This window comes from Serratia fonticola, assembly GCF_001006005.1.
Taxonomy (GTDB): Bacteria; Pseudomonadota; Gammaproteobacteria; order Enterobacterales; family Enterobacteriaceae; genus Chania; species Chania fonticola.
The window spans coordinates 4377338-4435008 of sequence record NZ_CP011254.1 but is presented as its reverse complement, the minus strand read 5'-3'; the positions used below and the strand labels follow the sequence as shown (position 1 = coordinate 4435008).

Genomic DNA, 57671 nt, shown 5'->3' with positions numbered 1-57671 from the left:
CACAAACAGGGTGTTGAAGTTTGCCACCAGGCTGACGCTTTTCAGGTTGATGGCGGTGATCAAGATCACAAACCCGACCACCCAGATCCACGGTGGGACCTCTGGGAACAAGGCCGTAAGATAGATTTTGGCCAATAGCGTATTAATCATCGGCAAAAACAGGTAATCCAGCAGCGATGACCAACCAACGAGGAAACCCACGTGCGGGTTGATAGCCTTTTGCGCGTAGGTATAAGCCGAGCCCGAGGTCGGGAACTGGCGCACCAGCTTGCCATAGCTGATGGCGGTAAACAGCACCCCGGCCAATGCCAACAGGTAGGACGCCGGAACGTGCCCGTCCGTCACTCCAGAAACGATACCGAAGGTGTCAAACACCGTCATTGGCGTCAGATAGGCCAGGCCCATCATCACCACTTGCCACAGTTTCAATGTCTTGCGCAGTTGCGGTTTGCCCGCGCCATTATCGTCGATGGCACTTATCGTCATTGGGTTATTCCTCACCGGCGTCCTGTACGCCAAGTTGGAAGAAGTCATCACCGTCGCGCACGGCTTCGCCAGGCCACAGGTAGCCCGCGGGAATGCGCCGGCGCGCGGTAGGATCGGGCTGAGGACGTCAGGCGTTTTTCAGCATCCACTCGATTTCGGTTTCGGTGATCAGCCGCTCAAACTGCTCCAGCTCATCGGTCTTACAGGCCAGATAGACGTGGCTGAAACGTTCGCCCAGCAGCGCATTGAGCACCGGCTGGTGTTCGAACTCATACAGCGCATCGCTCTGGCGGATCGGGAACGGCAGCCCCTCTTGCTCCAGCCCGTTGCCGGTGACTGGCTCAAGCAGCGGTAACTGAGTGTCGAGGCCGTAGACAATCCCGGCCAGAATGGTTGCCATCACCAGATAAGGGTTGGCATCGGCCCCCGCCACGCGATACTCCACGCGGTGGCTGTCGCGATCGCCACAGGGAATACGTAGCGCTACGGTGCGGTTGTTATGGCCCCAGGATGCCTGGGTAGGAACGTACATCCCCGCCTGGAAGCGGCGATAGGCGTTGACGTTGGGTGCCAGCAGCGCCATAGAGGCAGGCATCAAGGCGATCATGCCAGCCAGCGCCTGCTTCAACAGCGTGGAGTCTTCACCATCCGCATCGGCAAAGACGTTGTTACCCTGCTTGTCCAGCATGCTGATATGCACATGCATACCGCTGCCCGCATGTTCCTCGTAAGGCTTGGCCATAAAGGTTGCATGCATATGGTGCTTCTCTGCCACCATGCGTACCAGCCGCTTTAACGCCAGGGCATGGTCACAGGCCTGCAACACATCATTGGTGTGATGCAGGTTAACCTCAAACTGACCCGGTGACGCTTCCGCTACCGCCCCATCGGCCGGGAGCCCTTGCAGGCGGGCCAGTTCGTCGATTTCGCTCAGCACGTCGGCAAAGTGGTTGAGGTTGTCCACCGAATAGACCTGGCTCTGGGTGTTACGCTCCTGGGTACCGGGGGCGCAAGGGGGTTGCAAATAACCTTCCGGATCGCGCTGGCGATCGATGAGATAGAACTCCAACTCTACCGCTACTACGGGGAATAACCCGCGCTGACGCAAACGCTGCCACACTCGGTTCAGCACATTGCGCGGTTCAACGTCAAAGGGAGTACCATCTTCATCCAGCATGGTGAGCAGTACCTGGCCCAGATATTGCGGATCGGCCGCCGATGGCGTCAGGGTTCCGGCTACCGGCACGCAAATATGGTCCGGTTCACCCAATTCCTGCCCCAAACCCGCCTCTTCCACCACGTTGCCAAGAATATCCATCGCGAACACCGAGGCTGGGAAGTAACAGCCCTTCTCCAGTTTACCCAGCCCGCTCACCGGGATGCGCTTGCCACGGAAGCTGCCGTTGAGATCGGTCAGCAGCACGTCGATATGCTGGGTTAACGGATAACGTTCCAGATACTTCTTCACTTCGCGCTGGAACGTGCTACTTCGCCTTTCTTCATTGTGTTGCACAAAGTTTTCGACTTCTACGATGTTGGTTTGCATGTTTCACCCGCCGTTGTGTTTGGTCTGTGGTTCTCACACTTACTGACTTCGATGTTTTGACCATCTTGCTCAATATAATGTCCACCAATGAAACATAGATGCAACAAAAATGTTTTGCAAGTGTTAATTTTGGTTTGAATATTGGCCATTCGACTGCTAGATTTAGTAAATATTGAACAAAAAAGGCGATTAAACGGCTTATCGGTCATAATTTCGAACAACCTGTAGGGGATAGCATGGGCAATATATTTAACAGACCAATCGTCGGCGTCGTGATGTGCAGGTATAGGTTAAACCAGCACCTCACCCAGACCTTGCAAGAAAAGTACCTGAATGCGGTGTTAGCTGCCGGAGGATTACCGATCGCCCTGCCACACGCGCTCGCCGAGCCGGAAATGCTGGCAGAGTTGCTGCCCCATCTCGACGGCATCCTGCTGCCGGGCAGCCCCAGTAATGTGCAGCCGCACCTTTATGGTGAAAACGGCGATGAGCCTGACGCCGATCCTGGGCGCGATGAATTGAGCCTGGCGCTGATCGGCCTGGCCCTGAGCAGGCGCATCCCCCTTTTCGCCATTTGCCGCGGTATGCAAGAGCTGGTGGTCGCGACTCAAGGCACGCTACACCGTCGTTTATATGAACAACCGGAGCTGCTCGAGCACCGTGAAGATCACGATCTGCCGCTGGAACAGCAATATGCTCCTGCTCATGAAGTTACCGTGCAAGACGGAGGATTGCTGGCGCAGCTGCTGCCGGATTGCCACCGATTCTGGGTGAATTCACTGCACGGCCAAGGAGCCAAAACCCTCGGCCCCAGCGTACGTGTAGAAGCTTATGCCGCCGACGGCCTGGTGGAAGCCCTCAGCATTCGCGATCAGCCCTTTGCCTTAGGGGTGCAGTGGCATCCTGAATGGAACAGCGATGAATACGCCCTGTCCCGCCTGCTATTTGAGGGATTTATTAACGCCTGCCAGCACTACCAAAAGGAAAAACGCCTATGAGCGACGTCAGCTTGGCACCGGGGAAACGCTTATCGCAGATCCGCCAGCAGTTAGGGCTATCACAGCGCCGGGTAGCCGAACTGTCTGGCTTGACGCACAGCGCCATCAGCACCATTGAACAGGACAAGGTCAGCCCGGCCATCAGTACGCTGCAAAAGCTGCTGACAGTGTATGGGCTGTCGCTATCGGCTTTTTTTACCGAACCGGAACAGCCGCATGAGCCGCAGATTGTGATCGACCATGACCATCTGATCGAAATCGGCAGTCAGGGTGTTTCGATGAAGCTGATCCACAACGGTGATCCCAACCGCACACTGGCAATGATGATCGAAACCTACGATCCGGGCACCACCACTGGTGAACGGCTCAAACATCAGGGGGAAGAGATTGGCACCCTGCTGGAAGGCGAAGTGATGCTGCAGGTCAACGGGCAAAGCTATCACCTACAGGCAGGCCAGAGCTACGCCATCAACACCGCGATCCCCCATAGTTTCAGCAACACCTCGGCGCGCATTTGCCGAATTATCAGTGCACATACGCCGACGACATTCTGATTAACGGAGCAAGGTATGGACTTCCACCACCTGGAATATTGGCAACAACGGGCACAGGCCCTGAAGATTGAGAACCGGCTGTTTATCAATGGCCGCTACCTCCCGGCGGCAGAAGGGGAAACCTTTAGCGTTCAGGATCCTGCCGGGGTTCGTGAACTGGTGCAGATGGCCCGTGGCAGCCACATCGATATCGATTTGGCCGTCAAGGCGGCGCGCGAGGTGTTTGAACGCGGCGACTGGTCGCAAGCCTCCCCCGCCAAACGCAAAGCGACGTTGTTCAAACTCGCCAGCTTGATGGAAGAGCACAGCGAGCAGTTAGCGCTGTTGGAAACGCTGGATACCGGCAAGCCCATCCGCCACAGCCTGCGCGATGATATTCCAGGGGCGATCCGCTGTATCCGCTGGTACGCCGAAGCTATCGACAAGGTGTATGGCGAAATTGCCCCAACCGGCCATGATGCGCTCGCTCTGATCCAGCGAGAACCCATCGGCGTGGTGGGTGCCATCGTGCCGTGGAACTTTCCGCTGCTGTTAGCCTGCTGGAAGTTAGGCCCGGCGCTGGCGGCCGGTAACAGCGTGGTGCTTAAACCCTCGGAAAAATCACCGCTTACGGCGATTTATCTTGGCGCTTTGGCACAGCAGGCAGGATTACCGGATGGCGTCCTGAACATTATTCCTGGTTTCGGCCACGATGCGGGCAAGGCGTTGGCACTGCATAACGATGTTGATGCTCTCGCCTTTACCGGCTCTACCCAGGTAGCCAAGCAGTTGATGAAGTACGCCGGTGAATCCAACATGAAACGCGTGTGGCTGGAGGCCGGTGGCAAGAGCGCCAACATTATCTTCGCCGACTGCCCGGACCTGGATAAGGCGGCGCAGGGAGCGGCGGCCGGGATCTTCTATAACCAGGGCCAGGTGTGCATTGCCGGTACGCGCCTGCTGGTAGAGGAAAGTATTCAGCAGGCCTTTCTACAAGCGTTGCAGCGACATGCAGCAGCCTTCGCACCGGGCAACCCGCTCGATCCGCAAACGCTCATGGGTACGCTGATCGACCAACAACACTGTGAAAAAGTCACCAGCTATATCGAACAGGGTTTGAGCCAGGGAGCCTCACTGTTCCTTGATGGACGTGCCCATTCGCAAGGCAATCATCACGGCTATCTCGGCCCCACCATTCTCACGCAGGTGGACAATGCAATGAACGTTGCGCGGGACGAGATTTTTGGCCCGGTCTTGGCCGTCACGACTTTCAACGGTGAGCAACAAGCACTCGCATTGGCCAACGACAGCGAATACGGGTTGGGTGCGGCAGTCTGGACCCGCGATCTGTCACGGGCACACCGCATGGCCCGTCAGTTGAAAGCGGGCACCGTGTTCGTCAACAACTACAACGACGGCGATATGACCGTACCGTTCGGCGGCTACAAACAAAGCGGTAACGGCCGCGATAAGTCGCTGCATGCGCTGGATAAATTTACCGAACTGAAAACCACCTGGATTTCACTGGAATAAGGAATTGATGATGACTGAACACGTAAAAAGCTACTACGCGGCAACGGCCAATGACCATCAGCCTTATCCGCAGTTGAATGAATCGATCGACTGTGACGTCTGTATCGTGGGGGGCGGCTATACCGGCCTGTCATCGGCGCTGTTCCTGGTTGAAGCCGGTTATAACGTGGTGCTGCTGGAGTCTGCCCGCATCGGCTTTGGTGCCAGTGGCCGCAACGGTGGCCAACTGGTCAACTCCTACAGCCGTGACATCGACGTGATCGAAAGCCGTTACGGTGCAGAAAGCGCCAAGGTGCTTGGTAGCATGATGTTTGAAGGCGCAGAGATTATCCGCAGCCGTATCAAACGCTATGCCATTGACTGTGACTATCGCCCCGGCGGGATCTTCGCCGCGCTGAACAATAAGCAGTACCACGCGCTGATCGATCAAAAGCAACACTGGGAGCGTTACGGCAATACGCAACTTGAACTGCTGGATGCCGACCGTATCCGCCAGGAGGTCAGCAGCGATCGCTATGTTGGCGCGTTACTCGATCACAGCGGCGGCCATATTCATCCACTCAACCTGGCATTGGGCGAGGCCGAGGCCATTCGCCTGCAAGGAGGACGGATATTCGAACAGTCCGCAGTCACCAATATCCGTCACGGAGAGCCAGCGGTGGTCAGCACCGCCAACGGCCAAGTCACCGCTCGTTACGTGATCGTAGCCGGGAATGCCTACCTGGGCGATAAACTGGAACCAAGGCTGGCCAAACGCAGTATGCCGTGCGGGACTCAAGTGGTCACCACCGAACCCTTGGCTCCAGAAGTGGCAGCCTCACTGATCCCACAAAACTATTGCGTCGAAGATTGCAATTACCTGCTGGATTATTACCGTTTAACCGGCGATAACCGGCTGCTGTATGGCGGTGGCGTGGTATATGGCGCACGCGATCCCGATGATATCGATAACCTGATCCGCCCTAAACTGCTGAAAACTTTCCCGCAGTTGAAAGGCGTACGCATTGATTACCGCTGGACCGGCAATTTCTTGCTGACGCTGTCGCGCATGCCGCAGTTTGGCCGGTTGGAAAACAACGTCTACTACATGCAAGGCTACAGCGGGCACGGCGTGACCTGCACCCATCTGGCGGGCAAGCTGATAGCAGAACTGATGCGTGGCGATGCAGAACGTTTTGACGCCTTTGCTAAACTGCCGCACCTGCCGTTCTTTGGCGGCCGTAACCTGCAAATCCCCTTCACCGCCATCGGTGCTGCCTACTACACCCTACGCGATCGAATTGGGGTTTAATTCAACGCTGCCTCCGCACAAATCTGCTACTTAAATTGATACATTTTTCTAACTAGGCTGATTCTTACAGGTCGGACTAGTTAGAACCTTTGTTTAGCAAAATTATCAGTAAGTTAGCGATCTTAATTTTTATTAAATACCGTTTAATATTTTACAGACCATTTACTTAATATTAATAACTGCCGTTATGAAATAGAGCGGATTTTAAACTGGAATTTGTTGATTCCACTATATTTTATATTGTTTCTTTGTTGCTCTACCGCCAAAAAAACAATATTATGAGACTTAGGATTAACGTTAATTAAGTTAATTGCACTGTCTGACATGGAGTGAATCAACATGACAAAGCCCCAATATCTCATCGAAGGAGATGTCCTTTTCTGCCCGAATAGCGTCGGTTTTTATCATCAGGAAGTTCAGGAAGAAATCGTCACCATTTCCTCATCTGCAGCTCGACTTTTCTCCTTTCTTATTAAAAATAAAGGAGAAATTGTTGAGAGAGAAGTGCTTCTGCAAAAAGTGTGGGATGATTACGGCCTACAGGCCAGCAATAATAATCTCAACCAATGCCTGAGTACGCTACGGCGGATTATCAAGAGCATGGGTATTGATAAAAACATCATAGAAACCATACCAAAAGTAGGGTTAAGAATTGCCAGTGATGTCGCCATTGAAGAGATCGCGATTAATCAGGGTGAACCTGAATTACCTCGTAAAGAGAAAAAGAATTTTCTGAGCAAAGTTAAAATCACTTACGTTTTAATTGCGCTGGTGATTATATTAACGGTGACTACCGTAGTACATATATTTCACATCTATCAGCACTACTACCAATCAGATGCGAACGTTACCGCTATGAGGTGGAGCAATGTGCTCTGCGAGTCAACTGCAGAGTCGTCAGTAGGTCATATACCTAAGCTTTCCTCTTTTGCTAACACAGGCAGTCACCTATTAAAAAGGGAGCTGGTTAGCTCCCTGAAACTGTAAACATTCTCGCCAAGTAGCGGCGCAGCATGCTGCGCCCGCTGATTCAACCGACAGGTTCTAGCTCACATCGCTACGCCGATAAAGCGCAACACCTACGGCCAACACGCCAAGCATGCCAGCACAGCTACGGTTTACCCAGCGCATCACGTTCGCCGAGAATTTACGCATCGCATGGCGGCCGCCGTAGGCATAAATCGTCATCATCACGCAGTCGATCATCGCGCTGACCAATGCCAGGATCAGGTATTGCATGGCGATCGGCTTTTCTGGCTGAATAAACTGCGGCAGAAAGGCCGAGAAAAACAGCAGACCCTTAGGGTTGGACAAACCGACCATCAGGGAACGCAGGAATGCCGTTTTCCCGGTCGCCGCGGCGGCGCTAGCGCTTACCGCTAAAGCCTTTACCGGCGCTCGCCACAGCACCCAGGCCAGGTAGACCAGATATAACGCACCACCCCACTTCACCACGGCAAACAGTTGCTCAGAGGCCTGCAACAACGCCCCTAGCCCGCAACCGACGGCGCCGATCAGCAACAAATCGGCCAATACCGCCCCCAGGAAACCGTAACTGGCAATACGCATACCGTGGATTGCACCATTGTTTAGCGCCAACAGCATGGAAGGGCCAGGCGTCACCATCACCGCACTGACGGCAATCACGTAAAGCAAAAGCGTAGTTAACTCCATCAACAACTCCGGATAAATGTAAAACTCTCTGCGCCGCTGCATCGCAATACGACAACATCGCTATGGGTGGGGAATATAGGGGATCTGCCTAATGTGATTCAAGTCACATTCCGTTTGGGGAGGGGTGATGGAGCAAGAAATCACCCGCAAAGGTATCAATTCAACAAAAAATAACCAGCATGCCGACTTATTGCTCACAAATAGCGAACAAATTCACAAAACGTATGAATAAAGCCAAATACATACAAATTAATTAACTATAATGTTGCAATAATGCAGCAATTTATTGATGAACTCTCGTCTCAAAAAACATATAGTAATAGCAGATTAATCATCAACGATTTCCCTGGTGTTGTTGTGTTTGCCCCTCATTTTTTGCGGGGCTTTTTTCTGCCCCCTAGCCCCTACACCCCACTTGTTACTCCCTTTTAGCGCGCAACTAGCCACGTCTCTACCAGTGGTTTACCAATCTATGTGGAGCTATCACCGAGCGATAAAGGTACACTGAACTCCTCCTACCTCTACCCGGTGAAAAAGATGTCTTTCTTTGATGCTTTTAAGCTGTTCGGTGACGCCCCCGTTGATGTCACCTGCCCTGAATGCGCAAAAAGTTCGCCGCAAAATCGCAGTAAGGTGAAAAAAAACGTCACGCTGATCTGCCCCCACTGTGGACATTATTTCCGTAAACGCGAAGATTGAGAGTGCCAGGAACGAACTGCGTCGGCTGGGATACCGTGGGAATGGCTGTGAAAAAAACCGCTATCAATATCAATGGGCTCGATAGCGGCAAAGACCACAAAGGACTTCGGAACGTTGTTTGAATGGATATGACAAACACGGTGATTATACCCATGATCATTGAATGGGTAATGCCTGCCTTCTTCATTTAGGAATTTACCCCGGAATTTCATTCCAGGCAGCCCCCATGACTATCGACTCCCCGCCTCTGATGCTCAAACAGGTTGGAAGCTAAGCACTGTTTGTTTGAATTGCTGGTAGGTTTCGTCGTCATATGGAGCGGGGATGTCAGCATTTTTGATAGCTTTTATCGCAGCTTCACACAGCGGAGGATAGCCGTTGCCCTGCAAGTCATATACCTTCCCGTCTTTAGACATCTTGATGTTGATGTCACAGGTTTTACCGCGATAGTCATCCTCGATAAAAAGCTTTCTTTGAATGGCTGCCCGAACTTCACGAGCGTACATGAGCGGTTTATCAACGAGCGGTGCCACTTCCGTTGGCCTTAGCTCGATGGGTTTGGTATTGGAGCTTTTGTGGGGGCTACAGGCCGAGGCAAACAACAAGCTGAGTAGACAAACTGAGGCAAGTTTTTTCATGTCTAAATTCCTTTTTAATGTTTGCATTGAATGTAGCAAAAAGGATCTTTCGCGATAACAACCGAAGTTGATTTCTGTGCTGGCTGCATTGCAATGAATATTGGTAGACACAAGGGATTTAAAGACAGCTGATAAACCTTCACCGGCCTCACACGTAGGGGCGCTGCATGCTGCGCCCGTTTTTTATCAATAGGTTAACTAGAGTTTCGAACAGTTTGTGCCGTTAAAAAACCAGCGATATAGTCATTTTGTCGCCAATCAAAAGGGATTTAAAATCCCTTGTTTTCTGAGCTGCCTGTACGGCAGTGAACAAGGCCGATGCTGAAAACAGAACGTTACGCGATTTCTAAGCTGCCTGTACGGCAGTGAACCGCGAGCGTTATCCCTTTACGCTGAGCTATCTTTTCTAAGCTGCCTGTACGGCAGTGAACTTACGTTGCTCAAGCGTGACGGCATCGGGAAGTTTCTAAGCTGCCTGTACCTTCTTCTTGATGCAACTGGCTCTACGCCTCTTTCTAAGCTGCCTGTACGGCAGTGAACTGCCTCATCATTCCATCCAGTGGGCCTTATATTTTCTAAGCTGCCTGTACGGCAGTGAACCCTCATAGAAGTCCGATTCGTCACGCAATACCTTTCTAAGCTGCCTGTACGGCAGTGAACCGGTCGCAGCGGCATATATTCGTTTACTACTGTTTCTAAGCTGCCTGTACGGCAGTGAACGGGGCATTACCGAAACGGTTGCACGAGCGCACTTTCTAAGCTGCCTGTACGGCAGTGAACTCTCCCCCTGTGTGTGCTGCCCCGCTGGCTTTTTTCTAAGCTGCCTGTACGGCAGTGAACAGTTATAATCTATGTCCCCAGGTAGCTCTTTATTTCTAAGCTGCCTGTACGGCAGTGAACGCAATGGACTGAATACTGTCTGGGGATTCAACTTTCTAAGCTGCCTGTACGGCAGTGAACCTTTTCCGGCGTTGAATAGCATCCTGCCTAGTTTTCTAAGCTGCCTGTACGGCAGTGAACTCACTTTTGACCCCCGCCACCGACGCAGCACTTTTCTAAGCTGCCTGTACGGCAGTGAACTGTTATATCTTATCGCTAATCCACTGTTAATTAAACAACAACCCTGATAGTTATCAGAAAACCCTTTTTTCACCGTTCCTTTTCTGGTTTTTAAAATCAATGAGTTATAAATGGCTCAAAAATTAGGGTAAGCAGGATACAACCCACTCCAGAGGTAGATACCCCTTCGTGAAATGATTACGAGTCTATCTGTCCACTAAAATCGCTGATTAGTCGTATTTCTACCCTACCCGATGCTGCCGCATTGGAGGTTTCAAACCTTCCTGTATAGCTGCGCTCCTCAACATGCAACACTCGTCTTATGCGACAGATCCTTAGTCTGCGCTATTTTTGAAGTGGCTAAAGCCCACAAATCAGTCCCCCAATATTGACTTAGCTAGCCAAATACTCCCTTATATTGCAGCTTTATCGTCTCCTACAGGGAGACCAAGACTATCCAGTAGCCAACTTGCTACGTTGGTGAGTTCGTTGTGTTTAAAGGAATAAATATCAATGCCTTTGATTGAAATAGCAGCAAGTACTACCTACGCCGCCTCGGTGTGGATGGCTGCTCGTAATAATGTGCACACTTGGTGGATCGGTATTGTGGGTTGCGTACTCTACGGATGGGTGTTTTTCTCTGTCCAGCTCTACGCCGATGTCACGCTTCAGCTATTTTTCATTGCCAGCAGTATCGTAGGTTGGGTGAACTGGCTTACCGGCAACCAAGGTAAAGCAATCCAAATCCGTAAAACCCCCGGGAAATTACTTGGCGTTTTTGCCCTGGCAGCCTTGTTGGTATCCTCTTGTTATGCCTACGTACTCCACACTTTTACCAACGCCTGGTCTCCTTGGCTCGACTCACTGATCATGACATTCAGTATCATGGCGCAGTTTATGCTGATGGGGAGAAGGATCGAAAGCTGGTATGTCTGGTTGCTGGTAAATACTATTGCGGTCCCGCTTTACGCTTCCCGGGGACTATATATCACGGCGATCCTCTATCTTATCTTCTGGTGTAATGCCTGGTACGGCCTTTATCAATGGCGTCGGGAGATCAAAGCTCGATGAAACGCTTTGCTACTGGGCTAATTGTGGGCAAATTTGCACCATTACATCATGGCCATGAAATACTGATTAACACCGCACTTGAAGCCTGTGAGACGTTAGTCATTATCAGTTATTCCTTACCTGAACTCCCCGGTTTCGGCCCTGCTAGGCGACTGGCATATCTGCAGACCCGTTTTCCTCAAGCACACATTCTGGTGATAGAACCCGAGGATGCTTTAACTTGGGGCATTGGCCCTATGCCACATAATGAAGGTGATGACGATTCACACCGACATTTTGTCGCCTCATTGTGCCTGCAACACCTAAACATAATTCCTGAAGCCGTATTCACTGCCGAAGATTATGGCCCTGGATTCGCTCAGGTGCTCAGCACTCGTTTTCAACGGCAGGTTTCACATGTACGTCTAATGCGCGAGCTGGGGCCTGAAGCCATATCGGGAACACTGATTCGATCGGACATTCATCAACATCGACACCTGATGGCTCCTGAAGTGTACGCCCATTTTGTCCACCGCATCTGCATACTGGGAGGGGAATCTACAGGCAAGAGTACCTTGAGTGTGGCATTAGCTGCGGCACTGGACACGGTGTCGCTCCGCGAGTATGGCCGCGAACGATGGGAACAAAGAAAGGGACATCTGATTTTCGAAGACATGCTGCATATTGCACAAACCCAGACCTTATGGGAGATGACTGCATGCCCAAATCAATATTTAGTTTGTGATACTTCTCCGCTGACAACGTTATTTTACTCGCTGGCCATGTTTGGTAGAGCAGACCCTTTGCTGGAGGAGTTAGCCTGTCGACATTATGATACCGTTATACTTTGTGCTGACGATTTCGTCTTTCATCAGGACGGCACACGCCAGGATGAGTCATTCCGTGAACGACAACAGCAATGGTATATCGAAGAATTGACCAGACGTGATATTCCCTTCCTATACGTTACCGGAGGCGTAGAACAACGAGTAGAACAAATACTTGACCACATTTCTCCCTCACAGGCTTTGAACATTTAAACACAGAATGTGCGATTGGATATATGTTGGCACAATAATGCGGCTATATGGCCGTAGTCGGTAAGCTGCCAGGCAGCAACAATTTACGTGTGGCGAAACCACTCACCGAATATGTGGTGGTTTCTAAGCTGCCTGTACGGTAGTGAACCATATGTTCCTCTTTCTCAGTGGGTTGTGATTTTTCTAAGCTGCCTGTACGGCAGTGAACGCTACGGGAACCTGCGAACATCAGACGTTGCTTTTCTAAGCTGCCTATACGGTAGTGAACCAAGCAGTGCGCAAATGTCATCCGCCACCTCTTTTCTAAGCTGCCTATACGGCAGTGAACGCGTAACAGAAGATGATCTGATGGCCGCCTTGTTTCTAAGCTGCCTATACGGCAGTGAACCAAGAATACGTAACCGCACTGCTGGCAGCGCTTTTCTAAGCTGCCTATACGGCAGTGAACGGCCAGGTTCGCTCATACCCAGACCTGATTCATTTCTAAGCTGCCTATACGGCAGTGAACGTGGTCGTGGGAAAGACTGTGATGATGACCAATTTCTAAGCTGCCTATACGGCAGTGAACGGGGAAGCCTTGATGCTACGGCAACACTTTATTTTCTAAGCTGCCTATACGGCAGTGAACAGGCCTATTGCGAGAAGAACAAGAAGAACGCTTTTCTAAGCTGCCTATACGGCAGTGAACTGAATTCGACAAAAAACGCGCTGTAAAATTCCTTTTCTAAGCTGCCTATACGGCAGTGAACATATTATCCTCGTTAGTTGAGTATGCTTTAAGTTTCTAAGCTGCCTATACGGCAGTGAACTGTTACATGCCAGCGGTAACTAACTGTTAATACAATAGAATACAACCACCTTACCCAAAAACCCTTTTCTAAACATGACTGACTCCAACTTTTAAAATCAATAGGTTAGAATCAGCCATTAAATTAGGGTTAAAACCACGGGATGGTTGCCGTTGCGCTTAGACCATAAGCACTAAATACCCCCTCTGTTGCGTTATCGCAAATCTTGCCCTGTTCGATAAACAACAAAAAGGTTTGCTCGCTGGATAGACTTTTTAAACGAATAAATGGCAACGCTGAGCGTTTCTCAACGGCGTCAGGAATACGCAGGCGAGCCTCTTCTTCAGTTACCCATCCTTTGCGAACAGAACGACGACGTAATCTCTCGGCGCTGCTTTTGATCTGCACTCGTCGCACTGTACGGTATTTTACATTGGCGGGTACTGGCAGAATTTCGCCACATTCCGTGTAATCCCGTAATCCTTTACGCCAAGGTAAAGCCTCAAAGGCCGTGAGCACCGCTAGAGGGCCATGTAGCCGTAATCTATCGCCCAGTGTTTTACCGCCAGAGGGGAAACTGACGCCTATTTTTCCCTGGCCTTCGTTGCCCAATGCCCTATGCAGTTTGGCAAAGAGTGCTTCCAGTAATTCCGTCGTTGAGAACTCCGGATCCGGCAGCACGCGAATCTCGAGGTAATGATCCATACGTCGCCCCTTTATTCGCCTTTCTCGCCAAATACGCCGCCACGGATCAGAATGGCCATGACATAGTGTTGTTGCTCCACTTCTGGCACCTTCCCTTTAGTCACCCAGTTATCCAGCAGCGTATAAAAATCCATTTTTTGTTTCGGCTGACGATAGGCTTGCCCCCTGCTGGTCACTGAGCCATAGGGTTCCACCGCAATTGGCCCTAATGCCAACTCACCCGCGTCGGGGTACCAACTATCGACGGTACGCAACGCATTGCCGATTTTCTGCGAGTGCATGGCAGCAATATCATCCACCTGGTACAGCACCTTACTTTTCTTACTGTTGCTATCCAACACCAGTTCCTGCGATGGGAAAATCTCTTGTCCTTTGCCCAACCGCACACAGGCTTCCACACTAAAGAAAGCAAAGCTTTCCCCTGCTAGGCCCTGCTCAATTTCCTTTGCCAACTCAGCTAAATCGCCGTTCGGTTGACTAAACTTACGCAGGCTGTAATCGCCGGCGTTAAATTGCCAGGTTTTCTCTCTCCCCTTTACGGTAATAGCAATCTCATCAGCACCAACGCGGTTGCGCCATAGGAAGCGACCATTTGCCAGATTCTCAGCATAACGCCCGGCCAGTTCTTTAAACCCATGCTCTTTGATATAACCTTGGATCACCTTCGCCAATTCGGTTTGGTAATCTTGATCGTTACATACCGAAGGCTGCGATAAATTACCCAACACACGCAAGGTAAAGCTGACTTTCAAGGTATCAGTGTCGAACGGCAATGCTGCAACATCCACACGCTGCAAGTTGGGCTTTTGGATTTCGGCATCCAGTTTAGCCGGATCGCTGGCAATCGCATTTTTCAAACGATTGGAAATCGTGCCCCGCACCGCTTTCTCTTGGATCGCAATCGGCGTCCATTCAGGTTGTTGCCAGTTACCCGCAAACATGATGGCATCGGAGTTTGCCAATTTACGTTCGAAAGCCAAGACAGATGCAGTCTTTACAGTAGCCATATGAATAATCCTTTAAGTTAATCTTCTTCGTTAAATTGATAGTCTTCCGTGATGACCGGCACCGCACTACGGCAGAGGTAGTCATCGCCTTGATGATGGTATTGCCATAACAACTGATTCAGATCGGTAATGCGGTGCAAGCTGCGCCACTCGCCAATGCCATAGACAGGTTCTGCAAAACGAAAAGGCGTTGTTGGATCACGTGATTTCTCGACTTCACCCGGTGCATAGAGTTGAGAGATCGCACGATATCCAGTCTGTAGCGGCACCAGATAACCAGCAGCAGGTTTTGGCTGATAGCACCATTGAGGATTTTTTTCGTCCTGCGCCTGATATTTCAGCGCCGCAAAATCTAGCCATGCGTCAATTAGCTCCGCCTGTGGGTTACTCTCGCGTAACGTTTGATAATGATTTGCCAGTAATTCGGAACGATAGAGCAAGGCAAATCCGGGTAACAAACGGCGCATCAGCCGACGCAGATCCTCTGGTTTGTCAGGAGTACCCATCACCTTAATTGCGCCAATGTCAGTGATCACGCCACCGGCCAAGCGCTGGGTTGGACAGACCTCGGCAAGGTGCGCTTCCAACGCTTTAGCGCCTTGATCGCCGTTAACGATGGTGCCGTGGCACTCCATCAATAACGAAACTGTGATATGCATCCGCCCTTCTTCGTTGAACGCTGCCGTTTTCGCCTCTTTCGTCAATGGGTTGCGCGTCAAGGCAAAAGCATAATCACGCCCGGAGGAATACGCATGAAGCTGTTGCTGATGGCAAATCACACCACAGTTTGCCAAGGTTAAACCGTGGCTCTGCTGCAATTTGCGGGATAATGCGTGGCTGTAGCCGAGAAAGTGAGTGATAGCTGGAAAACCATAGGTCAGCCCGGCGATGGCATTGGCGTTCTCCACTCGAACGTGACGTAATACGATCAAAGTGCTCATGCGAAGTCCTCCTTAAACTCTTGTTCAAACTCACGCAGGCGACGTTTAAACAAAGACGTGGTTGACCATTCACGGCGTTCAACCTCGCTAAACTTCATCTCTTCGGTTTTTAACTGGTGATTGAGCCAAACGCCGAAGTCGATAGCGATTTCCTTTTTCCAATCCCCGCCTTCACGCTCAAACTGGAAATCTTTATCCTGTTTAATCCGCCATGGATCGAGCCACAACTGCTGAGCACGCGAGAGCTGGCACCCTTCTTCCATGCTCCAGCATTGCCAATCTTCCCTGTTTTGGATACCGGCCACGTAGCTAAACAAAGTATCGACAATCTCATCCACGAAGGCAGCACGCTGCTGGCGGATCTCTACATTTCGATCCTGCGGATTAAGGCTGCGCAGGTATTGCTTCAACTGCCACACAGCGTCTCTCGCCATAGCCGAGAATGCTTTACGCTCTTGGAAAATAGAGTTCTGGTTCAACGGCGGCTTATTCTGGCTTTGCCATATCGGCGCAGCACAAGGCAGTAACCAAGCTCGGCCACCGCGTACGCTGTTAAGGTAGGAAATATTTTGCGGCTTGGTCCCCCCCATATTTACCACTGCCGTTTTGGGATAAATCACACGGGGTTCAGGGTGCCAATCACCAGCTTTGAAGGCTTGATATATCTCTTTGGAGGCATCGCTAAAACGCGCTTCACTAATGCGACTGTGCATTGCATGAGCCAGCGATGAAGAGAACAACGGGCTCAGTAAATGGTATTCGCCCGGCGCTATCGGGAAATAGATCTGCTTGGCCAAAGTGTGAGAAGAGAGATGTTTATCGTTTAATACCTGCCTGAACCCTGTGACCCACTGTTCCAGCTGTTGAGGATCTTCTGCCAATTCCGCCAGCGGCACAGTGTTGTCGCGAGCCAAGCAAGCAATCAGCGACTCACCTTCATATTCCAACTGTAGCAATTTTGCCACGTCCAATGCCGCCGCGTTGCCGACCGCATCAACAGCAGGCTGAGATAATGATGAGGTAGAAAGAGTGTTCGTTGTCTGCTCCTGCGACCCCGAACTGTAAATACTGCTGCCCTTGGCATCGCTGTGAGTAAATTTCAGCGCATGCGTCACCAAACTGATTTGCCCGGCACGGCCAGCAGCATCGGTCAGCCAATTGCGTGGCGCATAGTTTTTCTCTAGCTCCTGCCGCTGCTCTAATGCCGTTTGTTTAGCAACTGCGATCTCTTCAGGATCAGCCAACCCAGCCAGTTTTTTTGCCGTCTCTTTCTCCAGCGCCTCCAACTTGGGCTGTTTGCGATTGGCGATATATTCAACAATTAAAGCGGTTAATCCGTTCTGACTCATATGCCTCCTTACCTCAATGTTATTAGATTATTTATTCGAGTGCGCCAAACACCCCTAACAACGGGTGGAAATGCCATTGATCTGACTTATTTTTTCGTAGATTGATCTCACCGAATTTCTGACTCACCTCGGGTAGCTCCATCCCCAGCTCATCAGCCAGCCCTTGGTAAATTGTGGGGTAGTCCTCCGTGATCCATGCGCCAATCCCTTCGGCGAAAACCACTTCAATCTCGCGAAATTTATCGCTGGGCTTCCACTGGCCAGGGACACTATCTGGGAATTTAAAGCGCGGCCTATCCACTTCATCTTCCATCCACAGATAATGCGGTTCTTCCTCAGTAGATTGCCGAAACGGGCTCACTCGTTGCTGTTCTGCGCACCAGGTGGCCTGTTTGCGCCACCAGATCGCAGCGTAATATTTGCCCTCAAGATCCTGTCGCCCCTGCAACACGCTGCGTAAACAGGCATGCTCCAGGTCAACCAAATTGTCGTGAGCTCTCAGTTTCAAAGATTCCTGTACTCGGGGAATTGCGCTAATCGTTTCATATTGCGCGGGCTGCAAAATCTCCGCCAGATCGTGGCTGTTGAGCTGTAACCGGTATTTCTCAGACTCAAACCCTGGCCGATAATAAGCCGGTTTATTACCCTGCAATGCCCTCACGTTTTTTTGCAAAATATGCAGATTTGGCGACGTACAAGGCTTCTGCCTATGGCGTTGAATTCGCCCTGCCAATTGGATCAACGAACGCATTGAACTCGGTTCGGCAATAGCCCAATCGTAATCATGATCTCTCCCTACTTCGGCAACGGATGTCGCCAGCACCACAAACAGGTGATGCTGTTCTGGATAATTCGCCAATGCATTTTTGATTTCTGAGATTTGCCACAGCGCCGTTTCACAATAACGCGTCAGGGTTTCGTCCAACCGCCGCTCGATATGTGAACGCATCGCCAATGGATGTTGGCTGTGATAAACACAATAATGAATTCGAGTATTCTCTGGCGCTGGCATGCGTAATAATCGCTGAGCTACCGCCACCAACGGATTAATGTTTGCCATGCGGATCACCCCCAACGACACGGTTTTACCCTCGGGGTGTTCTTGATGATGAAGCGCATGCAACTGCCGCATGGCGACCGATAGTGTTTCCGCCACGCTATCCAGTACCGTACTTTTCCGCTGGTTTGCCGGTTGCACCGCAATCAACTGTGCACGGCGCAATACCGCGATGTTTTGCAGTTTTGCCACCCTTTGAGCGACAAACGCTTCATGCGCAGCTTTAAAATCTTTCGCACCTTGAATATCGTGCTGTTCGGCATCGTTCTCATCAAACCAGGCACAACAGATATTTAATGGCGTATCTGGCTGGCCACACACTTGCTGATAATCCGCCCGGCCCGCTTTATAAGCATTAAACAACGCCTGAACCAGCGCAGGGGGCAAAGTGGCGGAAGAAAGCAGTACGCGGGAACCTAACATTCCAGCCCAGTTGACCAGGCGGCATAACGCAGGAAGATCGGCAATATCAAAATCGTCCGGTTCATCCAACACCAGATCGGCAGTCATAAGGCGCAACATCGGTGCGATTTGCTTACCACCGCGTACACCTTCGGTCGCACTAATCAGATGGTCGATCGTGGTCACTAATACCGGCGCACTCAATAGCTTGTGCAAGTTGCCACTACCTTGCAACCAACGACTTAAGCGACCATCGTCCAGGCTGCCACCGTAACTGACATAGTGATGTTCGGCGAACAACTCCTCTGCCGAGGCACTGCCTGTACCACGCAGTTCAGCTTTATCATTATTGAGTTGATGCAGTTCCCGCACCGCAGCAGAACCCACTAATACGGCTAGATCGTCATCATCCAGCATTAATCTGGTTTTAAGCGCATCGCCGGTTTGTAAGGTTAAAGTGCGAAGCCCCAAAGCAACGGAAAAGCGGCAGCCTGACTTTTCATCGGCCAAACCATACATAATTCGCGCATTAGCAAACGTTTTGCCGCAGCCTGTAGAAGCCATGTTAACGCCAAAGAAACCTTGTTTAACCGAGCGTTCACGCGCGGCACACGCAAGTTCATAAGCTTTATCCTGCCAACGGAACTGCTCTGTCTTACTTCGCTGTTTGAAACCTTTATGACGTGTGATTGCCGGTAATGTGGTGCGGATATGCGGCAAACTACGCCCCAATAACAACGCGTTCTGCCCCACACCAATATTGTGCTCATCCAGTTGTTGCTTCAATCCACCGGTTTGGCGATCGGTGTTGGCATACGCTTGATAATCGGTATCTTGCCAACCTGCCGTCGGCGCTAAGGAGGAATAATGATGATCTGCCAACATCAACACCAAGCGTGCCATATGACTGGTGAAACGTTGCTCCAACACGCCAAATTGCATCAATGAGGATAATTGCAACGCGCGTTCGGCAAACTTGCGCGCTTTTTCCCGCCAGATAGCACTGCGCATTGGTGTGCCCTGCGGGAAATCCCATACGGCCTGGTGTTCCTCAGTTGTCCAACCTTCAATTAGACTATTCGTGGAATTCCACTCAGCAACCAATTGTGTTGTTAACCAGCTGTCCATATCCTTAAACTCTGGCGGACTCCCACTTTCCTGATCCCTTTTTGGGTAAGCAGGCAAACGGTGATGGGAGACAATCAACCAGGCAATGGTTGTTGCCAGCGGTGGTAAAGAGAGAAATGGATTAATAAAAACGTCGACGGAGTCTTTTACCAGCGTGGTTATCATCTGGCTTTCATCGCTCTCGTCGATCGCCGCCAACGCGGTTATCCATTGTTTATCGCTACGTTCTCCTACCCAAGCACAAAACAGCCGCAATGAAACCCATTCATGCCGATAAGGTTGAAAATGTTTCCCTTTGCCACGTAATCCATTCTGAAATAGGAAATTAGCCTTACCGAAATCATGAAAAAGCCCGGCGATCCCCGCCATCAACGAAATCGCTTCTACGCTATGCCAGCTATTCTCATCCTGGCTACGCAGCACATCGCGCTCGGTTATATTAGTCGGCACTGAGCCCTCGGAGTTAAAACGCCGGAGATTGCCCACAATCCATAACAGTTCGGTCTGATTGCCACCTTTTATCCAGTGGCAAGCCACCGCAGTATTACGCCTGGCGGTTTTACGCAGCAGTTTTCTCAGCGTATTCAGCCCGTCCAGGGTTATCGCCGTCTGCCAGGTTCTATCACCTTTGCGTTCGGCGAACTGATCTAAAATGCGGCGCGTTTCTACCAATGCCTTTTTATTGCACTGGGCAATCAGCAAAATATTCACTTGCCCACCTGAGATAGACGTTCCGCCGTTTCTTTCAGCGTATCAATCATCACATCCAGCGCATCCGCTTGTTGAAATCCGCGCAGGCAGCGCTGGCGAAATTCCTGCTCATCCTCCCCAGCCATTGCGGCAATAAAGGCCTGCGGCAGAATCAAAGCATCCTTAATCAGATCGGCGATATCAAATACCAGGCCACCACGTCGGGTTTTGCCATGCAGTATCGACAATCCATGTGGCAAACCAATGACCCAAGCCGCTGTAGCAGCAAGCCCATACGCCAGATAATTGCCATGGTCCAAAAACCGGTTAGCGGTATCGACCCCACCACCGCGCTTAGCTCTGCTGAACTCGCCGTAATTCACACCATTGGCCGCCAGTTTATAGAGCGCCTTGGTCATAACGGCCTCTTGCACCAGGACATCGTTGCTATTTTGGCAGGAAGATAAACGTTGCATAAAGCTGTCTAACACTGGATTAAGCCGTGCCGCGTCAATATCGAATCCTTGCTCGCGCTGCATACGTGAAGAAAGCCAGTGAGTGCGGATCTGAGCGATACGCTGTTGCTGAAAAGCAATAGCCGCCGCCAGGCGCTTATCATCATCAAACCAGAAGCTGACCCAGTGCTGTAAATATTCCGTGGGGCGATATTCACTTTGCGAGGTTAACCACGAGACATCCACCTCCACTTCATTAGCGGCAAATAAAGGTGTACCTCCGCCGCCACAGAATCCAACCAGCACCCCGGCTTTAGCAAACTCACGCATTGCCGCTTGAGTAACAGAAGTTCCCGTCCCCAACATTACAGCTGTGGTATTAGCGATCGGGATGTTCCAATACAAGGATTGCTTACCTTCATCCGTAACGTACTCCACCCTGCCGCCGTTGACCAAGATCCGGCAATGCTGCAGGTAGTAGAGATTGGCACGCTTTGAATGCAGAATGGTTTTTAAATCAGAGGGCGAAAATTGATTTTGCACGGAATGAAAACTTCCCTGTTTTTATGCCATAAATCATCCCGAACGTGATTACCTATGACAGATGCCAACGCGATATTGTTGTTTTAGCATAAATCACTCATTAGATAGAGTGATTGGTGTTAGATTTTCATTTAATTTTTATTAATTATGAATCATAAAGATAGATACATGGCATGAATCATTCACATCAATTACCTTAACAATAAAAACAAGCTTGGGGTGGAAAGTTGACGGTGCGCCAACCTTCCAAGCTGCCTGTGCGGCAGTGAACCGTGTCTTTGTGCCGACTTTCAGCGTTGGCATTTTCTAAGCTGCCTGTACGGCAGTGAACCGTCTGCATGACATGTTCAAATTCTTCCGTATTTCCTAAGCTGCCTGTACGGCAGTGAACCTGGTCTACCGTGGCCACAATTGCGGGGTTAATTTCTAAGCTGCCTGTACGGCAGTGAACGCACGGCATCAAGTTTTCGCAGTGCGGCGCCATTTCTAAGCTGCCTGTACGGCAGTGAACGATGTCACGGTCAACGTTAATTCCCCCGGCGGTTTCTAAGCTGCCTGTACGGCAGTGAACATGCAGAGCAGTGCGTGATCCGTTATGCCAACTTTCTAAGCTGCCTGTACGGCAGTGAACGGCCGCGTCCTGCTGGTTGATAGGGTTGCCGATTTCTAAGCTGCCTGTACGGCAGTGAACCTGTGTGGCGTTATTGTGGGGGTGCGCTACCTTTTCTAAGCTGCCTGTACGGCAGTGAACGATGGGCATTGCATCATGCTCGCATCAATACATTTCTAAGCTGCCTGTACGGCAGTGAACGCGGCTGCCACCAAAAAACTGTGTGGCCAACTTTTCTAAGCTGCCTGTACGGCAGTGAACTGACAAGCTTTCTCCGCTGGCCGAGTCCACAATTTCTAAGCTGCCTGTACGGCAGTGAACTTGGTCTTGTCGCTGATTTCCTGCAGTATTCTTTTCTAAGCTGCCTGTACGGCAGTGAACATTCAGGATAAAGCGGGTGCTGGTCACTCTCATTTCTAAGCTGCCTGTACGGCAGTGAACGGGGTAGACACCTTGGCGGGGATGATTCTCCTTTTCTAAGCTGCCTGTACGGCAGTGAACGACCTTAACCAAGCTGCACAATTACCCGTCGTTTTCTAAGCTGCCTGTACGGCAGTGAACTTGCCAGTAACCACCCCTGCTTGTCCGGATGCTTTCTAAGCTGCCTGTACGGCAGTGAACGAGTGATGTTCATTCAGCGGCCAAAGGAATGTTTTCTAAGCTGCCTGTACGGCAGTGAACAGCGAGCGCGGCCGTGGATGATCTTGCCCTTTGTTTCTAAGCTGCCTGTACGGCAGTGAACGTGCTGAACTGGTGCCGGAAACCGTGTCCACTTTTCTAAGCTGCCTGTACGGCAGTGAACCATATGTGGCTATGTGGGCTACATGGTTTTCATTTCTAAGCTGCCTGTACGGCAGTGAACCATAGGCACGGAAGGTATACCAGGTTCTGGTATTTCTAAGCTGCCTGTACGGCAGTGAACTGGTCTTGCGGCTTTCCAGCGTTAACTTCAGTTTTCTAAGCTGCCTGTACGGCAGTGAACGGCCGCGTCCTGCTGGTTGATAGGGTTGCCGATTTCTAAGCTGCCTGTACGGCAGTGAACAGACTCTCCCGGCCCTTCTGCCACCACTCCCATTTCTAAGCTGCCTGTACGGCAGTGAACAGCACTGGTCTGGTGAAGGTCTGCCGCCAGTGTTTCTAAGCTGCCTGTACGGCAGTGAACCTGTGAAGAAGTGCAAAGTTACGCATGTAGATTTTCTAAGCTGCCTGTACGGCAGTGAACGCACGAAAACGCAGAAATTTCAAGCAGGAAGATTTCTAAGCTGCCTGTACGGCAGTGAACGCCACGATGCGAAGCAAGACGGAAACGGCGCATTTCTAAGCTGCCTGTACGGCAGTGAACAGATCGCTCAGGCATTCAGGCAAGCCAGTGAATTTCTAAGCTGCCTGTACGGCAGTGAACGTTAGTGCGCACATTGCCATTATTCACCACCATTTCTAAGCTGCCTGTACGGCAGTGAACTCCCTCTGGCTCGATAGCAAGTTCTGGGTACTTTTCTAAGCTGCCTGTACGGCAGTGAACGAAGCGCTTTACCGGAGACCAGAGCGCCATCGTTTCTAAGCTGCCTGTACGGCAGTGAACCACTGCATCTGTCATCGCCTCAACGCTCGCCGTTTCTAAGCTGCCTGTACGGCAGTGAACCAGATGTACGTTTCCGCTTCTGATAGCTCTTTTTTCTAAGCTGCCTGTACGGCAGTGAACCGCGCTGAGTGCTGGCGTTATCAAACGAGAAGTTTCTAAGCTGCCTGTACGGCAGTGAACTCACCTAGCGGGAAGAATCCAGCGGTGATCTTTTTCTAAGCTGCCTGTACGGCAGTGAACGCAGCAGCACCTACCCCTACCAAGGCGGTGCCTTTCTAAGCTGCCTGTACGGCAGTGAACATGAACCTGATGGCGCAGGCTATGAGCATCAATTTCTAAGCTGCCTGTACGGCAGTGAACGATCACGCTGCAGGTTAGCGAGCCGCTGAACTTTTCTAAGCTGCCTGTACGGCAGTGAACGAATCGTTCCAATCAAGGCAACGCGTGAACAATTTCTAAGCTGCCTGTACGGCAGTGAACAGTTTACGCATATCACCTAGGCAATGGCGTAATTTCTAAGCTGCCTGTACGGCAGTGAACGCCTTTACGGCGAGTAATCAACAATCCATAGATTTCTAAGCTGCCTGTACGGCAGTGAACTGTTACATCCTAGCGCTAATTCTCTGTTACTTAAACAATAACCTTAAGATCCTCCGGAAAACCCTTTTTTTCACCCACCCCTAACATTAATTTAAAATCAATGAGTTATGAATAGCTTCAAAAATAGGGTCTGGAGGGACACTACGAGTGTCAGGGATAGGTACAGGTGGCGGGATGATTACAGAGCTACCAAGGGATGAATGCAGCTCGTTTTTCATACCACCGTGCGGAAGAGTTTCAGTGAGGGAAAAGGAGATGGGAGCCATAGCTCCCGTCAGATTGATAGCTAAGTGTGCTGTCTCTATTGGCAAACTGAATCGAAGACCTGGATCGCTGAAACGGGACTGTTTTTTGCCTGCGGCATCAGCATATATCCCACAGTACATTGCATGTCATTACCGACACCCCATTTCACAATCAGTTCTCCTTTGTCTTCCGCTACGCGAGCATACATTTGCCCACCTTGCCCCACAGAACCCACACTGTTGCCTTGGCTATCAAAGATATCGGCGCCGAACGGTACCGGTTCACCCTGATAGGTCGCATTCACCAGAATTGCCGTCCCCTGTTTGGTGTTGTATTTCAATTTCACCACCGCCCCGGAATACGGCGCAACTTTCTGGCTGGTGTTATCCAACTCAACGTCTGCCGCGGTGCCTTTCGGATCAATACTGATTTCATTCATCTGGTAGGGATTCAGGTAAGGCACCATTGCATAGCCGCGGGAGTTAACGTTCACCCCAGGATACGACGACACGCTGGCCCCTTCTGCTCCCTTAGCCTCTACCAGGGCAAAGGTGTCTGAGGTGTAGGGAGTAAAGGTGATCCCTCCTGCGTGGGCGATCACCGTCCCTGTCATACCGGCAGAGCCGCTCTGGTAGCCTTTCCCGGTGCTGTAGGTTCCACTCAGTGCACTGACCCGGCTGCGATAGTTACCATTCACCGATCCGCTGGTGCCCATCCCCTGGTTGGCGTTCATCGCGGTTATGCCATAACTGAGCTGGTTCTCCACACCGGAGGTACCGGATACCGTGGCCTGCTGGCCATAACGCTCACTGCTGTCATGAGACAGGTCCATTCTCAACTGTGGCGTGTGGAGTTCGTCATCCCGGCCCAGCGGCAAACTGAAGCTTAGCAGGTAGTTGGTTTGCATCTGCCCGATGCTCGAGTGACTGCGGTTGGCACTGATGCCGTAGGACAGGCTCTTATAACGGTTGTTATACCCCACCTGATACTGTATATCGCTGCCATCCTGATTCCAGTAGTCCTGAACTGAGCCACTGACATACAGTTGCCCCCAATTATCCGGCAAGCCTTGCCCTGCGGTCAGCGTCAGGCGGTTTTTGACTCGTGCTATGGAGTCCAGAAAATCCCCCTGTTCCGCCGCATCACGGGTTTGCGCGGCGGTCAAAAAATCCAGGTAATTTTGGGAAGAAGAGCGATGGAATACCGCCGAAAGGTTGCTGTTAGTTTCGCTGATAAGCTTGCTGTAGCTCAGTTGATAACTCTGCCCGCTTAGGGTGCCGCCTGGCTGGCTGCGCCCGTTCGCATCGGTGCTATCACCCAGTTTCGTGCCGGCCTGAGTGACGTCAAAGGCCAGTGCCCCGATCGGGATCCCCAATGCCGCCCCTACCTGCACCGCATAGTAGTCCTGGCTGATTTGCAGCCCCCCATAGCCGGTAATGGCATTGGTCAGGCCATATTGATAGGTACTCTGGAATAAAGTCGGTTCATCACGCAGGTTTTCGCTACGCAATTGACCCGCAGTGACGGAATAGCGCGATGACCCCGGGCGCAACAGTTGTGCCACCGAAGCATAAGGCACACTGAAGGTCTGTTCGGTGCCGTCGGACTCACGCACGGTAACCACAAGATCGCCACCGTAGCCGGTCGGGTAAAGGTCATTAATCAGGAACTCCCCCGGCGTCACCGTGGTTTCATACAATACCTGGCCCCCCTGGGTCACGGTCACCCGGGCATTGGTGCGGGCGATCCCCCGGATCTCCGGTGCATAGCCACGCAGAGATTCCGGTAACATCCGCTCGTCGCTGGCCAGTTGAGCACCGGTAAATGGCAAGGTATCAAACAATTGCCCGGTAGTATTCGATTCCCCCAGCAACATACGCCCTTTCAGTAGCGGGATGTCGCGCTGTAGATAGGTATTGATACTGCTGTACTGGCTGGGCCCGTCACTCATCTGGTTATAAGAGCCGTTGTGGCGCAAATACCAAGCCCCCACGTTCACCCCGGCATTCACCCCGGCAAACAGCGAATTAAAGGTGTTGCCGTGCGATTCGCTGGTGTAGCCATTCACGTTGTAGCCAAACAGGAACGCCGGGATACCGCTGTCCCATAATTCCGGGCTCACGGTGCCCCGGGCAATATTGAGCATGTAAATCTGAGGGATAATGATGTCCAGGCGTTGTTCATTACTGTCGAAATTCACCTGGGCTTCGGGAAGCTTATTTTGCAGATCCATGCATAGGGCGCCGCTAGACTGCGGTTTCAAAAAATCGGCGGGCAGTTTTTCGTAGTTGAACGCAATATTTTTAATAATGTCGCTGGTCAGGCAGGGATAGACCGACTTATCGGCCCGAGACTTGAATTCAATATCGGTATTACTGATCAGTTCATCGTTAACATACAGCGCGGTTTTGTAAATTCCGGGCAACCCGGAGGCGCCTTCGGCGAAACGGCTAAGATCGACCGATTGTACATCATCAACGTTCAAAAAAGACGAGTCGAACTCCAGGCTCTTGGCACTGGTTTGCGGTGCATTCTCAGTTGCCGCGTCGACGCTTCCCGCCACAAAAATCGATAGCGCCGCTACCGCGAAAGAAGCAAGAGACTCCCGGATAGCATAGCGCATAATTTTTGACATCCCGCCCCCTCAAGAGCTTGATACCAGGTGAGTCACTAATCAAAATAGTGATGAATATTTTTACTTAATCACAGCATCGAAGGGGTTGACCGCACCATAGTCATTAACAACACTTCCACTGATTTTACTGCCACCGTTCCCAGCCAGATTCAACACCATGCTTGAGCGCGGTGCCACCATGGCGTTGTCGAGTTTTTTGCCGTTGACTGACAAGTTCACAAAATTCACATAAAACGGCGTGGGGTTGGTTGCCTGGACTTTGCCGCCTTGCGTGTTCCAGGTGACCGCTTTAAAAGCATCGTTTGCATTGCCTGGCAGGCCCGCCGGACGATAGAACAGCTTGATCCGGGTACGAAAAGCCATTTGCAGACGGTTTTCGCTGGTTTTAGCTTCGCTTTTGGCCGGAACTTCCAGCACATTCAGCCAGAACACCGATTCCTTATCCATTGGCAAGCTTCCGCCAGCATAGCTGATACGTAGTGTCTGGCCTTTACCCTGCTCCACCCGGTTCATCGGCGGAGTCAGTACAAAGGGAACTTTGATAGCCGAAGGTTTGGCATTGGGATCGCCATTATCTATCCAGCTCTGCAGCAGTACCGGTGAGGGACCGACATTATTGATTTTGACGCTGACTTCTTTAGCGTCCGACGGATATATCACACGTGTGCCGCTGAGTACTACGCCGGCCAGGCAGCTACTACTGAATAGGGCAATCGCAGCCAAAGCGCCAACCTGGCACGCAGTATTTAAAGGGAAAAGTTTCATCAAAAACTCCGAACCCAACGGGAGATAGAGGGGGGATGACTCCCCCTTCAAAGGCCGATTACTGATACTGAATAGAATAGACTACATTGGTGATCACGGAGCCTGCGGTTGTGGCTCCTTCAGCATAATAACGCACCGCATAAGGCAAGGTGGCGCTACCGCTGGTAACATTTTGGTACTTGGTGTTGGCCGCCTGGTTCGAATTACCGGCCTGGATCACCTCTCGAGACGCATTGGACCCATCCAACAGCTGCAGACTGACGTTGGAAGCCGTACCGCTCAGGTTTTTCAGGCGTCCTGTCATAGAATCTACCGAGGCACCCGCTTCAAAGAAGGCAGAGGCAGTCTGCAGTGTGCCTGAGCAGTTGTTCAGTGCCATCACGAACCCCGTTTCACCAGCAGTTTGGCTCGCGCTGCTCAACTGGTTGGTACCGACGGTTGGCAGCACGACGGTGGCGTCCGCATTCTGACCATCGATTGCAACTTCACAGGTGCTGGCAGTCAGTTCACCGTTGAAGGTGATGGTACCGGTAGAAGCGGCCTGAGCCAGACCCACAGAACCAAATACTGCAACCAGGGAAGCTACGACTGTTAAGTTTTTCATATTTATTCCTAGTGACCTTACGTCATTAAACTATTAGGTTACCCACGACGGTGGATATATTTATGCAATACATAACTCTATTAATATGACGAGCATATATTGGCAATAACACAGCATTGAAAATGCGGGGCAATAACTGGCGCTATAAAAACAAATGAACATACATTCACAAGATATCAATGAATGGTAGTTCCGTGTTGAAAGCCTTTTCAGCGTATCTTTATCCCTTATCCCATCACGACTCATTCGTCCGGTGTTGCATACTGCCTTGCTGTTGGGATAAATATTATCGCCCAATGCGGAATATTCTTAGTGAAGTAATATTAAACGTAGGAAAAACCATTTAAGTATTTATGAATCAATAAGTTAAAGTCCGTTCTTATATGGTGAACAAGATTTCTTTATTGTTCTAACCGCACTGCACTTCCATATAAGAAAACCAGGCAACAAACTGATATATAACAAAAAACACCAAGCAAAGGGATTTTTGGCAGCGATACACAGATAGCTTCGCTTACCCGTAAGTTACTTACTGCTCTGCCGCAAAGTTACACCTCATCAGCGTTTGGCTGCTATTTCCCCAACCGTTCTGTTTAGACGGGCGCAGCATTCAGCGCCCCTACGCTGTGAGACCTGCGAGAGATTGTTAGCAGATACAGTTTGTCGTGATGATTGTGGTCAACCAAGGATTAATGCAGCTCATTTTACATAAGGTTTTGCAGAAGTATATTATGGAGAAAACAAACGGGAGCCATCAGGCTCCCGATATTCAATAGTGAATTTTTGAGTTACTGGAAATTCAGCATGAAACCAGCCGCAGCCTGATAATCACCCGCTTGAATATTTCCCGGCACACCATCTCCCTGAAGGTAAATGGTAAAAGGAAGGGTGTTATTACCATTCTGGAGCGAAATATTTTTGCTGGGCTTCCCCAGCTCGAGAACATTTCCTGAACCATCGGTCAATGCAACACTGGCACCGCTAGCCGTACCTGTAATGCCAAGACGACCATCCTTTCCTTCCATGCCAACAAAAGTAACGGTTACGCTATTACCTGCAGAAACTTCACAATTTTCCAATTGAATATTGAAATGTTGCGGAGCCGACTTACCAGAGCCATTGTTTTCAAGCAGTGCGGCATCGGCCACCTGCCCTAATGCGATTGTCTGGTCAAGAGACTCGGGAGCTAAAGAGCAGGATGTTTGTGTCTTAATAATACTACCTGACACTGTCATTCTTCCATTACCTTCGGCCATCGTTGCCGAGCTAAAAGCAATAGTTGTTAAGAATAGTACAGCTAACAAGTTTTTAATTTCCATAATAGAACCCATTGTTGAAAATAATAGCACCAAATGTGCATGGCTATAATCGCATTTTACGGAATAATTGAAATTCGTTTGCGTTGTGCCAGTGACAGGCAAAATTATTTAATCTATTCATACCTCGTGTACTTCTTGGGGCGTATTTCACCGACTACGCTCGCAATAGTTAACATTTTTCAAGGGTGGATATAGCCGCTAGCGATCTGCAACCATTCATTATTGAAATAAGATTTAGGCCAATTGAACTCAGGATGTAAAAAAGCCAGCATTAATGCTGGCTAGGTTAGATTAACTATAGGGGTATCGTTTAAAGGCAGCCTTTTATACCGGAAATTAATATTTTCTTACTACCCCAAATTCTATCCCCGTTATGGTAAAAAACGACTCTGCTTTTACCATCAACTGAAGGTGAAACATCAACTATTTCTGTATAATTAAGAGTATATAGTGTTATCATATCGCCGGTGTTTCGCTGACTGACACCAGCTGCGGTAAGTCCCATGTGAACATCACTGTTTTGCCAAGCATTTTTTATACATGCTGCCGTAATTTCCGTATTCATAGATGAGGTGTATTCACTATCCATCCCGTTATACGCCCTTCCAGACTCAACGTTGGCAATGAAACAACCGGATAAAGCGACAGGAAGGATGAGGGCAATCCATTTATAAACTTTCATTTTTCCTCACATTAGCAAGTATTTATTTGCAGCAGCTTTAAAATTGTTTAATTCTTGAGCGGCATCATTATTAACAGATATTTTTTGCATAAAGGCGACCCAGTCTGCGTATGTATCTATAAGTGCTGCTTTTTCCTGTTCATTCATTGGCACTGACTTTAGCTGTTGGAATTGTTGTTCTGAAAATTTAATAGCATTTTCGCGCGTTGTTAATGTACATGCGTGTACTTCTTCTATGTACGCTTGATCTGCTTTAGCTTGAGCGGTTTTTAGCTTTTTTGCCCCTATATCATTGAATAAACTAGCTAGAGAGGCCATTTGTTGCAAGTTGTTGATGAAGTCAGATTTACCAACCGTATCACGCTTCACATTTTCAGTTATATTAGGGCATTCAAACCTATGAAGATCCCAACCTTTACCTGTTACATCATATGTGCAACCTGATAAAAGAACCGTTCCTAAAAGAATAAAAGTTAAACTTACCGTCCTCACATCCTCATCTCCATACCTAACATTTTGTAACATCCTAATGCCAATAGAACACAAAAGAAAGTGAGAAAAACAGCAATCGGAACTAGCTAGTCATCTTTGTGATGAATAGAGCCCCCCCAGAAGTACCGCGCTGCGTTGGCGGTCTTTGCCGTACTGATGCCAGCGTTGTTTGCGTAGTGGTTACCAGGAATTTGTTAATCATCTCGACAATAACTTTCAAAACCGAGGCTCTAATCTACTTGAATGAGATTTTAGCGGTTGGTTATTAGGCATGAAAAAGCTCATCTTTTACGCAGTCTTGCGGAGAGGTTTTTGAGGGTAAAAAAAACGGGAACCATCAGGCTCCCGTTATCATTCAACGCCAAGTCACACTTACATGTGTTTAACGATAGCGTCGCCAAACTCTGAACATTTCAGCAGTTTAGCGCCTTCCATCAGACGTTCGAAATCGTAAGTCACGGTCTTGGCAGCGATAGCGCCTTCCATGCCCTTAACGATCAGGTCAGCAGCTTCGAACCAACCCATATGACGCAACATCATCTCAGCGGACAGGATGATGGAACCTGGGTTCACTTTATCCTGGCCAGCATACTTAGGCGCGGTGCCGTGGGTAGCTTCAAACAGCGCACAATCGGAACCGATGTTGGCACCAGGTGCGATACCGATACCACCAACCTGAGCGGCCAGGGCGTCGGAGATGTAGTCACCGTTCAGGTTCATACAGGCGATCACGTCGTATTCTGCCGGGCGCAGCAGGATTTGCTGCAGGAAGGCGTCGGCGATCACGTCTTTAACCACGATCTCTTTACCGGTGTTCGGGTTCTTGATTTTCAGCCATGGGCCGCCGTCGATCAGTTCACCACCGAACTCTTCACGTGCCAGTTCGTAGCCCCAATCCTTGAAGGCACCTTCGGTGAACTTCATGATGTTGCCTTTGTGGACCAGCGTCACTGAATCACGATCGTTGGTGATAGCATATTCAATGGCCGCACGAACCAGGCGCTTGGTGCCTTCTTCGGAACACGGCTTAACGCCAATACCGCACTGCTCTGGGAAACGGATCTTCTTCACGCCCATTTCGTCACGCAGGAATTTGATCACTTTGTCGGCTTCTGCAGAACCCGCTTTCCATTCGATACCGGCGTAGATGTCTTCGGCGTTTTCACGGAAGATCACCATATCGGTCAGCTCTGGCTGCTTAACCGGGCTTGGTGTGCCCTGGTAATAACGCACCGGGCGCAGACACACGTACAGATCGAGCTGTTGGCGCAGTGCCACGTTCAGAGAACGAATACCGCCACCCACTGGCGTAGTCAGTGGGCCTTTGATCGCTACGCGGTAGTCACGAATAAGTTCCAGTGTTTCTTCCGGCAGCCACACGTCTTTCCCGTAAACGTGGGTGGATTTTTCACCGGTATAGATTTCCATCCAGGAGATTTTACGTTCGCCGTGGTAGGCCTTTTTAACCGCTGCATCCACCACGTGGATCATGGCAGGAGTAACGTCAACGCCAATACCGTCACCTTCGATGAACGGGATGATAGGGTTATGCGGAACAACCAGTTTACCCTGGGCATCAACCGTAATCTTTTTACCTTCTGCCGGAACAACTACTTTGCTTTCCATCAACCTCTCCTTTCTGTCTTCAAGCGCAATTTTTGTTAATGCTTTGTAAGATGCGTGTCAATACTACTTGAATATTCAGCTCGCGCCAATCCGAAACGGATTAGGCTATAATGCGCTTATCATTCGAAATCTCAAAGACCATGACTAAATTCTCTGTTAAAAATCACCAAGTTAAACGATTCAGCCGCAGTAAACCCGCAGCCCGCCAGAAATCGCAGGCGCCGCGGCGAGTGGTTATCTTCAACAAACCCTTTGATGTGTTACCACAATTTACCGACGAAGCCGGCCGCGTCACCCTGAAAAAATTCATTCCTTTCAGCGATGTTTATGCCGCCGGGCGCCTCGATCGCGACAGTGAAGGCTTACTGGTGCTGACCAACGACGGCAAGCTACAGGCGCAACTAACCCAGCCCGGCAAACGCACCGGTAAGATTTACTATGTGCAGGTGGAAGGCGAACCACAGGATAGCGATCTGGCAGCATTGCGCCTTGGCGTTACGCTGAACGATGGGCCAACCCTGCCCGCTGGAGCGGAACGGGTCGAAGAGCCAGAATGGCTATGGCCGCGCAATCCACCGATCCGGGAACGCAAGACCATCCCCACCAGTTGGCTGAAAATCACGCTCTACGAGGGCCGAAACCGCCAGGTGCGTCGCATGACGGCACATATCGGCTTCCCTACCCTGCGCCTGATTCGTTACAGTATGGGCAATCTTTCTCTGGGCAGCTTGCAACCAGGGGAGTGGCAAACTCTGGATCCGCAGTAAATCCCAAGGAACTCGACCAATGAAAATGTTCAAGGTACTCCTGTTCAGCAGTCTGGTGTCGGTCTCTGCGGCACAAGCCGCCAGCTTTGACTGCGACAAGGCGCTTGGCCTCGATGAAAAGGCAATCTGCGCCAGCCGTTCGTTGAGCGACAAAGACGTAGAGATGGTCACCAAATATCAGTTCCTGCGTGGTCTGTTTGCCATGGGCACACGCGGGGAGATGCAGGATCGGCAACAGAGCTGGCTAGCGCAACGCAAGCAGTGTGGCAGTAACGTCGATTGTCTGTCGCAGAGCTACCAAACCCGCATTGCCGAGTTGGATGACATTTATCAGCACATCAATAAACCGCTTTAAGGAACCGCCATGTTTAAGCCGCACGTCACCGTTGCCTGCGTGGTTCATGCCGCCGGTAAATTTTTGGTAGTCGAAGAAACTATCAACGGAAAAGCCCTGTGGAATCAACCGGCAGGCCATCTCGAGGCGGATGAAACGCTGGTCCAGGCCGCTGAGCGCGAGCTGTGGGAAGAAACCGGCATCCGCGCCACGCCGCAGTCTTTTCTGCGGATGCATCAGTGGATCGCGCCAGACCGCACGCCGTTTCTGCGCTTCTGCTTTGTGATTGAGCTGGAGCAGCCGCTGCCCACCGAGCCGCAAGACGATGATATCGATCGCTGCCTGTGGCTGACCGCCGAGCAGATCCTGGAGGCTGAAAACCTGCGTTCACCGCTGGTGGCCGAGACGATCCGTTGTTATCAGCAGCCGGAACGCTACCCGTTGTCGCTGGTTGCCAGCTTTAACTGGCCGCTTTGAACTCGAATAAGGGCCGTGCGCGCAGGCGGCCAACGTGGTAAAATCCTGCGCTTGTTTTTTATCGCACAGTACGTGTTCAAGTTCGTGAGATCCCCATGTCAGACAACAGCCAGAAAAAAGTGATCGTCGGAATGTCCGGCGGCGTCGACTCTTCCGTTACCGCCTATCTGTTACAACAACAGGGCTATCAGGTCGCTGGGTTGTTCATGAAGAACTGGGAAGAAGACGACGACGAGGAATACTGCTCGGCCGCCACCGATTTGGCCGATGCGCAAGCCGTCTGCGACAAGCTGGGCATCGAGCTGCATACGGTGAACTTCGCAGCGGAATACTGGGACAACGTGTTCGAGCTGTTCCTTGAAGAGTACAAGGCAGGCCGTACCCCTAACCCGGATATCCTGTGCAATAAAGAAATCAAATTCAAAGCGTTCCTGGAGTTTGCGGCTGAAGATCTGGGGGCGGATTTTATCGCTACCGGTCACTATGTCCGCCGCCAGGACGTGGACGGCAAAAGCCGCCTGCTTCGCGGCGTCGACGGTAACAAAGACCAGAGCTATTTCCTGTATACGCTAAGCCACGAGCAGGTTGCGCAAAGCCTGTTCCCGGTTGGTGAGTTGGAAAAGCCAGAGGTGCGCCGCATTGCGGAGCAGTTGGAACTGGTTACCGCCAAGAAAAAAGACTCTACCGGCATCTGCTTTATCGGCGAACGTAAATTCCGCGACTTCCTGGGCCGCTATCTGCCAGCACAGCCAGGCCCGATTGTTAGCGTCGATGGCCAAACCATCGGCGAGCACCAGGGCTTGATGTACCACACCCTCGGCCAGCGTAAAGGCTTGGGCATCGGCGGTATGAAAGACAGTAGCGAAGATCCGTGGTACGTGGTGGATAAAGACGTCGCCAACAATATTCTGGTGGTCGCTCAAGGCCACGAACATCCACGCCTGATGTCTATCGGCCTGATCGCCCAGCAGTTGCATTGGGTGGATCGCCTGCCGTTGACACAACCTCTGCGCTGTACGGTTAAAACCCGTTATCGCCAGCAAGATATTCCCTGCACCGTGACGCCGCTAGACGCCGAGCGCATCGAAGTCCGCTTCGATGAGCCGGTCGCAGCCGTCACCCCAGGCCAGTCCGCCGTGTTTTATCAGGGCGATATCTGCCTGGGCGGCGGCATTATTGAACAGCGTATACAGGAGTAACCGTGGCGAAGAATTATTACGACATCACGCTGGCTATGGCCGGGATTAGCCAAGCGGCCCGTCTGGTACAGCAGTTGGCGCACGAAGGGCAAATGGATGGCGAAGCCTTCCATACCTCGCTCAACAGCCTGTTGCAGATGGATCCCCCTTCTACCCTGGCGGTGTTCGGCGGCGAAGAGCGTAACCTGAAGATGGGGCTGGAAACCTTGATTGGCGTACTCAACGCCAATAACAAAGGCCCGGCCGCCGAGCTGACCCGCTACACCATTAGCCTGATGGTGCTGGAGCGCAAGCTGAACGCCAACAAAACGGCGATGAATACGCTCGGTGAACGCTTGAGCCAGTTGGAGCGTCAGTTGGCGCATTATGAGCTGGGTTCAGATACCATCATCAGCGCTCTGGCCGGTATCTATGTCGATGTCGTGGCACCATTGGGGCCGCGTATTCAGGTAACCGGTTCGCCCGCCATCTTGCAAAATCCGCAGGTGCAGGCCAAGGTTCGTGCCACCCTGCTCGCCGGTATCCGTGCCGCCGTGCTGTGGCAGCAGGTTGGCGGTAGCCGCCTGCAGTTAATGTTTTCCCGTAATCGTCTGCTCAAGCAGGCGCAAAATATCGTTGCTCATTGTTAAACTTCCCAGGAGTTGCTACCGATGGAATTATCCTCACTGACCGCCGTTTCCCCCATTGATGGACGCTACGGTGATAAAGTCAGCGCACTGCGCACCATTTTCAGCGAGTATGGCTTGCTGAAATTCCGCGTGCAGGTTGAAGTACGTTGGCTGCAAAAACTGGCCGCTTGCGCAGAGATCAAAGAAGTTCCCGCTTTTGACGCCGACGCAAACGCTTACCTTGATAAGATCGTCGCAGAATTCAGTGAAGAAGACGCCCAGCGCATCAAGACCATCGAGCGCACCACCAACCACGACGTGAAAGCGGTGGAATACTTCCTGAAAGAAAAAGTGGAATCAGTACCCGCTCTGCACGCCGTGTCCGAGTTTATCCACTTCGCCTGTACCTCTGAAGACATCAACAACCTGTCCCACGCACTGATGCTGCACACCGCGCGTCAGGATGTGGTGTTGCCGCACTGGCGCAAAATCATCGAGTCCATCAAAGGGTTGGCGCTGGAATATCGCGATATTCCGCTGCTGTCACGTACCCATGGCCAACCTGCTACCCCGTCTACCGTGGGTAAAGAGTTTGCCAACGTGGCCTACCGGATGGAGCGTCAATATCGTCAGTTAGAGCGCGTTGAGATCCTCGGCAAAATCAACGGCGCGGTGGGTAACTACAATGCCCACATCGTGGCCTATCCGGAAGTGGACTGGCACAGCTTCAGCGAAGAGTTCGTCACCTCGCTGGGAGTGACCTGGAACCCGTACACCACCCAGATCGAGCCGCATGACTATATCGCCGAGCTGTTCGACTGCGTAGCGCGTTTCAACACCATCCTGATCGACTTTGACCGCGATATCTGGGGTTACATCGCCCTGAACCACTTCAAGCAAAAAACCATTGCCGGTGAGATCGGTTCTTCCACCATGCCGCACAAGGTTAACCCGATCGACTTCGAGAACTCCGAAGGCAACCTGGGCCTGGCTAACGCGGTGCTGGGTCATCTGGCTAGCAAACTGCCGGTTTCCCGCTGGCAGCGTGACCTGACGGACTCCACGGTGCTGCGTAACCTGGGCGTGGGCCTGGGCTATGCGCTGATAGCTTATCAGGCCACCATGAAAGGCATCAGCAAGCTGGAAGTGAACCGTGCGCACCTGCTGGACGAGCTGGATCACAACTGGGAAGTGCTGGCCGAGCCGATCCAGACCGTGATGCGCCGCTACGGCATCGAAAAGCCGTATGAGAAGCTGAAAGAGCTGACCCGTGGTAAACGCGTGGATGCGGCAGGTATGCAAGCCTTTATCGATAGCCTGGAACTGCCGGAAGACGAAAAAACCCGTCTGAAAGCCATGACGCCAGCTAACTATATTGGCCGCGCCACCACCATGGTTGACGAGCTGAAGTAAGCATCTCCCCCTTGTAGCTTTTAAAGGCTCTTTAGTTACCCGCCCAAGGGCGGGTAACTTTTAACCGAGCTGAACCGGACTCCACAGCCGGATCATCTATGAAACAACAAGCCGGTAAGATCAGCGCCCCTACGCAGCAAAAAGATTATCTTGCCGTTTATAGTGAGCTATCTGTGAAACGCCGCCCTTTATGGTAGAAAACTCGATCGTGCTCACCGATTGATCTTAGTACTCGGCAGGGAACGCCCGCAGCGACCACGTCTGCAGGCACATCCTTGGTCACCACGCTTCCAGCACCAATAACGCTGTTACGACCTATGGTGACGCCAGGGTTAATGATGACCCCACTACCAATCCAGACATTATCTTCAATGGTGACGGGCAAAGAAAACTGCTGGCCGGTAATACGCACCGCAGGATCCACCGGGTGCCCCGTGGTAGATATCGTGACATTCGGTGCAATCATCACATTATCGCCAATCAGCACCTTACCGTCGTCCACCACAACCAGATTAAAGTTGGCGTAAAAGTTTTCCCCAATAGCGATCTGGCTACCATAGGCAACATGCAGCGGCGGCTCAATCCAAAAGTTCTTGCCGACCCTTCCCATCAGTTGTCGGATCAGCGCTTCACGTTTTGTCCGCTCTGAAGGCCGCGTATGATTAAAGTCATAAACCAATTCTTTTCCGCGCAGGCGCTCTTCTGCCATACCTTCATCCATATCAGTGTATAAACACCCACTGGCTAACTTTTCCCGTTGCGTCATCATCGCATTATCCTTGTCGTTGACTATGCCATATCCCTTACGGCTTCAGGTTCAGGTTTAAAAGCTGACAGCGGCCCACGTCCCGACAAAGTGAAGACTGATATCAGAGTAAACGTTAGCGCAATAAGCCCCAGAATAAGGTAGGTTCCGTGGAAGCCGACTTTTTCATACATATTCCCGGCAAAGACCGACATAAACATGATGGCTAATTGTTTAAAGAAACAGAAGCAAACCAGATAAATAGTGGCAGAGAAACGCACCTCAAATACCGAAGTAATATATTTAAAACAGCCAACGATCAGGAACGGAATTTCAAACATATGCAAGGTTTTCAGAATGACCACTTCTAACGGCGTAGAGGCAAATGAAGAGCCGATAATACGTATCGACATGATTAGCCCTGCGAGCAACAGCGCATTTTTCCCACCGATGCGATTCACAATCAGCGGTGCAAAAAACATGATTGAGGCATTCAGCAACTCCCCCATCGTGGTGACATAACCAAAAACACGAGTTCCTTGTTCGGTTGAAGAGAAGAACGAAGTGAAAAAGTTGGCGAATTGCTGATCAAACACATCATAGGTACAGGAAACGCCTACCACGTACAGGGCTAAAAACCACAGCTTTGAGTCTTTCAGTAATTCGAAAGCCAAGCGTAAATTAAACGGCTTACTGTTAGCGCCCAATTTATCAGCAACCTCGGCGGTATTGCCGGTTTCAGGCTTAGCAATAAGTAACAGGATCGCCAGTATCACGGCACAACCAGAGCCCAGCCAGAATACAAATTCGTTGTTGATGGTAAACATAATGCCAACCACAGAGGCACACAACGCCCAGCCCACACAGCCAAATAAACGCGCACGGCCAAATTCAAACGAGCTACGGCGGCTTACTTTCTCTATATACGCTTCAATAGCCGGCGCACCTCCGTTATAAATGAAACCAAGATAAATTCCGCCCACGATGGAGCCTAAAACAATATTGGTGCGTAGTAGCGGGCCAAAAACATAAATAAAGAACGGCGCAAACAACACCAGCATCCCTGTGATTATCCACAGCAAGTGTTTTCTCAACCCCAGCTTATCCGACAGCAAGCCAAATATCGGTTGAAAGAGTAATGAGAAGAAGGAGATGCTGGCAAAGATAATGCCGGTATCACTTTTACTGACCTGGTTGATGTCATGCAGCCAGATGGGGAAAAACGGGAAATAGGCCCCCATGATGAAGAAGTAGAAAAAGAAAAACAGCCCAAACATCCAGAAGTTAGTGTTTTTCAAATAATACATGCGAACTCCTTGTGCAAAACCCAAGCGCGTTTGAGTTCATACTCAAGTACGCGACATTATTTATATTTTCATCAGGTAGGAGATAGATACTGTTCTGTATTTTAAAAACTCGTGTTGCGGGAAGATGCTAAACCCACGCCTCCAGTCACATAGATAACCATGTGACTGGAGTAAACAAGTGCAACCAAGAATCCATCCCATGATGAATAAGTCTTATCCGCCGTACTGCCAAACCAACTTATAGTTGTAGTGCTCAGCATCCAAGATAAAATCCGGGCTCACACTCGGGCTCCATGAGTCATCACCACCGACCCCCATATGGAAACCATCTATATTGACCCAAGCCCCCTGCTCCGCGCGCAACAAATGGTTATGTGAGGTATCAGCCAATTGTTGCTGGCTATATTGGCTGAGGCCAAAGTGGAAATCCCCCTGCCACTGCCAGTGACCAAAATTCAGTTGGCGAGTATTGCAACGCAGTCCATTCTCCGTTGGGAAAATGTATGGCGTATGTAGCTCAGAAAGCGGTAACGTCCACCGCCCAAGCTGAGCGGAAAGCTGGCGGTCAGGGTAGTTTTCGTGTGGGCCTAACCCCAGCCACGTTGCGTGTTCAGCAACCTCCGCAAGTTGGCAGCTCAAGCCAATCCGCGCCGGCGCTGGAATTCCATGGGCTACGTCAACGTTGACATCAATATGCAATTTACCCTGGCAGTCGATCAAATAGGTCTTGCGGCTGATAAACATGATGCTGTTTTGGTAGGCATAAGTATGGGCTGTGCGGATCTGCACGCCTTGTGAAATCGCATCGGCTTCACAGTGCAGTAAGCGCGTTTCTAGCGCGTACATTCCAGCTCTCTTCCAACGTTCTACCCATGCATTAGGATCGATGTGAGCGGCATCGCTCACACCAATGTCATTATCAAGCGGTGCGCGGGTAAAGTTGTCGCGTAACGGCGTCAACAGAGCGGCTTTTTCATCCTGCCACCACTGCTCAAGCAAACCGGTTTGCCGATTGAACTGCCAGCGCTGTGTACCCCACTCAATGCTGAAAGCGTCATTATGCTCGTTCAACCGAGGTGACTGCGCCTGAACGTCACTGTGATCGGTTGGTAAGGTTAATGGTCGTGCTAAACGCCACTGGTCCCAGGCACAACGATGATGCTCATCAGACCATGCCGTTGCCTTGATTTGGCGAACCTCCACGTTCAACCACAGTTCACCGCTCTCTTTCAGTTCGGGAATATCACCCAATACGATTTTCTGTGTACCCTGCGCCGCTAATGACAGTTCAACCTCGCCCTGTGCAATAGCTTTCCCGTCCAAGGCTACATTCCAATAAAGCCGCTCGTTATCGCTGGTACGGAATAAATACTCACTGCTCACTTCAATCGTTAACGGCTGCTGTTCGAGCATTTGGAACTGATAAAACTGCTGGGCACGCTGCGCTTCAAACAGTGCCGGGTGCGGGCTGCGATCGGGGAATACCAACCCGTTCAAACAAAATTGGCGGTCATTGGGCGTATCACCGAAGTCGCCGCCGTAAGCCCAGTAAGATTGACCATCATCATCAAGACGCGTCAAACCTTGGTCGACCCAGTCCCAGACAAAGCCCCCCTGCAGTCGCGGATGTTTACGAAAAGCCTGCCAGTAACGATCAAAACCACCAAAGCTGTTGCCCATCGCATGAGCATACTCACACAGGATCAGTGGGCGGTTTTCATCGGGCATGCCGATCCACTTCTTGATCGACCATTTGGGTACTACCGGGAAAGGCTGATCCTGGTCGACGCGGGCATACATGGGGCACACAATATCCGTTGCCGCCGAATTGGCACCGCCGCCTTCATACTGCACTGGACGAGTAGGATCCTGGCTTTTCACCCAGCGATACAGCGCATCATGGTTGCTGCCGTGGCCGGACTCGTTGCCCAGAGACCAGATGATGATGCAGGCATGGTTGCGATCGCGTTGTACCATGCGCGTAACACGCTCGCTCATAGCAGGCAGCCAGAGCGGATCGTTCGACAGTCGGTTCATCGGCTGCATGCCGTGGGTTTCAATATTAGCCTCATCCACTACGTACAGGCCGTAACGATCGCACAGCTTGTACCACAGCGGGTGGTTCGGATAATGGGAACAGCGCACCGCGTTGAAATTATGCTGCTTCATCAGCAGGATATCCTGACGCATGGTGGCTTCATCCATGACCTGACCCTGCTCAGGATGGTGCTCATGGCGGTTGGTGCCACGTATCAATAGCGGCTGTCCGTTAAGCTTCAGTAAGCCGTTGCTGATTTCAACCTGGCGGAAACCGACATCATAGGCTTCAGCCTCCACCAATTCACCCGTTGGGGAGAGCAACTTGACCACTGCGCGATACAGTGTCGGCGTCTCAGCACTCCACAAGGCGGGTTGATCCACCGGCAGGCGCAGGGTCGTACGCTCATCATAAGCGCCGCGCTCATCGATAATCTCGCTGCCGAAGTCCTGCGTTTTCTCGGCGATCAGGGCATCTTTACGCCACAGTTGCACCTGCACCCGGTGTTGTTGTGGCTGATGAGCTTGCACCTCTACCACCAATTCCCCTCGGCGGAAACTGTCACTTAATGGCGTGGTGATAGAGATATCGCTCAGGTGAGTGGCGGGTTTATGCAATAGGCTGACATCGCGGAAAATCCCACTCATGCGCCACATATCCTGATCTTCCAGATAACTGCCGTCGCACCAGCGTAATACCATCACCGCCAGCCGGTTTTCCCCTGGAACCAAAACGTCGCTGAGATCGAATTCAGCAGGTAAACGGCTGTCTTGCGAATAGCCAACCCAGTGACCATTGCACCACAGATAAAACGCAGAATTGACACCGTCGAAAATAATCCGGGTCTGTCCCTGTGCTAACCACCCATCATCAAGATTAAATGTGAGCGAATAACATCCCGTGGGGTTTTCTACCGGGACGAAAGGCGGATTAACCGGGATCGGATAGGTAACGTTGGTGTAAATCGGTGCATCGTAGCCAGCCAACTGCCAGTTTGACGGCACCTGTATTTCATCAGCGTTGTCCAGGTCGTTCTGTAACCAGGTCTCCGGCACCCGTTCTGGCTGACTAAAATAGCTAAACTTCCAGGTGCCATTTAATGAAGCAGACTGAGCTGAAACCCTATCTTCTCTTGCATCTTGCTCATTGCGCCAACTTTGAAATGGCGGATGCGCGGGCAGGCGACGGTATTGCGTACAGGCAGGATTTTCCCAGTCTCGACGAGATAAAACAGCGCTGAGTGATTTCCCTGTTTGAGATGAGTTCATGCTTTCCCTCTAAATGTTATACGCTCACAATTAACAATAAAATGAACAATGCGCGTAGAGGTGTAAAGCAAATATCCTTGGGAAAGCGAGATCAGTCACAAATTAAGCTCAGGGATCGCAACCGATCCCTGACTTTGGCGGCTATTTTCCCTCGAGCGCGGAGATTTGACGTGCGATACGCAGCAACTCCTGGGATAAAGTGTGCAGCGATACCTTTTCTGGATTCATAACCGCCGTTGTATGCCTTTGCACCAGACTGGTCTTCAAACGCAAAGAACCGGCATGAGACACATGTCGATCTTCCAGACACTGAACCAGGCGTTTAACGCTTTCCTGCCCCAACATCCGAAAGTCCTGCTTAATGGTTGTCAGCGGTGGGTAATAATAAGCACTGTCTTCTGTATCATCGTACCCCACTACCGACATTTGCACCGGAATTTGCAACCCGTACTCCTGCAATGCACGCAGCACGCCTAACGCCATTTGATCGTTAGCAACCAAGATCGCCGTTGGGTGTTTTGGCAAGCTCAGGATCTGCCCGGCAAGCTGGTAACCGGAGGCCGCACTCCAATCTCCATGGAGCACCGAACAAGGCTTCAACTGACGCTCTGCTAACGTAGTCAGCCACCCCTGATAGCGCAAGCGTGCCGAAATCGAGACCAGCGGCCCGGTAATCAGTGCTATATCACGATGCCCAAGAGCAACGACATGTTCTACCCCTTGTCGAGCCCCCTGATAGGGATCAAAAAGAATGCTGGAGACATCAGAATCAGGGTCGACGTCCAAAAACAGCGCAGGCACCTCGCCACAAACTTGTTCAATAGCGTGAGAATCTTCAGCGCAGAGCGAAACGTTAATCAGCAATCCATCTACCCTTTGCGACAACAGCTCATTTATCGCAGTGCGACAGGCCTGAACGCTAAGATCTTCCACCATGGAAATCACCACGTTAAATCCCATCTGGTTTGCCTGCGTTTTAATTGCCGAAGCGATTTGAGAAGGTGCGTGCAGCGCTAGTTCGGTGGTCGCCAGCCCCAGCGTAAAACTCTGTTTGCCTGCAAGTTGCTGTGCGACACGGTTTGGTACGTAATTCAACGCAGCCATGGCCTGCTCGACCTTCGCGCGGGTTTTATCCGAAACGTGTTCAGCACGATTTAATACCCGTGACACGGTTTGATACGACACTCCGGAATAGTCGGCGACGTCATTCAGCGTGACAGATTTAGGCTTCATACGGTTTCTCGCGTCGATTAATTCAAAGAAATCAAGCTAATGAGTATCAATCATAGCAGCTTAAAACGCTATCCAACCAGGCATTATTGACAGTACGGCCTGAAGGTATTGATTTCAGGCCTTCGGGCCCATAAAGAGTGAACCCGTTAATCTCGCAACCCTTATTTTTTACTAAAAACTGATGAAAGTTCGCCGACATCACTTACAATGCCAGATAACGAAGTTTGCCGTTCAGGCTGTGAGATAAGGATAGATATGGCAACGCTGAAAGACATCGCGGCCGAAGCAGGAGTTTCATTGGCGACGGTCTCCCGGGTTTTGAATGACGATCCCACGCTCAACGTCAAAGAAGAGACCAAGCATCGCATTCTGGAAATTGCCGAAAAGCTGGAATACAAGACCAGCAGTGCCAAAAAGCATCTGACTAACACGGTGGTACAGCACCACGTGCTGGCGCTATACAGCTATAAGCAAGAGATGGAAATCAACGATCCTTATTATCTTTCCATTCGCCACGGCATCGAAACCCAGTGCGAGAGGTTGGGGATTGAACTCACCAACTGCTACAAAAACAACCAACTGCCGGATTTGAAAAAGATCACCGGCGTGCTGATCGTCAGCAAGCCTGCACCTGAGATCCTGCGTAAGGCAGCGGCGCTAACCGACAACATCTGCTTTATTGATTTTAATGAGCCCGGTACCGAGTACGACTCAGTGGATATCGATCTGACAAAAATCAGCAAAGAGATCATCGACTTCTTTATTGAACACGGGGCCAAACGCATCGGTTTTATCGGCGGTGCCGATGAGCCGAATAAAGCGGATATCCGCGAAGCGGCCTTTGTGGAATATGGGCGGCTGAAAGGCGTGGTCCGCGATCAAGATATCTACCGTGGCGATTTCTCTAGCGCCTCCGGCTATGAGCTGGCGAAAAAAATGCTGGCAACCGCGGATTATCCTGCCGCGCTGTTTGTCGCCTCAGACTCCATTGCCATTGGGGTACTGCGCAGCATTCATGAGTTGGGGTTGAAAATCCCACAGGACATCGCCCTGATCAGCGTGAACGATATCCCGACCGCGCGTTTCACCTTCCCACCGCTTTCTACCGTGCGTATCCACTCGGAAATGATGGGGATCCAAGGGGTCAACCTGCTGCTGGAGAAATTCCGTGATGGTCGTGCCCTGCCACTACAGGTCTACGTGCCCAGCAAGTTAAAGCTGCGTGAAACCACCAAGTAACTGACGACTCAATTCTCGCCATGTAGGGGGCGCCGCATGCTGCGCCCGTTAAAACGCCTATCCCGTATCCAACCGCTTAGTTATTAGTAAAAAATACTAATAATTACGGGTTTTTTACCTCAAAATCTGCCAATTTTGCCACTTCTCTCCGCCTACCACGCCAATCAGCCATTTCTTTAACCCGATCACAGATCCACCAGCACAATGAACATAAAGCGTGATCGAGTTAAAGCAAAACAAATTATCGGCTACATTTTAGTAAATGTTTTACTAAAATCACTCCAAGCATTGACGCATTCCATGCCAAGACTGCGGCCTACAGCATTCAGACCAGGAGAGATGACGTGAATAATTGGGAAAACTTTCAACACCTGCATGAGAACCGAATGGCCCCCCGCGCCTACTTCTTCTCATATGACTCACTCAAGCGTGCCCAAACCTTTCAGCGCGCCCTCAGCAGCCACTTTATGGCGCTCAGCGGCCAATGGAGCTTTAACTACTTCACCAACCCGCTGCTGGTGCCCGACGACTTTTATTCACAAAGGATGACTGACTGGGGCCAGATCACGGTGCCCAACATGTGGCAAATGGAAGGTCACGGCATCCTGCAATATACCGATGAGGGCTTCCCCTTCCCGATCGATGTGCCTTTCGTGCCGACAGACAACCCAACCGGTGCTTACCAGCGCAGTTTCACACTAGGTGAACAGTGGAGCGGGAAACAGACCATCATCAAATTTGATGGGGTTGAGACCTATTTTGAAGTGTACGTTAACGGCCAGTATGTGGGTTTCAGCAAGGGCAGCCGCCTGACCGCCGAATTTGATATCTCCGGTTACGTACACTCTGGGGAAAACCTGCTGGCCGTGCGCGTCATGCAGTGGGCGGACTCGACCTATATTGAAGATCAGGATATGTGGTGGACGGCAGGCATCTTCCGTGATGTCTATCTGGTGGGCAAAGAGCCGGTTCACGTGCAGGATCTGACCGTTCGCACCGATTTTGCTGCTGACTACCAAAGCGCGACCCTGTCCTGCGCACTGGAGATCGAGAATCTGTCTGGGGCTCCGCTAGCAGACTACGTGGTCGAGTATGCCCTGTTTGATAACGATAATCTCCTGGCGCAGCAGTACCAAGGCGCACAAACCCAGACCCATTTTGCTATCAATCTGGCAAATCCCATCCAGTGGTCAGCGGAAAACCCTTATCTCTATCAGCTGTTTATCACGCTTAAAGACCCAAGCGGCACCGTATTGGAGGTGATCCCTCAACGCGTCGGGTTCCGCGATATCAAGGTGCGTGATGGCCTGTTCTATATCAACAACCAGTATGTGATGCTGCACGGCGTCAACCGCCATGATAACGACCATCTGAAAGGCCGTGCGGTAGGCATGGATCGCGTCGAAAAAGATCTGATCCTGATGAAGCAGCACAATATCAACTCGGTACGTACCGCCCATTACCCTAACGACCCGCGCTTTTATGAGCTCTGCGACATTTACGGGCTGTTCGTGATGGCCGAAACCGACGTCGAAACCCATGGTTTTGCCAACGTGGGCGATCTGAGCCGCATCACCAACGATCCGGCCTGGGAAACGGTATTCGTCGATCGCATCGTGCGCCACGTTCACGCGCAGAAGAATCATCCGTCAATCGTGATGTGGTCGCTGGGCAATGAGTCCGGCTACGGCTGCAACATCCACGCGATGTACCACGCTACCAAGGCCATCGACGATACACGACTGGTGCACTACGAAGAAGACCGCGACGCCGAGGTGGTGGATATCATCTCCACCATGTATACCCGCGCGCCGTTGATGAATGAGTTTGGTGAACATCCGCACGCCAAACCACGCATCATCTGTGAATACGCGCACGCCATGGGGAATGGCCCCGGCGGCCTGACGGAATACCAGAACGTGTTTTACCAGCACGATCATATTCAGGGCCACTACGTTTGGGAGTGGTGCGATCACGGCATCCTGGCGCACGACGAGCAAGGCCAGGCATTTTACAAATACGGCGGCGACTTCGGCGACTATCCGAACAACTACAACTTCTGCATGGACGGGCTGATCTTCCCGGATCAAACCCCAGGGCCGGGCCTGAAGGAGTACAAGCAGGTTATCGCGCCGGTGAAGATCCGCGCGCTTGAGTCACGCCTTGGCACCTTCCTGGTTGAGAACAAGCTGTGGTTTACCAATCTGGATGATTACACCCTCACCGCCGAGATCCGCGCAGAAGGGGAAACGCTGGCATCGCTGCCTCTGCGGTTGAAAGATCTGGCGGCCAACTCCTCACGGGAAATCCACCTCGAGCTGCCTGAACTGGATGAGCGCGAAGCCTTTGTGAACTTCACCGTACGCAAGAACTCCAGCACGCTGTACAGCCCGGCTAATCACGAAATCGCGGTGTACCAGTTCCAACTCAAAGAGAATACTGCGCAGGCAGAAGTCTATACCAACCTCAACGCCCTGCCACTACGGGTAGCAGAAAGCCGTCTGGCCTACTGCATCTGCGGCCAGGACTTTAGGCTGACCTTCTCCAAGGTGAACGGCAAGCTGACCTCCTGGATGAGCAACGGGGAAGAGATTATCGCCTCTGCTCCGGCGCTAAGCTTCTTCAAACCGATGATCGATAACCATAAACAGGAGTATCAGGGCCTGTGGGAACCCGCTCATCTGCAAATCATGCAGGAGCACTTCCGTACATTGGACGTCGTTCAGGCCGATGGCCGCGTTGAGATCACCGTCACCAGCATCATCGCCCCGCCGGTCTTCGACTTCGGCATGCGCTGTTGCTACCGCTACCAGATCAATGCCGAAGGCCAGCTCAACGTGGAGCTCAGCGGTGAGCGTTATGGCGATTACCCGTACGTGATCCCGGCCATCGGGCTGGATATGGGCATCAACGGCGGCTTTGATCGGGTGAACTACTATGGCCGCGGCCCGGAAGAAAACTATCAGGACAGCCAGCAGGCCAACCTGATCGATATCTACCAGACCACGGTGGCCGAGATGTTCGAGCACTATCCGTTCCCACAAAATAACGGTAACCGCCAGCATGTGCGCTGGGCCGCGCTCACCAATCGCCACGGTACCGGCCTGCTGGTCAAACCGCAGCAACCGATCAACTTCAGCGCCTGGGAGTACACCAGCCAGAACCTGCATCAGGCGCAGCACACCAATGAGCTGCAACCGAGCGGTTATATCACCCTCAACCTTGACCACCAGGTGATGGGCCTGGGTTCCAACTCCTGGGGCAGCGAAGTCCTCGACTCCTACCGGGTTTACATGGCGCCATTCCGCTATGGCCTGACCCTGATACCGCTGCAAGCCGGTGACGTCAGCGCCCAAGCGCTGACCAACCATGACTTTGCCAATGACTTCTTCACTCCAACCACCAACGAGGCCTGATCCATGCACGTATTAGACAACCTGGAACAATTCAAAGTGGTTTACCGGGACGGCCGCAAATGGAACCGTTGTGTGGAAGCCATTGAGAACATTGCCAATATCAAAGACGGCGTGATGCACTCCATCGGTGACACGCTGGTCTATATGATTGAAGACGGCGTCAACCGCAATCACGCGACCTTTGTAGGCAACCGTCGCTATTTCACCATCCATTACTACCTCGAGGGCGGTGAAACGGTGGAGTTCGCGCAGAAATCCGCCCTCTCCCCCGTTGAGGCCTACCGCGATGAAACCGACAGCGAATACCTGGAAGGCACCGGGCAAACCTGTGAATTACGTGCCGGGCAACTGGCGATTTTTGACAACCAGGAAGCCTACCGCTTCCACGGCGACAACCGGGTAAGAAAAGTGGTGCTGCGGGTCACCATTGAGGATGGCTACATGTTGAACAAGTGATCCTGCTGATTATGAAGCGAACCGGGCGGGAAATCATTCCCGCACCATCCAGATTGAGTTCATCATTGATGTCGTTCATCGGAGGACGCTATGTCCGATTCTTTACGTGGCACGATTGGCAAGTTTGCCCTGTTGTCGATGACCTTTGCGGCGGTGTTCAACGTACGCAATATCGTCAACAACAACATTGAGCTGGGCTTGAGTTCAGCCCCGGTATTTTTGTTTGCGACCCTGGTCTACTTCATTCCCTTTGTGTTTATTATCGCGGAGTTTGTGTCCGCCAATAAGAACTCCGAGTCGGGAATGTACGACTGGCTAAAACAGCCTCTGGGCACCCGAGCAGCCTATATGGGGTCGTTCCTGTATTGGTTCGTCAACCTGTTCTGGTTTGTATCATTGCTGCCTAACGTGATTGCCTATGCATCGTACGCCATTATGGGCCGCGAATACGCCTTTTCCCCGGTGATGGTATCGATCATCTCGATCGTACTGTTTGCCGCCACCACCCATATTTCCACCAAGGGTGCCAGTTGGTTGGGCAAGATTGCCGAAGTCGTCGCCTATGGGGTATTCGCCCTGTTTGCAATTTACGTGTTGGGCGCACTAATGGCGCTGAGCGGCGATCACGTCCCGGCGCAGCCTATCACGCTGGAGGCGATGACGCCGACGGTGAACTGGGCAACGTTAGGTATCATGTGTTGGATTTTCCAGGCGGCTGGCGGTGCGGAAACGGCGGCGGCCTACCTCAATGACGTCAAAGGGGGCCAGAAGTCGTTTATCAAGGTGATTATCATTGCCGGTGCGGTGATCGGTGGGATGTATGCCGTCGGTTCCCTGTTGGTTAACGTGTTTGTCGCGCGTGAAAACCTGACCTATGCGGGCGGCATGGTGGAAATCTTCACCGGGATGGCCAAGTACTTCGGCATTTCCGAAACGCTGGTGGGCCGCCTGGTGGGTATCGTGCTATTCATCGCCATTTTTGGTTCGATGATGATGTGGACCTCCGCGCCGGTGAAGATCCACTTCTCCGAGATCCCGAAAGGCGTTTACGGCCAGAAAACCACCGAGCTGAACAGGCATGGCGTTCCGGTACGTGCTGCATGGTGGCAATTTGCCTTCGTGTTCGTGATGTTGGTGGTTAACGGCTTTGGTTCCGAATCGGTACAGCAGATGATGAACACCGCGATTAACCTGACGGCGGGGACGGCGATGCTGCCACCAATCTTTATCATGGTGGCCTACTTCGTGTTCCGCTGGAAGCATGACGATACGCCGCGCGAGTTCCGCATGGGGTCGCGTAAATTCGGGATGGGTGTGGTTTCGGTGCTGATCACCATCTTTGTGGTCAGCATGACAGCGTCGGCATTCCCGCCGGGTGTCGATCTGATGAAGGCCTTCTTTATCAACGTCTGTATGACCGCCGTGTTCTCGGCGCTGGCCTGGTGGTGGATTTCACGCTTCGAGGCTAAACAGGTAAGAAATAAAGCGGCGCTGACCGAGCAGTAATTAACGAGACACCGTTGCTGAATATGTAGGGGGCGAACATGTTCGCCCCGATATATCAACGGACGTGGCACTCGACAAAGCGGGCGCAGCATGCAGCGCCCCTACGAAGAAATGAGTCGGTTAGCTGTTTGGCGGCATAAACGCCTGCAAACGCTGTATCTGCTGGCCATCAGAGCCAAAGTTCTCGTCAGCCAGCCAACCTTCGAACGCACTACGCATCTGCGGCCAGTATTGGTCGATCATGGCGAACCAGTCGGTATCCCGGTTGCGGCCCTTGGTAACCAATGCCTGCATAAAACGCCCTTCATATTGGAAACCAAAGCGTTGCGCTGCCTGCCTGGAAGGCGCATTCAGGCTATCGCATTTCCATTCGCAGCGGCGGTAACCCAACTCATCAAAGGTGTGGCGCAGCATCAGGTAAATCGCCTCGGTGGCGCAGGAGCGCTGCTTCATCAGTGGCGACCAGCAGACGTGGCCAATTTCCAACACGCCGCTAGCCTCTTCAATCCGCATAAAGGCCACCGTACCGACGGGCAGATCGGTGGCTAAATCGAACACCACCAGATTCACCAACGCCGGGTTGGCCTGCAGGTTTTCCAGATGCGCACGCAGTTCCTGCGGGCTATCCGGCCGCTCCCTCATCAGGTATGTCCAGTCTCGGCCATCTGGCGCGAGCTGGTAAGCCGCAAACAGCGCGGCAAAGTCCCGCTCGGCGTCCAACATCGCGAGGCGGCAAAATTTGCCCGTCAGCGTCACCTCCTGCGGCCGTGGCAAGGCATGCCATTGCACCAAGGGTTCGCCCACCGGCTGACCATATTGATTTATCGCCATAAAAGTATTCCGTCTGGTTGCAGCAAAAGTAGGTTCTCCGCAACAGCATATACCGATGCCAGATCGCAGCATACAGACCAATTAACCCCAGCGACTAGACCAATCATCAACCGCCCGTTAGGGGCTTTAGTCAAGGCAAATTGTTAATGAAATGATCTAAATCAAAAACAATGTGAAGAAAATGTTTTGAAACAGATGCTTTATTGTTTGTTTTAACTGCCAAGACGTAAACTTGAATCACCATACCAGTAGCTTGCTAATCATTATTGGTCATGGAATAGCAACTCCCTCTGCCCGTTTTTACGGCCCAAGACAGCGGCCACGCGGGCATTTCTGTGAAGCAGGTACCCTATGGATTTCAAGCTGCAGCTAGGCGACAAACTATCTCATCCCCAAGAGCTTACACTTAGTAAGTGACTGGGGTGTGATAGTGCAGTTAACAACGCTGCAGCTTGAAAGACGACGGGTAATTCAAGGTGGAATTATGTCTCGACAGCACTCTCCAGTACCGCCTCGGCGGAACTTTCTAAAGAAAACGCTAGCACTAATACCGCTGGCAGCCGCTGGAGGTACCGGCGTTCTGACGATGACGCCCCTACCAGCCTCGGCGGCGGGTGTCTCCTCTCACTATGTTCCCGCTTATTTCAATAACGATGAATGGCGCTTCCTGTTGGCGGCCTGCGATCGTCTGATCCCCAGCGATAGCAATGGCCCCGGGGCCGTCGAAGAAGGCGTGCCGATCTTTATCGATAAGCAAATGGAAACGCCTTATGGCCACGGTGGCCTGTGGTATATGCACCCGCCGTTTGTCCCTTCGGCCCCTGAATTAGGCTATCAGTCCAAACTGACGCCGCGTGATACCTACCGCATTGGCATTCGCGGCCTCAATGCGCACTGCCAGCAGCAGTACCAGAAAGCCTTTGCGGATCTGGATCATGCCCAGCAAGAGCAGCTCCTAACGGCGTTGGAAAAAGGTGAACTGGACTCCGAGACCCTGCCCGGCAAAGCCTTTTTCAACCAACTGCTGCAAAACACCAAAGAGGGTTATCTGGCCGATCCGCAGCACGGCGGTAATCAGTCGATGGCCTCATGGAAACTGATCGGCTTCCCTGGTGCGCGGGCGGATTACACCGACTGGGTCGATCATCCTAATCAGGCTTACCCCCTTGGTCCGGTCAGTATCTCCAGCAAAAGGAATGCATAAATGAGCACGATAAAAAAGCCACCGGTAGACGTGGTGATTGTCGGATTTGGCTGGACCGGTGCCATTATGGGCATGGAACTGACCGAAGCCGGACTGAGCGTATTGGCACTGGAGCGCGGTGAGCAACGCGATACCTACCCTGATTTTGCCTATCCACGGATTGCCGACGAATTGACCTATGGCATCCGCCTGAAACTGGAGCAGGAGATGGCGCACGAAACCGTCACCGTGCGCCATACGCCAGCGGATTTCGCCGTGCCTTATCGTCAGCTTGGATCCTTTTTGCCCGGCAACGGCGTTGGCGGTGCTGGCGTCCACTGGAACGGCATGCACTGGCGCGCCCTGCCCGCCGATCTGAAAATGCGTACCACGGTGACGGAAAAGTATGGCGACAAATGGGTGCCAGAAGGCATGTTGTTGCAGGATTACCCTCTCAGTTACACCGAGCTGGAGCCTTACTTCGATAAGTTCGAGAAGGTCTGTGGTACCTCTGGCAAGGCCGGTAACCTGCAAGGCAATATCGTCAAAGGCGGCAACCCGTTCGAAGGGCCACGCACCAGCGAATATCCCACTGCGCCCCTCAAGCAGCTCTATTCTGGTTCGCTGTTTGGCAAGGCGGCCGAGTCGCTCGGCTATCACCCGTTCAGCATTCCAGCGGCCAACTGCTCGGAGCCTTATACCAATCCCTACGGCGTGCAACTCGGCCCTTGTAACTACTGCGGTTACTGTGAGCGCTTCGGCTGCTTTATGTACTCCAAGGCCTCACCGCAAACCACCATTCTGCCGGTGCTGATGAAGCGGAAAAACTTTGAATTGCGCACCCAGTCGCAGGTCATCAAGGTCAATCTGGACAGCAGCGGCAAAAAGGCGACCGGTGTCACCTATGTCGACGCCCAAGGCCAACAGATTGAACAACCGGCGGACCTGGTGATCCTCAGCGCCTTCCAACTGCATAACGTGCGTCTGCTACTACTCTCCGGCATCGGTAAACCTTATGACCCCGTCACCGGCGAAGGGGTCGTTGGCAAGAACTACGCCTATCAGATGAATAGCGGCATTTCGCTGTTTTACGATAAGGACACCCACTTCAACCCGTTTATCGGAGCCGGAGCTGCGGGCACGGTGATCGACGATCTCAACTCGGAAAACTTCGATCACGGCGCGCTGGGCTTTATCGGCGGCGCCTATATTTCCGCCACCCGCACCGGTGGCCGGCCGATCCAGCAGATGTCGTTACCGCCGGGGACACCCACCTGGGGCAGTGGCTGGAAACAAGGTATCAAAGAGAATTATCAGCACTCGATGAGCATTGGCTCTGAAGGCTCGGTGATGCCCTATCGCGACTGCTATCTCGATCTCGATCCCACCTATCGGGACGCCTATGGGCTACCGCTGCTGCGCATGACCTTCGACTGGAAGGCTAACGAGATCAAGATGACCCAGCACATTACCAGCAAGATGGCGAACATCGCCAAAGCCATGGAGCCGAAGCAGATGGCGATTTCGGTGATGGACAGCGGTTCGCACTATGACGTGCGCCCGTATCAATCCACCCACACTACCGGCGGGGCAATCACCGGCGACAACCCAAAAACCAGCGTGGTGAACAAGTACCTGCAATGCTGGGACGTACCCAACGTGTTTGTTACCGGTGCCTGCGCCTTCCCGCAGAACCTGGCTTATAACCCCACCGGGATCGTCGGTGCGCTGGCCTATTATTCAGCGGAAGCGATCCGTAATCAGTATCTGAACAACCCCGGCCCGTTGGTTCAGGCCTGATACGCAAGGAGAAGACGATGAAAGGATTAACCCTCTCGCTGCTGGCCTTGCTGGTATTAAGCGCCAGCGCTCAGGCCGCCGAGGATACCCACCAGGTCGGGCAAATCGCTCATGGCGAATATCTGGCCCGCGCCGGTGACTGTGCCGCCTGCCATACCGCGCCAGGTGGCATGGCGTTCGCCGGTGGGCTGAAGATGACCACCCCGGTTGGCGCGATCTATTCCACCAACATCACTCCAGACAAAACCACCGGCATCGGTGCCTACGATCTACAAGAGTTTGCCGACGCCCTGCGTAAAGGCATTAGGCGCGATGGCACTCGGCTCTACCCGGCCATGCCCTATCCCTCTTTCGCCAAAATCAATGATGAGGATATACGCGATCTGTATCTCTACTTCACCCAACGGGTAACGCCGGTGGTGCAGCAGAACAAGGCTAGCGATATCCCATGGCCGCTGAATATGCGCTGGCCGTTGGCAATGTGGGACGGCATATTCCGCGAGGATGGCGCCTATCAGCCAGATGCTAACCAAAGCGCACAATGGAACCGTGGAGCCTATCTGGTTCAGGGATTGGGCCACTGCGGCAGTTGCCATACGCCGCGCGGCATTGGCTTCCAAGAGAAAGCGTTGAACCAGACGGATGACACCTATCTGAGCGGTGGGACGCTGGAAGGTTGGCACGCCGCCAGCCTGCGTGGCGATGCGCTCAGCGGGCTGGGTAGTTGGAACGCGGCAGATCTGAGCCGTTTCCTGAAAACCGGCCACAGCGACAGATTTGCCGCCTTTGGCTCCATGGTAGACGTGGTACAAGACAGCACTCAGCACCTGAGCGATGAGGATTTGCAGGCGATCGCCGCCTATCTGAAATCGCTACCTGCGGGGGATGAGCAAAAAACGCCAACGACCAACCAGCCGCTGGCACTCTACAACACCGGCCAAGGCAACCCTGGCGGGCAGGCTTATCTGGACAACTGCGCCGCCTGCCACCGCAGCGATGGCCAGGGCTATCGCAACACCTTCCCACAGTTGGCCCATAATCCGGCGTTGCTGGCGGAAGACCCTGCTTCGGTGATCAGCATCATTTTGAATGGTTCACGTACGCCGATGACTATAGAAGCCCCTACCGGACTCACCATGCCGGACTTTGGCTGGCGTCTGAGCGACCAGCAGGTGGCCCAGATTGCCACTTTTGTGCGCACCAGTTGGGGGAATAACGCCGCTCCGGTCACCGCCGATCAGGTCAAAGAAATACGGGAGAACAGCGCCGCCAAACCTTCCCAGCAGTAAACACCACAACGGGCGCAGCATGCAGCGCCCCTACGTTTTGACTTGATCGTTGGTGTTACAGATTGTCTCTCATACCTGACTATAGCGCCGTACCGGCCCCCTCTCCTTTTTGGGGAGAGGGTTGGGGTGAGGGGAAACAGTGGGCACCGGCTCACCATTGATTATCCAAACAGTCGCAGCATGCAGCGCTCCTACGTAGCGAGTTTGATCTCCACAGATCTTGCTCCACACGGTTGCACCGCCCGGCGAAATCACCTTAAATAAGCTATCGCATTGAGGCTACAGGATTTCGGTTGTCTATGAGCACGGATCCCAACCAGCGCCTGCTGGACAAACTGCAACAAGATCTGACCAGCGCTGGCGCTATGCCGCTCTACCTGCGCTTTAACGAATCGGTACGACAGGCCATTGAGCTTGGCATATTGAGCCAGGGGGATTTTCTGCCCAGTGAGCGCCATTTCACCGAGCGGCTGGGGATCTCGCGCATTACGGTACGCAAAGCCTTGGCCTGCCTGGAGCAGGACGGCATTATCGGTCGCTCGCGGGGTTATGGCACCTTCATTCAAAATACCGTGGCTCAACCTAAACTGGCTTATTCGCTGGCGGATGTGAAAGGCTTTTCACGCGAAGTGATGCTGCAAGGCCGTAAGCCGGACACCATGTGGCTCAGTCGTGAACAGATCCCGGCGGATAGCGCGCTGGCCGAGAAGCTGTCGCTGGCCGAGCATACGCCGGTGTACAAACTCAAACGCATTCACTTTATCGATCAGCGCCCCATGTCGGTAGCGGTGTCTTACGTGGTGGCAGAAGCCATAGCCAACGTTGAGGACATCGGCGTTTCCCTGTATGACTACTTCCGTTTGAACAACGTGGAGTTGGGATCGCTACGTAGCCAGGTTAGCGCCGCCATGAGCGATGACGAAACTCTGAAAGCGCTACAGCTGAAAGAACCGATGCCGCTGCTGATCATCAAGCAAACGCTGTTCGACAGCCGGAAAAAACCCATCGAATACAGCGAAAGCTTCTGCCGCAGCGACATGTACGAGTTTATCAGCGAGGATTGAGTTCCTCGCTGGCTAGGAGCTGAGCCAGGGTTGGCGCACAATCTCCACCGGCCTGCGATACCACGTAACCGGCGATGCTATTGGCTAGCATCATGCTTTGGCGAGCGGTCAGGCCCAGTGCCAATCCGGCGAGCAAACCGGCGCTGTGGCTATCGCCAGCACCTATGCTGTCTACCACTTTGACCTGGCGAGCGGCGATCCAGCCTTGATCCTCCGGCCCGGCAAAGTAATATCCACCTTCCCCGCCACAGCGCACAATCACCAGTTGCTCAGTGGTTGACCATAACTGCTGGCAAAAACCGGCAATATCTTCCTGCATGCCAAGGTGCTGAGCTTCACGCTGGTTTAGCGTCAGGATCACGCCAGGGCGGATTAGGCGTTGCAGCAGGCTCTCCGTCATCACGTCGATGCGCGGGCCAATGTCCAGCACCACCCGAACCTGTTCGGGTAGACGTAACAGCCAATCCACCAGCACGTGGCCCTGCCGGGCACCCAGTTGATAACCGGAGAGGTAAACCAGCCCGCTTTGTGGCGTCACGTCTGCCAACCACTCCGGCTGCCACTGGTTCTCTATGCCATCGATAGAGATAAAGGTGCGTTCACCATCCGGTTCGACCAACGCCAGACACCAGCCGTTATCCTCACCACTCACTTGCAGATCGGAACTCACGCCGCGCTGTGCCATCTCGCTACGCAAACGCTCTGCCCAAACGCCTTCGCCCACC

The 57671-nt window shown here is 51.9% G+C and carries 45 protein-coding genes and 3 CRISPR repeat arrays (2 of these 48 running past the window's edge); of the genes, 22 read left to right on the top strand and 23 right to left on the bottom strand.

Features of this window, described 5'->3' with window-relative positions; all coding sequences use genetic code 11:
• Both WN53_RS19620 and WN53_RS19615 read right to left on the bottom strand, forming a co-directional pair.
• Nucleotides 1–486, bottom strand: partial view of an APC family permease gene (locus WN53_RS19620; RefSeq protein WP_024486746.1) — the 5' portion only. Its footprint begins 885 nt before the window's first position; the window shows 486 of its 1371 coding nt (coding positions 1–486); the start codon lies at nucleotides 484–486; its stop codon lies off the left edge, out of view.
• 127 nt (nucleotides 487–613) lie between these two features.
• Nucleotides 614–2032: a glutamine synthetase family protein gene (locus tag WN53_RS19615; RefSeq protein ID WP_046808188.1), complete on the bottom strand. Its 1419-nt coding sequence runs from the start codon at nucleotides 2030–2032 to the stop codon at nucleotides 614–616.
• A 236-nt stretch (nucleotides 2033–2268) separates the two neighbouring features.
• On the opposite strand from WN53_RS19615, the gene puuD reads away from it, so the two are divergent.
• The 5 genes from puuD (at nucleotide 2269) to WN53_RS26905 (ending at nucleotide 7374) form a co-directional block, all read left to right on the top strand.
• Nucleotides 2269–3030: a gamma-glutamyl-gamma-aminobutyrate hydrolase gene (gene puuD, locus WN53_RS19610; RefSeq protein WP_024486944.1), complete on the top strand. Its 762-nt coding sequence runs from the start codon at nucleotides 2269–2271 to the stop codon at nucleotides 3028–3030.
• Nucleotides 3027–3584, top strand: coding sequence for an HTH-type transcriptional regulator PuuR (gene puuR, locus WN53_RS19605; RefSeq protein WP_024486945.1), 558 nt, complete (start codon nucleotides 3027–3029; stop codon nucleotides 3582–3584). Before puuD ends, puuR begins: the two co-directional genes overlap by 4 nt.
• Nucleotides 3585–3599: 15 nt before the next feature.
• The gene (puuC, locus tag WN53_RS19600; protein ID WP_046808187.1) at nucleotides 3600–5096 is read left to right on the top strand and encodes an aldehyde dehydrogenase PuuC; all 1497 of its coding nucleotides are present in this window, start codon (nucleotides 3600–3602) and stop codon (nucleotides 5094–5096) included.
• Between the two features lie 10 nt (nucleotides 5097–5106).
• Entirely contained in the window at nucleotides 5107–6387 is a 1281-nt protein-coding gene (locus WN53_RS19595; protein ID WP_046808186.1) for an NAD(P)/FAD-dependent oxidoreductase, read from the top strand.
• A gap of 339 nt (nucleotides 6388–6726) precedes the next feature.
• Nucleotides 6727–7374: a winged helix-turn-helix domain-containing protein gene (locus WN53_RS26905; RefSeq protein ID WP_052754324.1), complete on the top strand. Its 648-nt coding sequence runs from the start codon at nucleotides 6727–6729 to the stop codon at nucleotides 7372–7374.
• 57 nt (nucleotides 7375–7431) lie between these two features.
• On the opposite strand, the gene WN53_RS19585 is transcribed toward WN53_RS26905, so the two are convergent.
• A complete protein-coding gene (locus WN53_RS19585; RefSeq protein WP_024487014.1) occupies nucleotides 7432–8061 on the bottom strand; it encodes a LysE family translocator in 630 nt (209 codons plus the stop codon).
• A 537-nt stretch (nucleotides 8062–8598) separates the two neighbouring features.
• On the opposite strand from WN53_RS19585, the gene WN53_RS28795 reads away from it, so the two are divergent.
• The gene (locus WN53_RS28795) at nucleotides 8599–8760 is read left to right on the top strand and encodes a YnfU family zinc-binding protein (RefSeq protein ID WP_021178250.1); all 162 of its coding nucleotides are present in this window, start codon (nucleotides 8599–8601) and stop codon (nucleotides 8758–8760) included.
• Between the two features lie 254 nt (nucleotides 8761–9014).
• On the opposite strand, the gene tolA is transcribed toward WN53_RS28795, so the two are convergent.
• Nucleotides 9015–9398, bottom strand: a complete 384-nt coding sequence (tolA, locus tag WN53_RS19580) for a cell envelope integrity protein TolA (protein ID WP_024487015.1) — start codon at nucleotides 9396–9398, stop codon at nucleotides 9015–9017.
• 511 nt (nucleotides 9399–9909) lie between these two features.
• A CRISPR array of direct repeats spans nucleotides 9910–10478; the repeat unit is 28 nt; unit sequence TTTCTAAGCTGCCTGTACGGCAGTGAAC.
• Between the two features lie 492 nt (nucleotides 10479–10970).
• Between tolA and pnuC the strand changes: the two genes are divergently transcribed.
• On the top strand, nucleotides 10971–11528 hold the full coding sequence (gene pnuC, locus WN53_RS19575; protein WP_046808185.1) for a nicotinamide riboside transporter PnuC: 558 nt from the start codon (nucleotides 10971–10973) through the stop codon (nucleotides 11526–11528).
• Nucleotides 11525–12547 carry an AAA family ATPase gene (locus WN53_RS19570; RefSeq protein ID WP_024487069.1) on the top strand — a complete coding sequence of 341 codons (1023 nt, stop codon included), beginning with the start codon at nucleotides 11525–11527 and terminating at the stop codon, nucleotides 12545–12547. Before pnuC ends, WN53_RS19570 begins: the two co-directional genes overlap by 4 nt.
• Nucleotides 12548–12667: 120 nt before the next feature.
• A CRISPR array of direct repeats spans nucleotides 12668–13356; the repeat unit is 28 nt; unit sequence TTTCTAAGCTGCCTATACGGCAGTGAAC.
• 129 nt (nucleotides 13357–13485) lie between these two features.
• Here the strand turns inward: WN53_RS19570 and cas6f are convergent.
• The 13 genes from cas6f to icd all read right to left on the bottom strand — a co-directional run bounded on the left by cas6f (nucleotide 13486) and on the right by icd (nucleotide 32773).
• A complete protein-coding gene (gene cas6f, locus WN53_RS19565; protein ID WP_046808184.1) occupies nucleotides 13486–14040 on the bottom strand; it encodes a type I-F CRISPR-associated endoribonuclease Cas6/Csy4 in 555 nt (184 codons plus the stop codon).
• A gap of 11 nt (nucleotides 14041–14051) precedes the next feature.
• Nucleotides 14052–15053, bottom strand: a complete 1002-nt coding sequence (gene csy3 / locus WN53_RS19560) for a type I-F CRISPR-associated protein Csy3 (RefSeq protein WP_099049930.1) — start codon at nucleotides 15051–15053, stop codon at nucleotides 14052–14054.
• Between the two features lie 11 nt (nucleotides 15054–15064).
• A complete protein-coding gene (csy2, locus tag WN53_RS19555) occupies nucleotides 15065–15988 on the bottom strand; it encodes a type I-F CRISPR-associated protein Csy2 (RefSeq protein WP_024487013.1) in 924 nt (307 codons plus the stop codon).
• Complete coding sequence (csy1, locus tag WN53_RS19550) at nucleotides 15985–17337, bottom strand: type I-F CRISPR-associated protein Csy1 (protein WP_024487012.1); 1353 nt, start codon at nucleotides 17335–17337, stop codon at nucleotides 15985–15987. The genes csy2 and csy1 overlap by 4 nt, the downstream gene beginning before the upstream one ends.
• 31 nt (nucleotides 17338–17368) lie before the next feature.
• Nucleotides 17369–20635 carry a type I-F CRISPR-associated helicase Cas3f gene (gene cas3f / locus WN53_RS19545; protein WP_046808182.1) on the bottom strand — a complete coding sequence of 1089 codons (3267 nt, stop codon included), beginning with the start codon at nucleotides 20633–20635 and terminating at the stop codon, nucleotides 17369–17371.
• The gene (cas1f, locus tag WN53_RS19540) at nucleotides 20632–21612 is read right to left on the bottom strand and encodes a type I-F CRISPR-associated endonuclease Cas1f (RefSeq protein ID WP_024486826.1); all 981 of its coding nucleotides are present in this window, start codon (nucleotides 21610–21612) and stop codon (nucleotides 20632–20634) included. Before cas1f ends, cas3f begins: the two co-directional genes overlap by 4 nt.
• A gap of 243 nt (nucleotides 21613–21855) precedes the next feature.
• Nucleotides 21856–24404: direct repeats of the CRISPR family, unit length 28 nt; unit sequence TTTCTAAGCTGCCTGTACGGCAGTGAAC.
• A gap of 301 nt (nucleotides 24405–24705) precedes the next feature.
• Nucleotides 24706–27285 carry a fimbria/pilus outer membrane usher protein gene (locus WN53_RS19535; RefSeq protein WP_080660747.1) on the bottom strand — a complete coding sequence of 860 codons (2580 nt, stop codon included), beginning with the start codon at nucleotides 27283–27285 and terminating at the stop codon, nucleotides 24706–24708.
• Between the two features lie 60 nt (nucleotides 27286–27345).
• Nucleotides 27346–28050, bottom strand: a complete 705-nt coding sequence (locus WN53_RS19530) for a fimbria/pilus periplasmic chaperone (protein WP_024485970.1) — start codon at nucleotides 28048–28050, stop codon at nucleotides 27346–27348.
• Between the two features lie 58 nt (nucleotides 28051–28108).
• Nucleotides 28109–28654, bottom strand: a complete 546-nt coding sequence (locus tag WN53_RS19525; protein WP_024485969.1) for a fimbrial protein — start codon at nucleotides 28652–28654, stop codon at nucleotides 28109–28111.
• A gap of 788 nt (nucleotides 28655–29442) precedes the next feature.
• Nucleotides 29443–29973: a fimbrial protein gene (locus WN53_RS19520; RefSeq protein WP_024485968.1), complete on the bottom strand. Its 531-nt coding sequence runs from the start codon at nucleotides 29971–29973 to the stop codon at nucleotides 29443–29445.
• A 310-nt stretch (nucleotides 29974–30283) separates the two neighbouring features.
• Entirely contained in the window at nucleotides 30284–30655 is a 372-nt protein-coding gene (locus WN53_RS19515; protein ID WP_024485967.1) for a hypothetical protein, read from the bottom strand.
• A gap of 6 nt (nucleotides 30656–30661) precedes the next feature.
• A complete protein-coding gene (locus tag WN53_RS19510) occupies nucleotides 30662–31147 on the bottom strand; it encodes a hypothetical protein (protein ID WP_141131997.1) in 486 nt (161 codons plus the stop codon).
• Between the two features lie 372 nt (nucleotides 31148–31519).
• A complete protein-coding gene (gene icd, locus WN53_RS19505) occupies nucleotides 31520–32773 on the bottom strand; it encodes an NADP-dependent isocitrate dehydrogenase (protein WP_021804667.1) in 1254 nt (417 codons plus the stop codon).
• A 140-nt stretch (nucleotides 32774–32913) separates the two neighbouring features.
• Between icd and rluE the strand changes: the two genes are divergently transcribed.
• The 6 genes from rluE (at nucleotide 32914) to purB (ending at nucleotide 37571) form a co-directional block, all read left to right on the top strand.
• Nucleotides 32914–33540 (top strand): 23S rRNA pseudouridine(2457) synthase RluE, encoded by a 627-nt coding sequence (rluE, locus tag WN53_RS19500; protein WP_024485965.1) that lies wholly within the window; start codon nucleotides 32914–32916, stop codon nucleotides 33538–33540.
• Between the two features lie 25 nt (nucleotides 33541–33565).
• On the top strand, nucleotides 33566–33895 hold the full coding sequence (locus tag WN53_RS19495) for a lysozyme inhibitor LprI family protein (RefSeq protein WP_024485964.1): 330 nt from the start codon (nucleotides 33566–33568) through the stop codon (nucleotides 33893–33895).
• 9 nt (nucleotides 33896–33904) lie between these two features.
• On the top strand, nucleotides 33905–34351 hold the full coding sequence (locus tag WN53_RS19490; protein ID WP_024485963.1) for an NUDIX hydrolase: 447 nt from the start codon (nucleotides 33905–33907) through the stop codon (nucleotides 34349–34351).
• A gap of 95 nt (nucleotides 34352–34446) precedes the next feature.
• The gene (mnmA, locus tag WN53_RS19485; protein ID WP_021178255.1) at nucleotides 34447–35550 is read left to right on the top strand and encodes a tRNA 2-thiouridine(34) synthase MnmA; all 1104 of its coding nucleotides are present in this window, start codon (nucleotides 34447–34449) and stop codon (nucleotides 35548–35550) included.
• 2 nt (nucleotides 35551–35552) lie between these two features.
• On the top strand, nucleotides 35553–36179 hold the full coding sequence (hflD, locus tag WN53_RS19480) for a high frequency lysogenization protein HflD (RefSeq protein ID WP_021804670.1): 627 nt from the start codon (nucleotides 35553–35555) through the stop codon (nucleotides 36177–36179).
• 21 nt (nucleotides 36180–36200) lie between these two features.
• A complete protein-coding gene (gene purB / locus WN53_RS19475; RefSeq protein WP_024485962.1) occupies nucleotides 36201–37571 on the top strand; it encodes an adenylosuccinate lyase in 1371 nt (456 codons plus the stop codon).
• 157 nt (nucleotides 37572–37728) lie between these two features.
• Here purB and WN53_RS19470 read toward each other — a convergent pair whose 3' ends face one another.
• The 4 genes from WN53_RS19470 to WN53_RS19455 all read right to left on the bottom strand — a co-directional run bounded on the left by WN53_RS19470 (nucleotide 37729) and on the right by WN53_RS19455 (nucleotide 44162).
• Nucleotides 37729–38337 (bottom strand): maltose acetyltransferase domain-containing protein, encoded by a 609-nt coding sequence (locus WN53_RS19470; protein ID WP_037412944.1) that lies wholly within the window; start codon nucleotides 38335–38337, stop codon nucleotides 37729–37731.
• 23 nt (nucleotides 38338–38360) lie between these two features.
• Nucleotides 38361–39623 carry an MFS transporter gene (locus WN53_RS19465; protein WP_046808181.1) on the bottom strand — a complete coding sequence of 421 codons (1263 nt, stop codon included), beginning with the start codon at nucleotides 39621–39623 and terminating at the stop codon, nucleotides 38361–38363.
• 213 nt (nucleotides 39624–39836) lie between these two features.
• On the bottom strand, nucleotides 39837–42929 hold the full coding sequence (locus tag WN53_RS19460) for a beta-galactosidase (protein WP_046808180.1): 3093 nt from the start codon (nucleotides 42927–42929) through the stop codon (nucleotides 39837–39839).
• A 141-nt stretch (nucleotides 42930–43070) separates the two neighbouring features.
• Entirely contained in the window at nucleotides 43071–44162 is a 1092-nt protein-coding gene (locus WN53_RS19455; protein WP_024485258.1) for a LacI family DNA-binding transcriptional regulator, read from the bottom strand.
• Between the two features lie 255 nt (nucleotides 44163–44417).
• Here WN53_RS19455 and ebgR point away from each other — a divergent pair, with 255 nt between their 5' ends.
• The 4 genes from ebgR to WN53_RS19435 all read left to right on the top strand — a co-directional run bounded on the left by ebgR (nucleotide 44418) and on the right by WN53_RS19435 (nucleotide 50779).
• Nucleotides 44418–45401 carry a transcriptional regulator EbgR gene (gene ebgR, locus WN53_RS19450; protein ID WP_024485257.1) on the top strand — a complete coding sequence of 328 codons (984 nt, stop codon included), beginning with the start codon at nucleotides 44418–44420 and terminating at the stop codon, nucleotides 45399–45401.
• 344 nt (nucleotides 45402–45745) lie between these two features.
• Complete coding sequence (ebgA, locus tag WN53_RS19445) at nucleotides 45746–48817, top strand: beta-galactosidase subunit alpha (RefSeq protein WP_024485256.1); 3072 nt, start codon at nucleotides 45746–45748, stop codon at nucleotides 48815–48817.
• A 3-nt stretch (nucleotides 48818–48820) separates the two neighbouring features.
• A complete protein-coding gene (locus WN53_RS19440; protein ID WP_024485255.1) occupies nucleotides 48821–49273 on the top strand; it encodes a beta-galactosidase subunit beta in 453 nt (150 codons plus the stop codon).
• Nucleotides 49274–49363: 90 nt separating this feature from the next.
• Complete coding sequence (locus WN53_RS19435) at nucleotides 49364–50779, top strand: amino acid permease (RefSeq protein WP_024485254.1); 1416 nt, start codon at nucleotides 49364–49366, stop codon at nucleotides 50777–50779.
• Between the two features lie 120 nt (nucleotides 50780–50899).
• Here WN53_RS19435 and WN53_RS19430 read toward each other — a convergent pair whose 3' ends face one another.
• The gene (locus WN53_RS19430; RefSeq protein WP_024485253.1) at nucleotides 50900–51610 is read right to left on the bottom strand and encodes a GNAT family N-acetyltransferase; all 711 of its coding nucleotides are present in this window, start codon (nucleotides 51608–51610) and stop codon (nucleotides 50900–50902) included.
• 484 nt (nucleotides 51611–52094) lie between these two features.
• Here WN53_RS19430 and WN53_RS19425 point away from each other — a divergent pair, with 484 nt between their 5' ends.
• From WN53_RS19425 to WN53_RS19410, 4 genes are all read left to right on the top strand, one after another.
• Nucleotides 52095–52814: a gluconate 2-dehydrogenase subunit 3 family protein gene (locus tag WN53_RS19425; RefSeq protein ID WP_024485252.1), complete on the top strand. Its 720-nt coding sequence runs from the start codon at nucleotides 52095–52097 to the stop codon at nucleotides 52812–52814.
• Nucleotides 52815–54593 carry a GMC family oxidoreductase gene (locus WN53_RS19420; RefSeq protein ID WP_024485251.1) on the top strand — a complete coding sequence of 593 codons (1779 nt, stop codon included), beginning with the start codon at nucleotides 52815–52817 and terminating at the stop codon, nucleotides 54591–54593. It begins immediately after the preceding gene.
• Between the two features lie 17 nt (nucleotides 54594–54610).
• A complete protein-coding gene (locus tag WN53_RS19415) occupies nucleotides 54611–55882 on the top strand; it encodes a c-type cytochrome (protein ID WP_046808179.1) in 1272 nt (423 codons plus the stop codon).
• Nucleotides 55883–56181: 299 nt separating this feature from the next.
• Nucleotides 56182–56946 (top strand): GntR family transcriptional regulator, encoded by a 765-nt coding sequence (locus WN53_RS19410; protein WP_024485250.1) that lies wholly within the window; start codon nucleotides 56182–56184, stop codon nucleotides 56944–56946.
• Here WN53_RS19410 and WN53_RS19405 read toward each other — a convergent pair.
• Nucleotides 56933–57671, bottom strand: partial view of a PfkB family carbohydrate kinase gene (locus WN53_RS19405; protein WP_024485249.1) — the 3' portion only. 236 nt of this gene lie beyond the right edge of the window; only the last 739 of its 975 coding nucleotides appear in the window; its start codon lies off the right edge, out of view; the stop codon is at nucleotides 56933–56935. The genes WN53_RS19410 and WN53_RS19405 overlap by 14 nt on opposite strands.

What these genes read in the sequence shown, in the direction of transcription:
- ebgR (WP_024485257.1), top strand. Translation starts at nt 44,418, where the DNA reads ATGGCAACGCTGAAAGACATCGCGGCCGAAGCAGGAGTTTCATTGGCG.
- WN53_RS19435 (WP_024485254.1), top strand. Translation starts at nt 49,364, where the DNA reads ATGTCCGATTCTTTACGTGGCACGATTGGCAAGTTTGCCCTGTTGTCG.
- icd (WP_021804667.1), bottom strand. Translation starts at nt 32,773, where the DNA reads ATGGAAAGCAAAGTAGTTGTTCCGGCAGAAGGTAAAAAGATTACGGTT.
- WN53_RS19465 (WP_046808181.1), bottom strand. Translation starts at nt 39,623, where the DNA reads ATGTATTATTTGAAAAACACTAACTTCTGGATGTTTGGGCTGTTTTTC.
- WN53_RS19520 (WP_024485968.1), bottom strand. Translation starts at nt 29,973, where the DNA reads ATGGAAATTAAAAACTTGTTAGCTGTACTATTCTTAACAACTATTGCT.
- WN53_RS19425 (WP_024485252.1), top strand. Translation starts at nt 52,095, where the DNA reads ATGTCTCGACAGCACTCTCCAGTACCGCCTCGGCGGAACTTTCTAAAG.
- WN53_RS19585 (WP_024487014.1), bottom strand. Translation starts at nt 8,061, where the DNA reads ATGGAGTTAACTACGCTTTTGCTTTACGTGATTGCCGTCAGTGCGGTG.
- WN53_RS19415 (WP_046808179.1), top strand. Translation starts at nt 54,611, where the DNA reads ATGAAAGGATTAACCCTCTCGCTGCTGGCCTTGCTGGTATTAAGCGCC.
- mnmA (WP_021178255.1), top strand. Translation starts at nt 34,447, where the DNA reads ATGTCAGACAACAGCCAGAAAAAAGTGATCGTCGGAATGTCCGGCGGC.
- WN53_RS19490 (WP_024485963.1), top strand. Translation starts at nt 33,905, where the DNA reads ATGTTTAAGCCGCACGTCACCGTTGCCTGCGTGGTTCATGCCGCCGGT.
- tolA (WP_024487015.1), bottom strand. Translation starts at nt 9,398, where the DNA reads ATGAAAAAACTTGCCTCAGTTTGTCTACTCAGCTTGTTGTTTGCCTCG.
- WN53_RS19515 (WP_024485967.1), bottom strand. Translation starts at nt 30,655, where the DNA reads ATGAAAGTTTATAAATGGATTGCCCTCATCCTTCCTGTCGCTTTATCC.
- puuD (WP_024486944.1), top strand. Translation starts at nt 2,269, where the DNA reads ATGGGCAATATATTTAACAGACCAATCGTCGGCGTCGTGATGTGCAGG.
- WN53_RS19535 (WP_080660747.1), bottom strand. Translation starts at nt 27,285, where the DNA reads ATGTCAAAAATTATGCGCTATGCTATCCGGGAGTCTCTTGCTTCTTTC.
- WN53_RS19615 (WP_046808188.1), bottom strand. Translation starts at nt 2,032, where the DNA reads ATGCAAACCAACATCGTAGAAGTCGAAAACTTTGTGCAACACAATGAA.
- WN53_RS19455 (WP_024485258.1), bottom strand. Translation starts at nt 44,162, where the DNA reads ATGAAGCCTAAATCTGTCACGCTGAATGACGTCGCCGACTATTCCGGA.
- WN53_RS19525 (WP_024485969.1), bottom strand. Translation starts at nt 28,654, where the DNA reads ATGAAAAACTTAACAGTCGTAGCTTCCCTGGTTGCAGTATTTGGTTCT.
- WN53_RS19530 (WP_024485970.1), bottom strand. Translation starts at nt 28,050, where the DNA reads ATGAAACTTTTCCCTTTAAATACTGCGTGCCAGGTTGGCGCTTTGGCT.
- WN53_RS19440 (WP_024485255.1), top strand. Translation starts at nt 48,821, where the DNA reads ATGCACGTATTAGACAACCTGGAACAATTCAAAGTGGTTTACCGGGAC.
- WN53_RS19420 (WP_024485251.1), top strand. Translation starts at nt 52,815, where the DNA reads ATGAGCACGATAAAAAAGCCACCGGTAGACGTGGTGATTGTCGGATTT.
- WN53_RS26905 (WP_052754324.1), top strand. Translation starts at nt 6,727, where the DNA reads ATGACAAAGCCCCAATATCTCATCGAAGGAGATGTCCTTTTCTGCCCG.
- WN53_RS19570 (WP_024487069.1), top strand. Translation starts at nt 11,525, where the DNA reads ATGAAACGCTTTGCTACTGGGCTAATTGTGGGCAAATTTGCACCATTA.
- WN53_RS19410 (WP_024485250.1), top strand. Translation starts at nt 56,182, where the DNA reads ATGAGCACGGATCCCAACCAGCGCCTGCTGGACAAACTGCAACAAGAT.
- pnuC (WP_046808185.1), top strand. Translation starts at nt 10,971, where the DNA reads ATGCCTTTGATTGAAATAGCAGCAAGTACTACCTACGCCGCCTCGGTG.
- WN53_RS19460 (WP_046808180.1), bottom strand. Translation starts at nt 42,929, where the DNA reads ATGAACTCATCTCAAACAGGGAAATCACTCAGCGCTGTTTTATCTCGT.
- csy1 (WP_024487012.1), bottom strand. Translation starts at nt 17,337, where the DNA reads ATGAGTCAGAACGGATTAACCGCTTTAATTGTTGAATATATCGCCAAT.
- WN53_RS19595 (WP_046808186.1), top strand. Translation starts at nt 5,107, where the DNA reads ATGACTGAACACGTAAAAAGCTACTACGCGGCAACGGCCAATGACCAT.
- purB (WP_024485962.1), top strand. Translation starts at nt 36,201, where the DNA reads ATGGAATTATCCTCACTGACCGCCGTTTCCCCCATTGATGGACGCTAC.
- WN53_RS19430 (WP_024485253.1), bottom strand. Translation starts at nt 51,610, where the DNA reads ATGGCGATAAATCAATATGGTCAGCCGGTGGGCGAACCCTTGGTGCAA.
- WN53_RS28795 (WP_021178250.1), top strand. Translation starts at nt 8,599, where the DNA reads ATGTCTTTCTTTGATGCTTTTAAGCTGTTCGGTGACGCCCCCGTTGAT.
- puuR (WP_024486945.1), top strand. Translation starts at nt 3,027, where the DNA reads ATGAGCGACGTCAGCTTGGCACCGGGGAAACGCTTATCGCAGATCCGC.
- csy2 (WP_024487013.1), bottom strand. Translation starts at nt 15,988, where the DNA reads ATGAGCACTTTGATCGTATTACGTCACGTTCGAGTGGAGAACGCCAAT.
- cas6f (WP_046808184.1), bottom strand. Translation starts at nt 14,040, where the DNA reads ATGGATCATTACCTCGAGATTCGCGTGCTGCCGGATCCGGAGTTCTCA.
- rluE (WP_024485965.1), top strand. Translation starts at nt 32,914, where the DNA reads ATGACTAAATTCTCTGTTAAAAATCACCAAGTTAAACGATTCAGCCGC.
- puuC (WP_046808187.1), top strand. Translation starts at nt 3,600, where the DNA reads ATGGACTTCCACCACCTGGAATATTGGCAACAACGGGCACAGGCCCTG.
- WN53_RS19470 (WP_037412944.1), bottom strand. Translation starts at nt 38,337, where the DNA reads ATGACGCAACGGGAAAAGTTAGCCAGTGGGTGTTTATACACTGATATG.
- WN53_RS19495 (WP_024485964.1), top strand. Translation starts at nt 33,566, where the DNA reads ATGTTCAAGGTACTCCTGTTCAGCAGTCTGGTGTCGGTCTCTGCGGCA.